The following is a 56,524-nucleotide window of genomic DNA, read 5'->3' as shown; positions in this document are numbered from 1 at the left end:
ATTGCCGTGGGCATGGTGGCGGTATGGTGTCTGCCCCGTCTGCACGCCCTGATGCATCGCTTAAAACATCCGGTTCTGGTGCTCAGCGCCGGTGGTTTTTTGCTGGGCCTGCTGGGAATTATCGGCGGACCCATTACGCTGTTTAAAGGGCTCGATGAAATGCAGCAGCTCGCCTTTAGCCAGACGCTGACCAGCAGTGATTTTATGCTGATTGCCGCAGTGAAGCTGGCGGCGCTGGTGATTGCCTCGGCCAGCGGTTTTCGTGGTGGCCGTATCTTCCCAGCGGTATTTGTCGCCGTGGCGCTCGGTCTGATGTTGCACGCTCACGTCGATGCCGTTCCAGCAGCAATTACCGTCTCCTGTGCGATTCTGGGGCTGGTGCTGGTCGTCACCCGTGATGGCTGGCTGAGCCTGTTTATGGCCGCCGTGGTCGTGCCGGATACCACGCTTTTACCGCTATTGTGTATTGTGATGCTGCCCGCCTGGCTCCTGCTGGCGGGCAAGCCGATGATGATGGTTCCGCGTAAAGACAAGCCCTAGCCTTTACTGTTGCGCGTCTCGAGCGCCTGAGTGACAGCACGAAGCAGGTCAGGAATGTCCTGCTTCGGCAGCACCACTTCCACCAACGTTAAGCGTTCAATTTGCGCGGTTTTCGCCAGCACCTCGTCCAGTTGAACGCTTTCCGTCACCCGCCAGCACTGGGCCTGGCTGTCGAGGTTCAGCGCCTGCGGCAGCTGCGTCCAGTTCCACAAACTGATGTCGTTATAGCGCGCCTCGGGGCCATGGATCGCCCGTTCCACCGTGTAGCCATCATTGTTGAGCAACAGAATGAGCGGGCGCAGGCCATCGCGTAGCATGGAACCCAGTTCCTGAATCGTCAGTTGCGCCGCGCCATCGCCGACAATCAGTACTACGCGTCTTTCCGGGCGAGCGGTTTGCGCACCAAACGCAGCGGGTAGCGTGAAACCGATTGAGCCCCACAGCGGTTGTACAATCAGTGAAGCATCGCTGGGTAGTTTGAGGGCCGCTACGCCAAACGCCGCAGTCCCCTGATCGCCTAAAATAATGTCACCAGGCTGAAGGTGTTTTTGCAGCGTTTGCCAGAAGCGCGCCTGTGTTAACACACCCTCTTTTCCAGGGGAAAACGGCGCAATGCAGCGTGTTTCCGTGCGCCATTTCGCCGATAGCTCATGGCTCACGGCAATCAACGCCTGCGTCGCCTGCGCCATCGAAATACCGCTGAACCAGCGATCGCCGACGCGCGCGGCAAATGGTTGAATGGAGATCGATTTTTTGTCCGGGATTTTGTGAGTAAAGCCGGCGGTGGTGGTATCCGTAAAGCGGGTACCGATACACAGAATCGCCTCCGCATCCTCTATTGATTCGCGTGTTTGCGGCAAACTCGCTACACCGCTGTAAATCCCCACGAAGCCCGGTTGCTGCTCATCAAACAGACCTTTGCCCATGAGCAACGAGGCGTGCGGAATCGGCGTCTTTGCCATCCAGTCGCGCAGCGTTTCTTGCAGGCCAAAGCGCAGCGCGAGAAAATCCGCCAGCAAAGAGACTCGGCGACAGGGTTGCAGCATGTCGCGGACAGCCTGCGTAAAGCGTTCAATCTGACCGTCGTTGATAGCCGTATCGGTTAGCGCAAGTGCGTTTACCGGACGGCTGGTCGGCGCTTTCGCCACGTCGGCGGGCAGAGAGAGATAGCCCGGACGGCGATGTTTGATCATTTCAGTCAGTACGCGGTCGATTTCATCCGTCGCATTGCGGACGGTTAACACGCCCTGCGCCACGGAAATCGGGGCGCTCATCTGACGAAAATGGTCGAATTTTCCGTCGCCCAGCGTATGGTGCAGAAGCTCCTGACGCTGCTGCGACCCGGTACAGGGCGCACCCACAATGTGCAGCACCGGCACATATTCTGCGAAGCTTCCCGCTACGCCGTTTAGCGCGCTCAACTCCCCCACGCCATAAGTCGTCAACAATGCACCGCATCCCTGAACACGTGCATAGCCATCGGCGGCATAAGCGGCATTGAGTTCATTAGCACAGCCGACCCAGCGCAGCGCAGGATGCGCAATCACATGGTCGAGGAATTGCAGGTTGTAGTCTCCCGGCACGCCAAACAGATGGTCCACGCCGCAGTCCGCGAGGCGATCCAGTAGATAATCCGCAACAGTGTAAGACGTTTGCATGATAAGTACCCTTTAGCCACTTGCTCATCTCTGAGTATTGAAGAAGCGGTTCGCCTGTCCAGACAGATACGAAAATGCTATTGGAAAGTAAAATTTACAGCAGAAGGGAGTATACGGAGGGGGAAACAATGCGTAGTGTAAACGTATACACTACCGATGCTTTGCGGAGGAACTTATGGTTTATCAGGCAGATCCGTCACGCTATAACGCGATGGAATATCGCCGCTGCGGCGCAAGCGGGCTGAAACTTCCCGCCATCTCATTAGGTTTATGGCATAACTTTGGCGACGCCACGTTAATCGAAACCAGCAGGCAGCTGCTGCGCCATGCCTTTGACCTCGGCATTACCCATTTTGATTTAGCCAACAACTATGGGCCACCGCCGGGTTCAGCGGAGAGTAATTTTGGTCGCATTCTGCGGGAAGATTTTTTGCCCTGGCGCGACGAGCTGATTATTTCCAGTAAAGCGGGCTACACCATGTGGGACGGGCCGTACGGCGACTGGGGATCGCGTAAATATCTGGTCGCCAGCCTCGATCAAAGCCTGAAACGCATGGGGCTGGAGTATGTGGATATCTTTTATCATCATCGTCCGGATCCGGATACGCCGCTGTCGGAAACCATGCGTGCGCTGGATCACATTGTACGTCAGGGCAAAGCACTGTACATCGGGCTTTCCAATTACCCGGCTGACCGTGCGAAAGAGGCCCTTGCGATTCTTAATGATCTGGGCACGCCATGCCTGATCCACCAGCCAAAGTATTCCATGTTTGAACGCTGGGTTGAGGATGGGCTGCTCGATCTGCTGAAGCAGGAAGGCGTTGGCAGCATCGCCTTTTCACCGTTAGCGGGCGGGCAGCTTACGGATCGCTATCTAAATGGTATTCCGACAGATTCCCGTGCCGCCAGTGGCAGCCGTTTTCTTAATCCGGAACAACTGACGGAAGAGAAACTCGCTAAAGTTCGTCAGCTCAATAAGATTGCCGCGCAGCGTGGACAGAAATTGTCGCAAATGGCGCTGGCCTGGGTACTGCGTGACGAAAAAGTGACATCAGTTCTGATTGGCGCCAGTAAAACGGCGCAACTGGATGACGCTGTCGGCATGTTGAATAACAGGCACTTTAGCGCGCAAGAACGGGCTGACATAGACGCGATTTTACGATAGCGCAAATTAGCAGCACTTTTAGCAAAAAGTGCTGCTCCTTTCGATTTAAGAGTTACCCCGATGATACGGATATTTACTTGTTCGTAATATAGGGTTAACAGGCCGGACAAGGCCCCGATCGTGAAGGAGATAAAGTATGTTCAGGTCACTGATTCTGGCTGCAGTATTGATGGCCTCAGCAGCACCAATGGTTGCTAATGCTGGCGAAATCACCCTGTTGCCATCGATAAAATTACAAATTGGCGATCGTGACAATTACGGTAACTACTGGGACGGCGGCCGCTGGCGCGACCGGGACTACTGGCATCGTCACTATCAATGGCGCGACCGCGGTTGGTACCGCCATGACAATGGCTGGCATCGTGGCTGGGATAATCGCAGAGCTTACGAGCGCGGTTATCACGATGGCCGCCATGACGGGCGCGGGCGTGGCCCGGGTCGTGGTCATGGACATGGGCACGGGAAGCATCATTAATCTTTTTTCAGAAAGCAGCCGGAAGGCTGCTTTTTTTATAACCCCAGCAGCGTTCCCACCAACAGCCAGCCGTTTAACGCCACCACCAGGCCCACAATCAGCCAACCGGTGCGTCTTACCCGTGCGGAGTTTACCAACTCGCCCATCAGTTTTTGATTACTGGTAAAGACCAGCAGCGGCACCAGTGCCAGCGCAATCCCGAAGCTCAGCAACACCTGGCTCATCACCAGAATCCGGGTCGGATCCATCCCCATCAGGATCACGATGAACGACGGCAGCATGGTGACGGAGCGGCGCACCCACAGCGGAATGTGGAAGCGGATGAAGCCCTGCATCACCACCTGCCCTGCCAGGGTACCCACCACGGTAGAGGAGAGCCCGGCGGCAATCAGGCTCAGGCCAAAGATAGTGGCCGCAGCATGACTGAGCAACGGTTCCAGCGTCAGATACGCCTGATCGAGATCCGCAACTCCGGTATGCCCGTGGAAGTGAAACGCGGCGGCAGCGGTGGCCATCATCGCGAGGTTAACGAATCCGGCAATGGTCATGGCTATCGCCACATCCCAGCGCGTCGCGTTATAGCGTTCACGCGCGCTACCGCCGTGCAGATTCTGGGTCAGCGACGAGTGCAGGTAAATCACGTGCGGCATGATGGTCGCACCCAGCACGCCTGCCGCGAGGAATACGGCTTCCGAGGAGGGCAGAGAAGGGATAATCATCCCTTTTGCCAGCGGCGCCAGCGCGGGTTGCGAGAAGATCAGTTCGACGATGTAGGCTGCGGCGACAAACAGCAGCAGCCCGCCGATCACTCTCTCCAGCGGTTTTTGCCCACGCCGTTGCAGCATCAGAATCAGGAAGGTCGCAATCCCGGTTAATACCGCGCCCTGAAGCAGCGAGATCCCCAGGATCAGCTTGAAGCCGATGGCCGCGCCGATAAATTCCGCGAGATCGGTCGCCATCGCGATGATCTCCGCCTGCACCCAATAAAACCACACGACCGGTCTCGGGTAATGGTCGCGAATCTGTTCCGCCAGGTTTTTACCCGTGGCGATACCGAGCTTGGCAGAAAGCACCTGAATCAGCATCGCCATCAGGTTGGCCCATACCACCACCCACAAAAGCTGATAGCCGAAGCTGGCCCCGGCCTGAATATTGGTCGCAAAGTTACCCGGATCGATATAACCGATGGCGGCAATGAATGCGGGCCCCATCAGCGCAAGCCTCATCCGGCGCGCTGTACGACTGCTGTTGTTACTTGCCACGCGACTGTCTGTCATTCTCTGCCTCAAAAACATAGCCTTTGCTATGTTTCATGCTATCAAAATGAGAATGATTATCAAGTTCATTTAAAAAGGTGATAATGATTGCTCTGATAGCCGAAACCGATAGTCGGGCTGGAGGTTGGGAAGGTTTGGTATACGCTTATTGTGAGGTTAGTACATTATACAATCTTTAAACACATTTACGTAACATAATAAAAATGTATGTTCGATCACTCTTTTTGAGATTGCTCACAGGTTGTGAATATAGTGAGACTTTGATCTCGTTTTATTTAGTTACGTTACATAGAATGTGCAAGAAAATTAAACCTGCCTCATATTTGGAGCAAATATGGACCGCGTTCTTCATTTCGTCCTGGCGCTTGGCGTTGTGGCGATTTTAGCGTTGCTGGTCAGCCATGACCGCAAAAAAATTCGAATTCGTTATGTAATTCAGTTACTTGTCATTGAAGTTTTACTGGCATGGTTCTTCCTGAACTCCAACGTCGGTCTGGGCTTCGTGAAAGGCTTTTCCGAAATGTTCGAAAAACTGCTCGGTTTCGCCAACGAAGGTACTAACTTCGTCTTCGGTAGTATGAACGATCAAGGCCTGGCATTCTTCTTCCTGAAAGTTCTGTGCCCTATCGTCTTCATCTCTGCGCTGATCGGTATTCTGCAACACATTCGCGTGCTGCCGATTGTTATCCGGGCGATTGGTTTCGTGCTCTCCAAAGTCAACGGCATGGGCAAGCTGGAATCGTTCAACGCCGTGAGCTCACTGATTCTGGGCCAGTCTGAGAACTTTATCGCCTATAAAGATATTCTCGGCAAAATGTCCCGCAACCGCATGTACACCATGGCGGCAACGGCAATGTCTACCGTGTCGATGTCTATCGTCGGGGCTTACATGACCATGCTGGACCCGAAATACGTGGTGGCGGCGCTGGTTCTGAACATGTTCAGCACCTTTATTGTCCTCTCTATCATCAACCCATACCGCGTTGATGCCAGCGAAGAAAACATTCAGATGTCCAACCTGCACGAAGGTCAAAGCTTCTTCGAAATGCTGGGTGAATACATTCTGGCAGGTTTCAAAGTAGCGATTATCGTTGCGGCGATGCTGATTGGCTTTATCGCGCTGATTGCAGGTCTGAACGCCCTGTTTGCTGCCGTTCTGGGTATCTCCTTCCAGGGCATCCTGGGCTACATCTTCTATCCGGTTGCCTGGGTGATGGGTGTACCGGCCAGCGAAGCGCTGCAGGTGGGTAGTATCATGGCGACCAAACTGGTCTCTAACGAATTCGTCGCGATGATGGACCTGCAGAAAGTCGCATCCACGCTCTCTCCACGCGCGGTTGGTATCATCTCTGTGTTCCTGGTTTCCTTCGCGAACTTCTCTTCTATCGGTATTATCGCCGGGGCGATTAAAGGCCTGAACGAAGAGCAAGGTAACGTGGTTTCTCGCTTCGGTCTGAAACTGGTTTACGGTTCTACGCTGGTGAGCGTGCTGTCTGCGTCAATTGCGGCGCTGGTACTGTAACGCTAAGCTGCGTCTACAAACGTAAAAAAACGGGACGATAATCGTCCCGTTTTTTATTTGTTCAGCTCGCTAAGTGGTGCGGGTTTACCAATCAAATAACCTTGCAGATAATCCACACCCAACTCGAATAATTTCTCTTTCTGTTCCTGCGTTTCGACGTACTCAGCCACCAGCGTCAGATTCTTCACCTTCGCCATGTCGCAAATCGACTTAACGATCAACTGATCCATCTTTTCGCTGACAATATCGCGGACAAAGCAACCGTCAATCTTGACGATGTCCGCTTCCAGACGCTTGAGGCGCTCATAGTTGGCGTATCCGGTACCAAAGTCATCAATGGCAATCAGACAGCCACAGGCACTGAGCTGGCGAATATTATGCAGACTGTTTTCCGAGTCTGAGAACGCCTGCTCTTCCGTAACCTCAATGGTAATAGCCCCGGGCGTTACCCGATAGCGTTTCAGCAGCCGAATAATTTCATCCGCCGCACCTTTCTGCATCAGGGTAAACGGCATCAGATTGATTGAGAAACGATGCCCCGAATAGTGCTTCATTTTGCTGAAGAGCGTTTCCACCACTTGCATATCAAAGCGGTAGCTCAGGTTAAACTGGGTAATAATCGGGATAAATTTATCCGGTGTAATCAGCTCACCATCGCACTGCAGGCGGCTCAGAATCTCATGGTAGCCCTTACCGTTTTTATCGACGATAGGTTGCGCATAGAGAAGAATACCGCCATGCGCCAACGCGCGCTTAACACGGTTTAGCATTATCACGCGCTCAGTCGTGAAGCCCGAGATAGCCTCCTCCCGGCTGTCCAGCGACAGCACCTGATGCGAGCTGCACGCCTGTTCAGAAAGCCAGCTTAGTTGCCCCAGCGTGTGGTGCAACTGGTTATCTTCTTTGCCGTCAATGACGCCCCAGGACGCGCCGAATTCCAGGTCGATCACATTATTATTCCAGCTAATTTTATGATTATTCAGGAACTCAACAATGTGCGTCAGGCGCGCTTCAGTCTCCGGGCCGGTCAGCACCAACAGCAGTTCATTGCCAGGGATCTGAAAGAGTTTTTCATCGCGCGTCAACAACGGTTGTAAATTTCGGGTGATCGCGCGCTTACAATGAATGCGCATCATCATGCCGTAGTGACGGCTTAAGAACTCAAGATTATCGATGCGCAGGCAGCACACGGTCGCCTGCTGGTTCTCTTTTAACCACGATTCAAACTCACGCAGATTCGGTAGCCCGGTCAGCGGATCGATCAGCGCCTGGTCGTGCCATTTACGCTTCAACGCGTCACCGCGAGCATAAATCTGCACCATATACAGAATACAAATGGTGAACGAGATTAACACGGACAGAACAAAAGCAACCGAGTATGCACTCAGCACCCCAAACAGGAAATGCTTGTTATTCAGCACCAGCAGGAAGGCTGACACAGACCAAATCAGAACAATCAGTACGCCGCTTAAGCGGCTGATTCCTGAGAAGAACAGGATAAAGATAATGGGAACCAGATACCCGGCAATGTACTTCGTCTCATACGGCGAACAAAGTACGGTTAACAAAATTACGAGCCCGAGAACCCAGTACAGCACAAAAGTTCGATTCTGCGACGACAGGCAAGCAGCCACATGACGATGCCAGAAGGCTCTGGCATAACGCGGATTAAGGATCATCCGCATTGGGTAATAGAAAAGCGGCGTAAACATCAGGGCCGCACATATCAGACTTTGCACATCCACGACGCCATAAACCAACGAGTGGGTGCCAAAGTAGCTGGAGACGTTTACCGGAAAATCAAGATAGTGACCAACCAGGTACATAACACTTTTGATGATCGCCGGTGTTACAAAGCCAATCCAGAAGACGACCGCGCCCATATGATGGCTGGGTAATCCGTAACGCCATCGTCGGCCAACGATCCAGCGCAACATCACCGATGAAATAAGCACGCCCAGTAACTGGCAGGTGAGTAAGATGACAGCCTGGAAAAGCGTAAGATTAACGACGAAATTATTGACCACTAAAAAGCTAATGATCAAAGGAATAACGGCGTGACGACCGAACAAGAGAACGATAGCAAACGCTGCGCTAAGCGGTAACCAGGCAAGATATGCTTCAGTACCATCAATAACGGCTTTAGGCGAGACAAAGCGAGCAAAAGGAATTGCGATTAAAGAAAGAGTTAATGCTACAAAAAACTTGCGCGACAAAATATCTGTATTAAATCTCATTAGTATTCAGAACTGCATCCTTGTCGGTACACCTATAACCCAGAATGATACTATGGGCATTATTCGAGCGAATCAAGGTGCTGAGGAAGTAAAAAATGATGAAATATCTGAGATAATGAAAATAAAACAGAATGATTTAGGAACAGTATAGACAAACAAAAAACCCCCGCCACAGGCGAGGGTTTAAATTTGGTGGAGCTAAGCGGGATCGAACCGCTGACCTCTTGCATGCCATGCAAGCGCTCTCCCAGCTGAGCTATAGCCCCAACGGTGCTTTTACGTTCCAAACCTGATGGGAGCAGGATTTGGTGGAGCTAAGCGGGATCGAACCGCTGACCTCTTGCATGCCATGCAAGCGCTCTCCCAGCTGAGCTATAGCCCCAACGTAAAGCATGTCGTGTTGACGGGCGGCATAATATGAATTCCATTGCGAGGTGTCAACGGCAAAATGCTGTGTGGCACACTAATCGCTGAAAAAGCAGACAGATGAATAACATTCCGAGCACGCTCGCAGAGAGAAGTTAAACCTGTCACGCTTTCAGGTAAAAGGATGCTATAAAATGAACTCGTAATTCCCACACTGCGATTCAGGAAATAGCATGCTCAAGGAACGAATGACACCGGAAGAAATCGCCCATCTGACTGGCTACAGCCGACAAACCGTTAATAAATGGGTGCGCAAGGAAGGATGGCAAACATCGCCTCGTCCTGGTGTCCAGGGAGGAAAAGCCCGCCTGGTCCACATTAACGATCAGGTCAGGGAATTTATCTATAGCGCGCAACGCGCATCCGACACTATCACGACTTCAAACACGCAGAGTGTGAATGACAATGCGTTTCACGGCCTGTTGCTGAATCTGGCGGAGGAAATGACGCTTGAAGAACAGCGACAGTTAACCTCCTTACTGTTGCGTGAAGGGATCAGCGGCCTGCTGCAACGTTTAGGTATCCGTGGCGCATAATCGTGATGAAAAGACTCAAAGATAAAATGTCTACTGAAGAGCTGGCGAACTGTCTGGGAATGACGCGTCAGACAATTAACCGCTGGATCCGCGAACAACACTGGCAAACCGAGCCAATGCCGGGCGTTAAAGGTGGCCGGGCAAGGTTGATACACATCACGCAGCAGGTGAGAGACTTTCTGGCGAATACGCCTGCCCTGCTCCACGTCGACAAACACGACGCGCAAATGAATGAACCCGCGAAAAGCTATTCGACTAACGAAGCGGACGTTATCTGGCAGCAGATCAGCGACACCTTACAGGTGATGACACCAGACGAGATGGAAAAGCTGAATGTTTTACTGCGGCGTGAAGGTATTTGTGGGTTTATGTCGCGGCTCGGGTTGAGCGATACACAGGCGTAAAAAACGGGCTTTCGCCCGTTTTAGGCTGATGATAAACGCTAAATTGCCTGATGCGCTACGCTTGTCAGGCCTACAAGGTTTCTGCAATATTTTGTAGGCTGGATAAGGCGCTTACGCCGCATCCGGCAAAACAATGCGCACTTTGTCATCAATCTCAAACGGGCTTACGCCCGTTTTTGATTACTGCTGGCTTTCGCGCTCAGCAATAAAGCCCAGCGCTTTGTTGATGCGCTCAATGCTACGGTTTTTGCCAATCGCATGTACGGTAACGTCCAATGCTGGCGACTGACCTGCACCCGTTACGGCTACGCGCAATGGCATCCCCACTTTACCCATGCCCACTTCCAGCTCATCGGCAGTTGCCTGAATTGCGTGGTGAACATTTTCTGACGTCCAGTCAGTGATAGCAGACAGTTTATCGCGCACCACTTCCAGCGGCTGACGTGCAACCGGACGCAGGTGTTTTTTCGCCGCATCGGCATCGAACTCAGCGAAATCTTCATAGAAGTAACGGCAGCTCTGCGCCATCTCTTTCAGCGTTTTACAACGCTCGCCCAGCAGTTTCACCAGCTCAGACAGCTGCGGCCCCATGCGGGTGTCGATATTTTCCTGCTCAATATGCCACTGCAGATGTGTTGCAACATACTCAGCGGGCAGATTGTTGATGTAGTGATGGTTCAGCCACTGCAGTTTTTCAGTGTTAAAAGCGCTGGCGGATTTACTAACGGCGTTCAGTGCGAAGAATTTGATCATCTCTTCACGGCTGAAGATTTCCTGATCGCCGTGAGACCAGCCTAAACGCACCAGATAGTTCAGCAGCGCTTCCGGCAGGTAGCCATCATCACGATACTGCATCACGCTTACTGCACCGTGACGTTTAGACAGTTTTTTACCGTCGTCGCCGTTGATCATCGACACGTGCGCGTAAACCGGCACCGGTGCATTCAGCGCCTTCAGGATGTTGATCTGACGCGGCGTGTTGTTGATATGGTCTTCACCACGGATCACGTGGGTGATTTCCATATCCCAGTCATCCACCACAACGCAGAAGTTATAGGTTGGGGAACCATCGGTACGGCGGATAATCAGATCGTCCAGCTCCTGGTTGCTGAACTCGATTGGGCCACGGATCTGGTCATCAAAGATAACGGAACCTTCCTGCGGATTCGCGAAACGCACTACGCATGGCTCATCGTCAGCGTGATGTGCATGGTCATGGCGGCAACGACCGTCATAACGCGGCTTTTCTCCGTTCGCCATCTGCTCTTCACGCAGCGCTTCCAGACGTTCTTTGGAGCAGTAGCATTTATACGCCGTGCCCGCTTCCAGCATTTCGTCGATAACCGTGTTGTAGCGATCGAAACGTTTAGTCTGATAGTACGGACCTTCGTCCCATTCCAGATTCAGCCAGTTCATACCATCCATAATGGCTTCAATAGCTTCCGGCGTGGAGCGCTCGAGATCGGTGTCTTCAATACGCAGCACAAACTCACCGTCGTGATTACGTGCAAAAAGCCAGGAGTAAAGAGCAGTACGAGCACCGCCGACGTGCAGATAGCCTGTCGGGCTGGGCGCGAAGCGAGTTTTGATTTTCATTAAATGGCCTTACGTTTATTAAAGATGCCGACAACCGGCAAAACCTGGAACTGAGAAGGGCAATATTCTATCACTCCTGGCTGATTCCTCAATCTTCATCCCTCATCACGGTCAAAGTTAGTCGTTTTTGTATAGAAATCATGCGTGAGCGCATAAAACCCCACCGCTTTGTTTAATTTTACGACGAACGAACAAATTCTTAAGAAAATGCGTTGACTCATTTTGAACTCTCCCTATAATGCGACTCCACACAGCGGGGGTGATTAGCTCAGCTGGGAGAGCACCTCCCTTACAAGGAGGGGGTCGGCGGTTCGATCCCGTCATCACCCACCAACTACTTTATGTAGTCTCCGCCGTGTAGCAAGAAATTGAGAAGTGGGTGATTAGCTCAGCTGGGAGAGCACCTCCCTTACAAGGAGGGGGTCGGCGGTTCGATCCCGTCATCACCCACCACTTCGGGTCGTTAGCTCAGTTGGTAGAGCAGTTGACTTTTAATCAATTGGTCGCAGGTTCGAATCCTGCACGACCCACCAATGTAAAAAAGCGCCCTAAAGGCGCTTTTTTGCTATCTGCGGTTTGAGAAACTGCCTGATGGCGCTTCACTTATCAGGCCTACAGTTCGCTCCGATCTCTCATCACCTACCGCGTCAACGCCGCCAGCAATTTAACCAGTGCAGGCGTCACCTGCTGTGTTTCATAAACAATATACAAATCTGCCGGTATTCTCTCCGCCAGTGGGCGGAAAACGACACCAGGCCAGTTCATTTGTGCGTAACTGTCTGCAATCAACGTAATTCCAATACCCATGCTAATCATCGCTAACACGGTTTGCGGCTCATTGACCTCGCGAATAATAACCGGCGAAAATCCTGCCTGCTGGCATACACGCTGCAAAAATGCCCAATCTGTGTGTACGGGCGGCATGGTGACAAAATATTCGTCGCGAAGTGCTTCCAGTGGAATGGCAGAATAGGATGCCAGGTGATGTTCTTCAGGCATTGCGATCAGAAAAGCAGACTCATGCAAACGTAAACTGGTAAATCCCTCCGGCAGTTCTGTCGCCATGCGCCATATCCCTGCATCAAGTTCTCGCCGCTCAAGGAGTGCCATTTGCATCGCAGGCATTTTTTCGCGAAACAGGACTTCCACGTTGGGGTTTTCCTTCAGGAAGCGCCGCATGACCGGGCGCATACGTCCCCACATTGCGGTTCCCACCACGCCAAGTTCAATCCGCCCCGCTTCACCGCGTCCAATCTGCTCAACCCGCGCCAAAACCTGATTCGCATTCGCCAGTAGCCTGCGCGATTCCTCCATCAGGATTTTACCGGCATGCGTCAGGGCAACGCTACGCGAATGGCGAATAAAAAGTTGCGTCCCGAGTTGATGCTCAAGCTCTTTAATATGAATACTGAGTGGCGGCTGTGACATGTTTAAACGTGCCGCTGCGCGACCAAAATGTAGCTCTTCCGCTACGGCAAGGAAATAGCGGAGCAACTTAAGATCTGTTCGGTAAACGCGTTCCATAATTAAGTGCCCCGCCTGATGGTTACAAAGCATTACGCTATCATGGCATAAAGAATTTCACCACCAGATAGCCTATATACATAAATACAATTGATAATATTCCTGGCAATACATTTGGAACAGGAATAGGTAAGCGTAATACTGTAAACAACGCGCCGATACCAAAACCGACGCCTGAAGAAAATAAAATATCTTTCACAGAACACCTTTTATCATAAAAGCAGCCCCGAAGACCGGCGCTGCCAATCCTTTTAATGCGTGATAGCACGATACGCTAATTTTTCGGGATCATGCTTATATTTAAACCCGAAGAAAAATATGACTGCGAGGAATAATGAATATCCTGCAAACATCATCCAGATGGTATGCCAGTCTTTCACGCCATCCACCGAGAAGTAATCCACGGCCATGCCGCTCAGAATCGAGCCAACCCATGCGCCGACGCCATTTACCATGGTCATAAAGAGCCCCTGGGCGCTGGCACGAATGCTGGAATCAACTTCCTGTTCGACAAAGACCGAACCAGAAATATTGAAGAAATCGAATGCACAACCGTAAACAATCATCGACAGCAGCAGCAAAATAAACCCGGTTGGTGATGGGTCGCCATAGGCGAAGAAGCCAAAGCGCAGCGTCCACGCCACCATACTCATTAGCATGACGGTTTTAATGCCGAAACGTTTTAAAAAGAACGGAATCGTCAGAATGAAACCGACTTCAGCCATCTGTGAAACTGACAGTAAAATGGACGGATATTTCACCACAAAGCTTTCAGTAAACTCAGGATTACGGGCGAAATCATGCAGGAACGGGTTGCCAAAAACGTTGGTAATTTGCAGCACCGCGCCCAGCATCATGGCGAAGAGGAAAAAGATAGCCATGCGTGGATTTTTAAACAGCACGAAGGCATCCAAACCCAGCTTGCTGGCAAGCGATGTGGTCGCTTTTTTCGCCGCAACCGGAATCTTCGGCAAAGTCAGCGCATAAGCCGACAGCAGCAATGACGCACCGGACGCGATATACAACTGCAGACTACTCAATTCCAGATGCAGCAGGCTTACTGCCCACATCGCGACAATGAACCCCACCGTACCAAAAACGCGAATGGGCGGGAAAGCGGTCACCGGGTCAAGCCCTGCCTGAGCAAGACAGGAATAAGAGACGCTGTTCGATAACGCGATAGTCGGCATAAACGCCATCGCATTGACTAACATCACCCAAAACATCATATCTGGATCAGTTACGGATGCCGCATAAAAAAGTACGCCCGCACACACCAGGTGACACAGCATGTATGCGCGTTCTGCGCGCAGCCATTTGTCTGCGATGATCCCCATTATACCGGGCATAATAATCGCGGCGATCCCTTTGGAACTGTAAACCATGCCAACATTAGCGCCGGTGAAATGAAGGGTATTAATCATGTAAGAACCGAGGGTAACCAACCAGCTCCCCCAGATAAAATATTGCAAAAAGGACATTACCTTTAAGCGCAAAGCGATGCTCATAATCGTTTCCTTGTCGCATCATATGGCCTCACCCAGTGAGGCCGTTTATTGTTGTTTTACTCAGGCAATTTTGCGCAGAAAGCCGCAAATAAGATTAATAAAGTTCTGCTTTGAGAGTTCCGCTGCAGCCAGCGTCTGGGCATGAGAAAGCTTCACGTCACTCAGACCTTCCGCCATGTTGGTAATCGCAGAAACGGCAACCACCTTAAGGTCGCAGTGGCGAGCTGAAATCACCTCAGGCACGACGGACATCCCCACGACATCGCCGCCGATAATCTGCATCATGCGAATTTCAGCTGCTGTCTCAAAGTTCGGCCCCGGATACGAGACGAACACGCCTTCTGTCAGTGGGAATCCCTCTTCTTTCGCCACTGCTTGTAACAGTGCGCGATAATCCGCATCGTAGGCATTTGCCAGCGAGAAGAAGCGCTCACCAAAACGCTCATCGTTAAGACCCACCATCGGCGTTCCCGGCATGGTGTTGATGTGATCTTTCAATGCGACCAGACTGCCGGCCCCCACTTCAGGACGCAGTGAGCCAGCCGCATTGGTGCAAAACAGCAACTCGCAGCCCAGCAACTTAAAGGTACGGATTGCATCCGTCATGATGGTCATCCCACGACCTTCGTAGAAATGTCCGCGACCTTTCATGCACGCCACCGGCACCCCCTGGAGATAACCCAGCACCAGCTCACCCGCATGGCCGTGTACGGTACTTACCGGGAAACCCGGCAGCTTTTCGTAGGAAATTTCGACCGCGTTCTCAATCTGATCGGCTAATGCGCCCAGTCCTGAACCTAAAATAAAGGCCACTCGTGGAGTGAAATCAGGTTTGTAAGCCCGGATAATATCGACGCAGTACAGTGGGTTATGAGAAAATTGAGCCTGAGACATATCGATCCTTTTTTGGTAGGGTTGAATCTAAAGCCTTTTTATAACGAGATATCCCCACCCCTTACCAATACACTTTTACCCTGTATTCGATAGCGATTCGATATCGATATATTTATATTTTTTCACTATTAATAAGTAGTAAAAACTGTATTGGTACTCTCTCTTCCCTTGCATTAACAATATGCCGTTTTTAACAATCCTTTTTATTAAGCAATCTACTAATAACGATCGGCATAGGGAATTATGCTATGAAAAGACATCTTTTAACTCTGACACTCTCCTCGCTATTAGCGATACCTGCTTTATCCCATGCAGAATTTAAAGGCGGTTTCGCTGATATAGGTGTTCATTACCTCGACTGGACCAGTAGAACCACTGAAAAATCGTCGACCAAATCACACAAAGATGATTTTGGATATCTGGAACTGGAAGGTGGCGCTAATTTTAGTTGGGGGGAAATGTACGGGTTCTTCGACTGGGAAAACTTTTATAACGGCCGCCACGATAAACCGGGCAGCGAGCAGCGCTACACATTTAAAAATACCAATCGTATTTACCTGGGTGATACCGGATTCAATCTTTATCTCCACGCGTATGGCACCTATGGTTCTGCGAATCGTGTGAATTTCCACGACGATATGTTTCTTTACGGTATCGGCTACAATTTCACCGGCAACGGTTGGTGGTTCAAACCGTTCTTTGCTAAGCGTTATACAGATCAAACCTATTACACTGGCGATAACGGCTATGTAGCCGGTTGGGTTGCAGGTTACAGCTTTATGCTGGGCAGTGAGAAATTCACTCTCACCAACTGGAACGAGTACGAGTTTGATCGTGATGCCACCTACGCGGCAGGTAACGGGGGCAAAGAAGGTCTGAATGGCGCCGTGGCGTTGTGGTGGAATGCAACTTCACACATCACCACAGGGATTCAGTATCGTTATGCGGATGACAAACTGGGCGAAGATTTTTACCAGGATGCGATAATCTACTCCATCAAATTTAATTTCTGATCGATATCTGCCGGTGCTCCGGCAGATAAAAGTTCGCTAAATCCGATACAAGGGATCCCCTTCCCTCCCTGCCATCAATGTGCGCCCCTGGGCGCGTACCACTTCCCATAATGCTTCAGCGGCAGTTGAAAGCGAACGGTTCTTCCTGCGCGCCAGCATTAACTGACGTTCCACCACCGGTGTAATACGCTTCACCACCAGCGGGCTGCCCTCGGGTAACGGCAAGGCCAGCGCCGGGAGAATGCTGATGCCGATACCGGCAGCCACCATCGGGAACAGCGTCGCCGGGTGGCCAATCTCCTGCACGATATCCGCCTGAATAGCGTTGCGCGCCAGCGCGGCGTCAATCAGCGGTCGGCTGCCTGAGGCGTAATCCTGCAACACCAGTTTCGCCCCCTGCAAAGCCTGCCAGGGGACATAATCTTCTGCGGCCAAAGCGCTATCGCGATGGCAAAGCAGGAAGAAAGGCTCGGAAAGAATCGCTTCACATTGCAGATCGCCCACTGCGCCTGGATCGATGACGATGCCAAAATCGACATCTCCCTGACGAATACTTTCCATCACCCACTGCTGCGGACGATCGTGCAGGACAAACTGAATATCTGGATAGCGACGATGACTTTCGGCAATGCATTGCGGAATAAGATGCGCGGAAATGGTCTGGCTGGCAGCGACCCGGACTTTTCCGCTCAGTTGTTGCCCCATACGCCCGGCGTCGCGCAGGGTGCTGTTCAGTTCATCCAGCAGTCGCTCCAGACGCAAAGCCAGCTGTTGCCCTGCCTCAGTGAGCACCACTTCGCGCGTGGTTCTGTCCAGCAGGCGAACACCAGTGTGATTTTCCAGCTCCTTCACGCTGTGACTCACCGCCGACTGGCTCAGGCCGATACGCTCTCCCGCGCGGCTGAAACTTTTCTCCTGCGCCACCGTGACGAAAACCTTTAATTGCTTTAGCGAGTAATTCATCTATTTTCTTCATGAATGGATGCAATAAATCAATTTTATTTCTCAAACTGAAAGAAGCACAATAGCGCCATCGATTTTCAGGAGTCTTTATGAAACTTTTTCGTATTCTTGACCCGTTTACGCTGACGCTCATTACCGTGGTGCTGCTGGCCTCTTTCTTCCCGGCTCGCGGTGAGTTTGTGCCTTTTTTTGAACATCTGACCACCGCCGCAATTGCCCTGCTGTTCTTCATGCACGGTGCAAAATTGTCTCGCGAAGCGATTATTGCAGGGGGCAGCCACTGGCGATTGCACCTGTGGGTAATGTGCAGCACCTTCATTCTCTTCCCGGTGCTGGGCGTATTGCTGGTGTGGTGGTCGCCGGTGGCGGTGGACCCGGCGTTGTATACTGGTTTCCTCTATCTGTGTATTCTGCCGGCAACCGTACAGTCAGCCATCGCATTTACATCGCTTGCGGGCGGGAACGTTGCGGCAGCGGTCTGTTCTGCGTCAGCGTCCAGCCTGCTGGGTATCTTCCTGTCACCGTTGCTGGTTGGGTTGCTGATGAACATGCACGGCGCGGAAGGCAGCCTTGAGCAGGTCGGCAAAATCATGCTGCAACTGCTGTTACCGTTCGTGCTTGGGCACCTTTCTCGCCCGTGGACCGGCACATTTGTCGCGAAACATAAGAAGTGGATTGGCAAAACCGACCAGACCTCCATTCTGTTAGTGGTTTACTCCGCATTCAGCGAAGCGGTGGTGAACGGTATCTGGCACAAAGTGGGGCTGGGTTCGCTGCTGTTTATCGTGGTAGTGAGCATCATCCTGCTGGCGATTGTGATTGCCGTGAACGTGCTGGTCGCACGTAAAGCAGGCTTTAATAAAGCGGATGAGATTACGATTGTTTTCTGCGGCTCGAAGAAAAGCCTGGCGAACGGGATACCGATGGCGAACATCCTGTTCCCGACATCGGTTATCGGCATGATGGTACTGCCGCTGATGATATTCCATCAAATCCAGTTGATGGTGTGCGCGGTACTGGCGCGTCGCTACAAACAGCAGGCAGAAAAACTGCAGGCCGAAGAGCAGGCCCGCGCGGCGAGGACTTCCGACGCTTAACGCTTCAGGGGTTGCACCAGTTGGGTCAATCCCTCAGTTTTAATCAGTAGCGTCAAAGCCATCAGCTCGCCCAGATGCCCGGCAGGAAACTGATCCTTACGGGCAAACCAGAGCAGATACTCCTCCGGGACGTCAATCAATCGACGCCCCTTGTATTTACCAAACGGCATTTCCGTATTGGCGATTTCAATGAGCTGCGCCTTATCCATATCAGACGCCTAACAGCCGTAGCATTTCAGCTTCATCAATCACCTCAATGCCCAGCTCCTGCGCTTTCGCAAGCTTAGAGCCCGCCGCTTCCCCGGCAATCACCAGGTCAGTTTTCTTCGACACGCTGCCCGCCACTTTTGCGCCAAGTTCCACTAAACGCGCCTTCGCGTCATCGCGCGACATCTGGCTCAGGCTACCGGTCAGGACCACCGTTTTCCCGGCGAACGGGCTGTCAATGTCTTCAGCATTAATCATAACCGCTGCAGGCCAGTTCACACCCTCTTTCAGCAACTGCTGAATGACGTCGCGATTGCTCTCTTCCGCAAAGAAGTTAAAGACATGCGTAGCAACCACAATGCCGACATCCGGCACTTTTTGCAGCTCTTCAATCGATGCAGCTTCCAGCGCTTCCAGCGTACCAAAATAAGCCGCCAGGCCAGCCGCCGTGGCTTCACCTACTTCACGGATACCGAGTGCGTAGAGGAAGCGTGCAAAGGTGGTGTTTTTCGCTTTTTCCAGCGCGTTGACCACATTTTGTGCCGATTTCGGCCCCATGCGATCCAGCCCGGTCAGCTTGCCTGCGGTTAACGTGAACAGATCGGCAGGCGTGTGGACGTACTCTTTTTCAACTAGCTGATCGATAATTTTATCGCCCATGCCGTCAACATCCAGCGCGCGGCGCGAGACAAAGTGCTTCAGCGACTCTTTACGCTGCGCCCCACAAATCAGGCCGCCGGTACAGCGAGCAACGGCTTCACCTTCCACACGCTCAACGTCAGACTGACAAACCGGGCAGTGGGTCGGGAACACAATTTCCTGCGTCTCTTCCGGGCGCTCCGAGAGCACCACGTTCACCACCTGCGGGATAACATCCCCGGCGCGGCGAATCACCACTTTATCGCCAATACGCAGACCAAGACGCTCGATTTCATCGGCATTATGCAGCGTAGCATTGCTCACCAGCACCCCCGCGACCTGCACCGGTTCAAGGCGCGCAACCGGGGTAATCGCCCCGGTACGGCCCACCTGGAATTCTACGTCGCGCACGAAGGTCATCTGTTCCTGCGCCGGGAATTTAAAAGCCACGGCCCAGCGTGGGGCACGCGCGACAAAGCCCAGTTGTTCCTGCAATGCCAGCGAATCGACTTTAATCACCACGCCATCGATATCAAAACCGAGCGTTGAGCGGTCTTCTTCAACCTTGTGATAGTAAGCGAGCACTTCCTCCGGGGAATTGCAGCGTTTTACGCGATCACTCACCGGCAGGCCCCAGGCTTTAAACTGTTGCAGACGCCCCATATGGCTGGCGGGCAGTTCACCGCCCTCCAGAATACCGACGCCGTAGCAGAAGAAAGTAAGTGGTCGCTTCGCCGTGATACGCGGGTCAAGCTGGCGCAGTGAACCTGCGGCAGCGTTACGCGGGTTGGCAAACAATTTGCCCCCGGTACGACGCGCATCATCATTAATTTTTTCAAACCCAGCCTGTGGCAGGAAGACCTCACCACGCACTTCAAGGCGCGCCGGAATATTGTCACCGCGCAGTTTTAGCGGGATCGCGCGAATGGTGCGCACGTTCGCGGTAATGTCTTCCCCGGTGGTGCCATCACCGCGTGTCGCCGCCTGCACCATCACGCCGTTTTCATACAGGATGCTCACCGCCAGGCCATCCAGTTTCAGCTCACAGCAATAGACCAGCGCGTCGCTGCTTTTCAGCCTATCCTGCACGCGCTTGTTAAAGGCGAGGAAGCTCTCTTCATCAAACACGTTATCCAACGACAGCATAGGCACTTCGTGACGCACCTGGCTGAATGCGGCCAGCGGCGATGCGCCCACGCGTTGCGTCGGTGAATCTGGCGTAATCAGTTCGGGATGTTGCGCCTCAAGTTCGCGTAGTTCACGCATCAGGCGATCGTACTCGGCGTCCGGCACTTCCGGCGCATCCATAACGTGGTAGAGATATTCATAATGGCGAAGCGTGGTTCGCAGTTCATTCAGTTGTTGTTCGATCGGTTCCATATCACACCATCAATGATAAAAAACCCCCGACAGGCGGGGGTTCAGGGAGAGTTGATAAAACGCCAGCCGTTATCAGGCGTTCGATTCCAGTACGTCGCGGATGCGGTCCTGGTATTCGCGCAGTTTCTGCGGCGTCATCATCCGACGCTGATCGTCAAGCACTACACCACCCACTTCATCGGCAATGTACTGTGCAGACTGCAACATCAGCTTGAAGTTTTGCAGTGCATCGCCGTATGCCGGTACCTGCATAAAGATAGTGATACCCGGCGTCGCCATATCCGCCATATTTTCAGGGTCGAAGGTGCCGGGTTTCAGCATGTTCGCCAGGCTGAAAAGCGCAGGGCCGCTGCCGTCAGGGCTTAAATGGCGATGGAAAATATTCATATCGCCAAACTTGAATCCGGCCTGCTGGATACTGTTCAGCAACAGTTCACCGTTGATCTGCGTGCCCTGATGTGCAGAGACGTTCATCACAATGACGGTTTCTTTACGCTCTGGCTTCGCAGGCGCTTCTTCAACCGGCTTAGGCTCTGGCTGCTGCACAGCGGCTGGCGCAGGTTGCGGTTGTGCGACCTGAGGTTCTGGCGCGGCAGGCTGTGGCGGAGCAACCGGTTGAGGCTGCGGCGCGGCGGGCTGCACCGGCTGAGGTGCGGCAACAGGCTGCGGCTGCGAATGAGGTTGTGGCTGATGAACCGGCTGTGGCTGCGCATGCGGCGGCTGGACAGGCGGTTGCTGCACGCGCGGCTGTTGAGGCTGCGGTGCGGATGGCCGGGCTGGCTCCTCGTGGCGCACAGGCTGTTGTACCTGACGCTCATAAGGGGGCTGGTACTGGTGCGAAGGCGCCTGATGAGGTGCGTCATGCTCCCCTGCTACGCCCGGGGCGTGATTGACCTTGTGGACACGAACTTCGCCCACGCCTTCATCACTTTCATCGAAGCCATCATCAGACTCGTCGTCTTCACGAGACTTCATGCGTTTTAGTGGGCGATCGCGGAACATTGACGAGCGCTCTTTACGGCTGGTCCAGAAACCATGAACCAGAAGAGCGAGTATGGCGATCGCGCCAACAATGATTAATATCAGACGCAAATCCTGCATCATTATATTCTCTGTTGTTCTAACACCTTGCCACCACGGCAAACATTTACTCCCTAAGAGTATTTGCCCAACACGTCAAGTGCAAGTGCGCACATGACATTCCCCGCAGAAAGATAACCTAAATCGTGCTTTTTGCTGTTTTTTCGAACATTTCCTAACTGGTCATTCCCTGACAACCCGATAATATACGCAGGTCAATTCGTAGCTGTCAGACACAGGAGCATTTGCTGACCATGGTTTCATCATCCACCCCTTCCCCGCGCAGCGGTCTCTACTATTTCTCGCAGGGCTGGAAACTGATCGGGTTACCCGGCATTCGCCGGTTCGTTATTCTACCGTTGCTGGTCAACATTGTACTGATGGGAGGCGCGTTCTGGTGGCTGTTCAGTAAGCTCGGCGAGTGGATCCCTTCGCTGATGGGGCGAATCCCTGACTGGCTGCAATGGCTGAGCTACCTGCTGTGGCCGGTGGCGGTGATTTCGATTTTGCTGGTGTTCGGCTACTTCTTCTCGACCATCGCCAACTGGATTGCCGCGCCATTTAACGGCCTGTTGGCGGAACAGCTGGAAGCGCGTCTGACCGGTGCGACGCCGCCGGATACCGGTGTGCTGGGCGTAGTAAAGGATGTGCCGCGCATAATGAAGCGTGAGTGGCAAAAGCTGGCGTGGTATCTGCCGCGCGCGCTGGTGCTGTTGGTGCTCTATTTCATCCCCGGCATCGGGCAGACCGTCGCGCCAGTATTATGGTTCCTGTTCAGCGCATGGATGCTGGCGATTCAGTACTGCGATTATCCGTTCGACAACCATAAAGTGCCGTTTAAAACCATGCGCACGGCTCTGCGTGAGCGCAAAGTGTTGAACATGCAGTTTGGTGCGCTGGCGAGTCTGTTTACCCTTATCCCGGTGTTAAATCTGGTCATCATCCCGGTTGCCATCTGCGGCGCAACGGCGATGTGGGTCGACTGTTATCGCGATAAACACGCAATGTGGAAGTAACTGCTTGAGGCGCTCACGCCCGTGAGCGCCGTTATGCTTTCCTTATTCCATCCTGGCAGCCATTATTTCCCTTCTGAATATAGATATGCTAATTACTTACTTCCGCAGATTCTTTAAGCAGGTATGCTGGGGCAGTACCCCAAATTTCATACAGTTAAGGACAGGCCATGAGTAAGATTTTTGAAGATAACTCGCTGACTATCGGTCACACGCCACTGGTTCGACTGAACCGCATCGGTAACGGACGCATTCTGGCGAAGGTAGAATCACGCAACCCAAGCTTCAGCGTTAAGTGCCGTATCGGTGCCAACATGATTTGGGATGCAGAAAAACGTGGCGTGCTGAAACCGGGCGTAGAGCTGGTTGAACCCACCAGCGGTAACACCGGTATCGCGCTGGCCTATGTCGCCGCCGCTCGTGGCTACAAACTGACGCTGACCATGCCGGAAACCATGAGTATTGAACGCCGTAAACTGTTGAAAGCGCTGGGTGCAAACCTCGTACTGACAGAAGGCGCGAAAGGCATGAAAGGCGCGATTCAAAAAGCAGAAGAAATTGTTGCCAGCGATCCGGAAAAATTCCTGCTGCTGCAGCAGTTCAGTAACCCGGCGAACCCGGAAATTCACGAAAAAACCACCGGCCCGGAAATCTGGGAAGACACCGATGGTCAGGTTGACGTGTTTATTGCTGGTGTCGGTACTGGCGGTACGCTGACTGGCGTGTCGCGTTACATTAAAGGCACTAAAGGCAAAACCGACTTGATTTCCGTCGCGGTTGAACCCACCGACTCCCCGGTCATCGCCCAGGCGCTGGCAGGTGAAGAAATCAAACCGGGCCCGCATAAAATTCAGGGTATCGGCGCCGGTTTCATTCCTGGCAACCTCGACCTGAAACTGGTTGATAAAGTTGTCGCTATCACGAATGAAGAAGCCATTTCCACCGCGCGTCGCCTGATGGAAGAAGAAGGCATTCTGGCAGGCATCTCTTCCGGCGCAGCCGTTGCGGCAGCATTGAAACTTCAGGAAGATGAAACCTTTACCAATAAGAATATTGTGGTTATCCTACCGTCTTCGGGTGAGCGTTATCTGAGCACTGCGTTGTTTGCCGATCTCTTCACAGAGAAGGAACTGCAACAGTAGTGCCAGCGTGTTAAAAGCGCGTAAAAAAGCACCCTTTTGGGTGCTTTTTTGTGGCACGCATCAAACTTTTACCCCCCCTGCCATTGCTTCACTGCATCAGGTCTGGTATTTAACATTCAGATTTATTTTGATGCGCGAAATTATTCATTTCCGGATTTGCACAAGCTGAATCGATTTTATGATTTGGTTCAAATCTCGCTTTCGCGGCATAATGTTTAATGTTAAGCGAAGCGCCGAAGGCCAGTAGCGCACGAATCGGAAACACGTGTACCGATTCCGGCGCTCAGAATCGTGACATCGCTGATTACTACAGGCTAAAGTCAGGCCGCCAGGCTAAACTTTAGTTCCACAACACTAAACCTATAAGTTGGGGAAATATAATGTTCCAGCAAGAAGTTACCATTACCGCTCCGAACGGTCTGCATACCCGCCCTGCTGCTCAGTTTGTTAAAGAAGCGAAAGGCTTCACTTCTGAGATCACTGTGACCTCCAACGGCAAAAGCGCTAGCGCAAAAAGCCTGTTCAAACTGCAAACTCTGGGTCTGACTCAGGGTACCGTTGTAACCCTTTCTGCTGAAGGTGAAGACGAACAAAAAGCAGTTGAGCATCTCGTTAAGCTGATGGCTGAACTCGAGTAAGTTCCAGAGTTCTTTTTCATATCAGTCACAAGTAAGGTAGGGTTATGATTTCAGGCATTTTAGCATCCCCGGGTATCGCTTTCGGTAAAGCACTGCTGCTGAAAGAAGATGAGATTGTCATCGACCGGAAAAAAATTTCTGCCGATAAGGTTGATCAGGAAGTTGAGCGTTTTCTGGCTGGTCGCGCCAAGGCGTCGGCACAGTTAGAAGCCATCAAGACTAAAGCTGGCGAAACTTTCGGTGAAGAAAAAGAAGCTATCTTCGAAGGGCACATCATGCTGCTCGAAGATGAAGAGCTGGAGCAGGAAATCATAGCCCTGGTTAAAGATAAGCACATGACTGCTGACGCAGCGGCTCATGAGGTTATCGAAGGTCAGGCGACTGCCCTGGAAGAACTGGATGATGAATACCTGAAAGAGCGTGCGGCTGACGTACGTGACATCGGTAAGCGCCTGCTGCGCAACATCCTGGGTCTGGCTATCATCGACCTGAGCGCAATTCAGGACGAAGTTATCCTGGTTGCTGCTGACCTGACCCCGTCCGAAACCGCACAGCTGAACCTGAACAAGGTGCTGGGCTTTATCACTGACGTCGGTGGCCGTACTTCTCACACCTCTATCATGGCGCGTTCTCTTGAACTGCCTGCGATTGTGGGTACCGGCAATGTCACCTCTCAGGTGAAAAACGACGACTATCTGATTCTGGATGCCGTAAACAACCAGGTTTACGTCAACCCAACCAACGAAGAGATCGAAAAACTGCGCGCCGTTCAGGAGCAGGTTGCTTCTGAAAAAGCTGAACTGGCAAAACTGAAAGATCTGCCGGCTATCACCCTTGATGGTCACCAGGTTGAAGTTTGCGCTAACATCGGTACCGTGCGTGACGTAGAAGGCGCTGAGCGCAATGGCGCAGAAGGCGTGGGTCTCTATCGTACTGAATTCCTGTTCATGGACCGTGACGCGCTGCCAACTGAAGAAGAACAGTTTGCTGCGTACAAAGCCGTTGCTGAAGCCTGTGGCTCTCAGGCGGTTATCGTCCGTACTATGGACATCGGTGGCGACAAAGAGCTGCCGTACATGAACTTCCCGAAAGAAGAAAACCCGTTCCTGGGCTGGCGTGCCGTGCGTATCGCAATGGATCGTAAAGAGATCCTGCGTGATCAGGTTCGCGCCATCCTGCGTGCGTCCGCTTTCGGTAAACTGCGCATCATGTTCCCGATGATCATCTCTGTTGAAGAAGTACGCGCCCTGCGCAAAGAGATCGAAATCTACAAACAGGAACTGCGCGACGAAGGTAAAGCATTTGATGAGTCCATCGAGATTGGCGTCATGGTGGAAACACCGGCTGCGGCCACGATTGCTCGTCATTTAGCCAAAGAAGTTGATTTCTTTAGTATCGGTACCAATGATTTAACGCAGTACACTCTGGCAGTTGACCGTGGTAATGATATGATTTCACATCTTTACCAACCCATGTCACCGTCCGTCCTGACGCTTATCAAGCAGGTTATTGATGCTTCTCATGCTGAAGGTAAATGGACTGGCATGTGTGGTGAGCTTGCAGGCGACGAACGTGCTACACTTCTGTTGCTGGGTATGGGTCTGGACGAATTCTCAATGAGCGCCATTTCTATCCCACGCATTAAGAAGATCATTCGTAACACGAACTTCGAAGATGCGAAGGTATTAGCAGAGCAAGCTCTTGCTCAACCGACAACGGACGAGTTAATGGCGCTGGTTAACAAGTTCATTGAAGAAAAAACAATCTGCTAATCCACGAGTTCGGCCCAATTACTGCTTAGGAGAAGATCATGGGTTTGTTCGACAAATTGAAATCTCTGGTTTCTGACGACAAAAAAGACACCGGTACTATTGAGATTATTGCACCGCTCTCTGGCGAAATCGTTAACATTGAAGACGTGCCGGATGTGGTTTTTGCAGAAAAAATCGTTGGCGACGGTATTGCTATCAAACCAACTGGCAACAAAATGGTTGCGCCGGTTGATGGGACTATCGGCAAGATTTTTGAAACCAACCATGCCTTCTCTATCGAATCCGATAGCGGCATCGAGCTGTTCGTTCACTTCGGTATCGACACCGTTGAACTGAAAGGCGAAGGTTTCAAACGTATCGCTGAAGAAGGCCAACGCGTGAAAGTCGGCGACCCGGTTATCGAATTCGATCTGCCGCTGCTGGAAGAGAAAGCCAAGTCTACCCTGACTCCGGTTGTTATCTCCAACATGGACGAGATCAAAGAGCTGATCAAACTGTCCGGTAGCGTAACTGTGGGTGAAACCCCGGTTATCCGCATCAAGAAGTAATTCTTGCTGAACTAAAAAAGGCGCCGAAAGGCGCCTTTTTTGTCTCTGTTATCTCTTTACCGATACGCTGGCGTATACTTCCTGTACATCAGACAAAAATGGATGGCAGATGAAAGCGGTCGGCACAAAATTTAGAATTATCACCACCCTTTTCTGCGTGCTGACAATTCTCGTGGGCGGCGCAGTATTAACCTGGTTTCAGGTGATTGGCGGGGAGCTTGAGCAGACTTCAGCGCTGGCGAAAAAGACCGTACAAAAAATCGATTCGCTGCTCAATGCCTCCCGACAAGCTGCCACAAAAGCGCATCCTCTGCTTTCACAACCCTGCACCACCCAAACGCGTACCGAACTTGAGCGGTTGGTGGTTTCTGTTCCGCATATCCGCATCATCAATCTTTATAAAGAGAAGACCCTGTTCTGCTCTTCCTACAATGATGCCAACGCTATCAATATGAATTATGCGGCACATACCGCGCAGGAACTGACCATCATCGATGATAAGACCATCTCGCCAGGTGATAAGGTGATTGTGCTGCAAACGGCGTATCCACAAGGGATGATTACCTCAAGCTTTAGCGGTCAGTGGCTGAGCGAGGTGCTGGAACTGTTGAGCAATCAGCGGCCGCTGACGTTACATATTGGCGATACGGTAATGCGGCAAAACGCAAAAACGGTTCCGAACGATAACGCCAGGCACGTCATTGTGCAGTCAGATAAATTCCCCTACTCGGTCGACTATCCGGCCTGGAAGACAGTTCCTGTTTCGTTGTATCTGCAACAGGGTTGGCTGTCGTTGCTGCTGACGCTGTGCCTGGCGCTGATCGTCGGGGTGGTGCTGTGGCAACATATTCTTCATCGCCCTACGCTGTATGAAAATCTTGAGCGTGCCATCGCTGAAGGGGAAATCGTCCCATGGTATCAACCGGTCATCCACAGTGGCTCAGGGAAATTCTACGGCGTGGAAGTGCTTGCGCGCTGGGTGACGCCTTCTGGCGAAATTATCTCACCCGACAGTTTTATTCCGCTTGCTGAAGAGAGCGGGCTTATTGTGCCGTTGACACGCAAATTAATGGCGCTGGCAGGAGATGAACTGCCTTCCCTGCTTGAGGCGCGGCCCCTGCCTTTCCACGTGAGTTTTAATTTCACTGCATCACATATTCAGACGCCCAACTTTATCGACGAGTGTCGTGCATTTCTGACACGCTTCCCGGAAAACAGTATTCGCCTCACCGCTGAAATCACCGAGCGTGAACCGTTTGAGAAGGTGAATGAGCTAAAAGAAACGCTCATATTTCTCGAAAGCCGCAGCGTGACCATCGCGCTGGATGATTTTGGTACCGGTTATTCCAATCTGAATTTACTCACCGGGTTGCCGGTCGGTCTGATTAAAATCGATAAGCTGTTTGTGAACGGGATTTCCAGCGCTACGGATTCCACCAAACTGATTGATTGTGTTATCGATATGGCAAAATCGCTGGGGATGAAAATTATCGTTGAAGGCGTGGAAACGGAATATCAGGTGGCATATCTGACGCATAAACAGGTCGATTACTTTCAGGGTTACTACTTCTCAAAACCGCTGCCCGTTAGCGAACTGGCTACCGTGGTAAAACAAACGTATCGCATTCCGCAGCTTGAAAAGATTTCCCACGCCTGACGACGTGGGAACCGATTTACAGCGGGGGGAGCATCAGCTCATGACACTCGTGCTCGTGGGTCCAGGTCATGACCTGCAATACGCGATTGGCCGCGCGTTCCGCCGCATCGCCAAGCGATGCGCCTTCCAACAGACGGCTCACTAACTCTGCACAGAACAGATCGCCCGTCCCTTTCAGATCAGTAACAATTCTTGGATGCTCAATGACGCGAATATCCTCTGCTGTCACCGCCACCACCGAGATAGCCTCAGGGTTTTTCGACGGCGCACTGGTGATAATCACCCATTTTAAGGTGTCTGACAGCAGACTGCGCGCAGCCAGAATCGCCTCTTCCAGGGTATGACACGGCATATCGCTCAACATCTGCAACTCGAACAGATTCGGCGTAATGCCCTGCGCCTGCGGCAATAAATGCTGGCGATACGCAAGAGGTATCTCAGCCTTTACATACATACCGCTGTCAATGTCGCCGATAACCGGATCGACCAACACAAAAATATCAGAGTGTGTTTGACGAATTGTCGCCAGCCAATCGGCCAGCAGGGCAATCTGCTCCGCGCTCCCCATATAACCGGTCGTTACCGCTTTTAGCGTTTGCAACGCGTTACGCTCTTCCAGCGCCAGCAAATACCCCCGGAACCATTCAGCCGGGATCACCCCGCCATAGAACGTATCGTAATGCGGCGTGTTGCTGAACAATACCGTCGGCACTGCCATGACCTGCCAACCATGCTGCTTGATGGCTGGAACCGCAATACTGTTGCCCACGCTGCCATAAATAACCTGAGACTGCACGGCAACGATATCTGCCTGCAATGCCTGGCGCGTGTCGCTAAACAGCACCGATTGTATGTCGTCTTGCTGGTCCATGATTTCTCCTCCCGCTGGACGGCGGGTCATGCGCTATCCACTTATTGCTCTATGTTATGCCAGCCAGCGGCAAAGGTCGATTCCCCCACGGGGTAATCATGCAGAAAGGTGAAAATCCAAAAATGAAGAAACCATCACAAATTCAATGAGAAACCCGACAATTTAACAGCGCTTTCTCGCAGCCAACTTATACTGAATAGCACTACGATTAATACGGTGAACCACGACAACCCACGAGGCCCATCGCGATGACCCAGGTACAGACCCAAATCAAGGCCGTTATCGAAGCCTGTGACCAGGCCATTTCGCAGGAAGATTACGACACGCTAATGAACTACTACGCCGAGGACGCTACGCTTGTGGTGAAGCCGGAGATGATCGTGAAAGGCAAAGTGAATATTCATAAAGCGTTTATCGCCATCGCCGACTTCTTCCAGCATCGCCTGGTGGTCACGCAGGGAAAGATGGAGATTATCGAAGGCGGCGACACGGCGCTGGTGATTATGGAAACCCGGTTAGATATTCCAACACAAGACGGCGGCAGTACGCAGGTCACCAGGCGGGCAACCTATGTGTTTACCCACCGCAATGAGCGCTGGCTTTGTACGATTGATAACTCTTACGGTACGGATTTACTGAGCCCACCCGTAGCTTAAATCCCCAGCCCCTGGCTAAAATGCTCTTCCCCAAACACGCCGGTAGAAAGGTAGCGATCGCCGCGATCGCAGATGATCGCCACCACTACCGCGCCGGGGTTAGCTTTAGCCACGCGCAGAGCACCGGCAACCGCGCCGCCAGAACTGACACCGCAGAAAATTCCTTCCCGCACAGCCAGTTCGCGCATAGTATTTTCCGCATCGCGCTGGTGAATATCCACCACCTGATCCACTAATGAGGCGTTGAAAATGCCCGGCATATACTCTGCCGGCCAGCGGCGAATGCCGGGAATGCTGCTGCCCTCTTCCGGCTGCAGACCAACAATGGTCACCGGTTTGGATTGTTCGCGCATAAAGCGCGACACGCCGGTAATCGTACCGGTCGTCCCCATGCTGGAGACAAAATGGGTAATGCGACCGCCGGTTTGCTGCCAGATTTCCGGCCCGGTGGAGGTGTAATGCGCATAAGGATTATCGGGATTATTAAACTGATCGAGCAGCTTGCCTTCTCCACGATTCGCCATCTCCAGCGCCAGATCGCGCGCACCTTCCATGCCCTGCTCTTTGGTGACCAGAATCAGCTCCGCACCGTAGGCACGCATCGCCGCGCGACGCTCCTGGCTCATGTTATCGGGCATCAGCAATTTCATGCGATAGCCTTTTAGCGCAGCGATCATTGCCAGCGCAATGCCAGTGTTACCACTGGTGGCTTCAATTAACACATCACCCGGTTTGATTTCTCCGCGCTTTTCCGCCTCGACGATCATCGAAAGCGCCGCACGATCTTTCACCGAACCTGCCGGGTTATTGCCTTCCAGCTTTACCCACACTTCGCTGCCGTTATCCGGCCCCAGACGTTGTAATTTGACCAGCGGTGTATTGCCGATGGTTTGTTCTAATGTGTTCACGTTTTCTGCCCAAGAAAAAGCCGGGTGACGCTTCGCTTACCCGGCCTACAAAATCATGATATATGCTGTAGGCCCGGTAAGCGAAGCGCCACCGGGCGATAAACCTGCAAATTAACCTATCAGGCGGATTCCGCCAGAGCAAGCGTCTCATGAGACTCAATACGCTCGTCGCCGTTATACAGTCGAGCATGTTGTAGCCCGACGAACAAACGATCGCCGCGCACCGGCGCATCATCACCACGCATTACCACGGTGAGCGGATCTTCATACCACCCCAGCGGCTGCACGACTAATTGGGTGTAGTGACCTTTCGGGCTGGCTTCCAGCACCTGCACCGGCAGCGGCGAATCGAGGCTGGTGCGGCGGCTGATATCCACTTCCCACGGGCGCAGGAAGAGATCCACCGGCCCCTGATACGCAGGGGTGTATCCCAGCGGCCAGCGGTGCGCACCAACGTGGAACTGCCCACCGCGAATCGTTCCCTGCAAGCGGTTTACTTCGCCCATAAACTCCAGCACAAAACGGGTCGCCGGCTCGCGCCAGACCTGATCGGGTTCATCAGCCTGTTCGATATTGCCCTGGCTCATCACCACCACGCGGTTGGCGACTTCCATCGCTTCTTCCTGGTCATGGGTCACGAACACGCTGGTGAATTTCAGCTCTTCATGGAGTTGACGCAGCCAGCGACGCAGCTCTTTACGCACCTGCGCATCCAGCGCACCAAACGGTTCATCGAGCAGCAGAATTTGCGGTTCCACAGCCAGCGCGCGCGCCAGCGCCACACGCTGTTTCTGACCGCCGGAAAGCTGGGCCGGATAACGATCCGCCAGATGGGCAAGCTGCACCATTTCCAGTAATTTTGTCACTTTCGCTTTGATCGCCGCGGCATTCGGGCGCTCGCGACGCGGCAGCACCGTCAGGCCAAAGGCGATATTGTCGAACACCGTCATATGGCGGAACAGCGCGTAATGCTGAAACACGAAACCGACTTTACGATCGCGTGCATGCAGGCGGCTGACGTCGGTGCCGTGGAAACGAATATGCCCGCTGGTTTGATGCTCCAGCCCGGCGATAATCCGCAGCAGCGTGGTTTTCCCGGAACCGGACGGCCCCAGCAATGCGACCATCTGACCAGAAGGAATATCCAGTGAGATATCGTTCAGCACCTGGGTGCGACCAAACGACTTCTTAATATTGGCAATCTCAATGCTCATGATGTTCCTCCTGTTGCGCGCGTTTTTCCTGATTCTCCAGGCGCCACTGCAACATACTCTTTAAAAACAGGGTGATAATCGCCATCAGCGTCAACAGCGCCGCGGCGGTAAAGGAGCCGACGGTGTTGTAGTCCTGCTCCAGCAATTCAATCTGTAACGGCAGCGAAAGTGTTTCGCCGCGAATCGAGCCGGATACCACCGACACCGCACCAAACTCACCAATCGCGCGGGCGTTGGTCAACACCACGCCATAAAGCAGCGCCCAGCGGATGTTCGGCAGCGTGACGCGGCGGAACATCTGCCAGCCAGACGCGCCAAGCAAAATCGCCGCTTCGTCTTCCTGGCTGCCCTGGCTTAACATCACTGGCACCAGCTCGCGCACCACAAACGGACAGGTCACGAAGATGGTGACCAGCACCATTCCCGGCCACGAGAACATAATTTGCAGATTATGTTCATCCAGCCAGCCCCCGAGCGGGCCGTTAGAGCCGTAGAACAGCAGATAGACCAGACCGGCAACCACCGGCGACACGGCAAACGGAATGTCCAGCAGCGTCAGCAGCAACTGGCGTCCGGGGAAGTTAAAGCGCGTCACCAGCCAGGCCAGCAGAATCCCGAACACCAGGTTTACCGGTACGGCAATCAGCGCGATCATCACCGTCAGCCAGATGGCGTGCAGCATGTCCGGATCGGCCAGATTCTGTAACACCGGCATCAGCCCTTTGCTGAATGCCTGCACGAAAATGTAAATCATCGGCACCAGCAGGATGAACGCCGAAACCAGCATTCCGGTGCCAATCAAAAACCATTTGCCCCAGTTAATCGGGCGCGCGTCATAACGCTTCAACTGTGTCACTTCCGCCATTAATGACCTACCACACGCCGACCAAAGCGACTTTGCAGAGTGTTAATTGAGAACAGCAGCAGCAGGGATGCCGCGAGGATCACCGAAGCAATTGCGCTCGCCGCCGGGTAATCAAACTCCTGTAAGCGAACAAAAATCATCAGCGACGTCACTTCCGTCTTCCAGGCGATGTTCCCGGCGATAAAAATCACCGCACCAAACTCACCGAGACTACGGGTAAACGACAGCGCCACGCCCGCCACCAGCGCCGGAGAAAGCTCCGGCAGCACCACTTTGCAGAAACTCTGCCAGCGCGTTGCGCCGAGCGTTTCTGCGGCTTCTTCATATTCCGGGCCTAACTCCTCCAGCACCGGCTGCACGGTACGCACCACAAACGGAATGCTGGTAAAGGCCATCGCCACCGCTATTCCAAGCCACGTATAGGTGACTTTGATATCAAACTTCGCCAGCCATTCACCGTAAAAACCGTTCACGGAAAAGAGCGAGGCCAGCGTTAAACCTGCTACCGCCGTTGGTAGCGCAAACGGTAAATCCATCAGCGCATCAAGCAGCGTGCGGCCCGGAAAGCGATAGCGGGTTAAAATCCACGCCATCAGCAGGCCGAAAACGCCGTTAAAAATCGATGCCACAAACGCCGACAGCAGCGTCACTTTATAGGCCGCGACCACCTGCGGGTTGGTGATCACCTCCCAGTACTGCGCCCAGCTCATCTGAGCCAGTTGCATCACCAGTGCGGAGAGCGGCAGCAGCAAAATCAGGCACACAAACAGCAGACTGGTGCCGAGGCTTAAGGTAAAGCCCGGCAGCACGCGTCTGGAAGAAACTGCAAACATTAGTTACGCCCCGCCGCTAACAGCTTGTCTAACTCGCCGCCGCTGTTGAAGTGGGTTTTCATCACTTCCGGCCAGGAGCCAAATTTATCTTCCACGCGAAACAGCTCGGTCTGCGGGAATTTGTCTTTCAGTTTGTCCATGACTTCCGGGTTATTCACGCGGTAGTAATAATCGGTAATGATCGTTTGCGCCTGTGGGCTGTAGAGCCAGTTCAGGTAAGCTTTTGCCGCTTTTTCCGTACCGTTGGCCTGCACGTTTTTATCGACCCACGCTACCGGGAATTCCGCCAGAATGTTGGTTTTAGGAATCACCACTTCAAAGCCCTGCGCTTCATACTGCTTGCGGATGTTGTTCACTTCCGATTCGAAGCTAATCAGCACATCGCCCAGCCCGCGCTCGGCAAAAGTAGTGGTCGCGCCACGACCGCCGGTATCGAACACTTCAACGTTTTTCAGGAACTGGGTCATAAACTGTTCGGTTTTGGCTTTATCGCCACCGTCAGCTTTATCCGCTGCGCCCCATGCCGCCAGATAGGTATAACGCGCGTTACCGGAGGTTTTTGGGTTCGGGAAGATCAGCTTCACGTCGGAGCGCACCAGGTCGTTCCAGTCATGGATATTCTTCGGGTTGCCCTTACGCACCAGGAAGCCCATGGTGGAGTAGAACGGCGAGCTGTTATTCGGCAGGCGCGACTGCCAGTCCGCCGGGATCAGCTTGCCTTTATCATGCAGGATCTGCACGTCGGTCACCTGGTTATAAGTTACAACGTCTGCTTTTAAGCCCTGCAAAATCGCCAGCGCCTGTTTTGATGACCCGGCATGAGATTGTTTTATCGTCAGTTTGTCGCCGCCGTTATCTTTCGCCCATTGTTGCTCAAACGGGGTATTCAGGGCGGCAAAGAGCTCGCGAGAGACGTCATAAGAACTGTTCAGCAACTCTGTTGCCTGCGCCTGCGCGACCAGCAACAGGGAAGTTGCCAGCGTGAGGTATCCTTTTTTCAGTAAGTTAACGGCCATTGCGCACCCTTGTCGTGTGATGATTCTCTAAGCATCAGTGTATTTATAACGGGTGTGAAAGGAGTAACGGTTTTATATACCGTTTGGTGATTTGGAAGTTTAAAAGGGAATAAGGCTTTAGCCTCTCCACAGGATGTGAAGAGGCGAGTAGTCAGACTCAGATACCGACGCTGACGCTTTCCGGCAACGTACTGCCGCCATCAATGACGTTCTGCGTGCCCGTCAGGTAACTCGACTCATCAGAAGCGAGGAATGCCGCCAGTTCGCCGACTTCCAATGGGTCCGCCAGACGACGCAGCGGAATGGCTTTCGCCATCTCCGTCAGCACCGATTCCGGGTCTTCCGGGTTCGACTGACGCGCGATGCTTTCCGCCATTGGCGTGCGCACATAACCCGGGCAGATAGCATTCACGCGAATACCCGACTGGGCGTATTCCACCGCCAGCGATTTGGTTAAGCCAATAATCGCCGCTTTCGACATCGCATATGCCGTTTCGCCTGGGTCCGCCACCATATCGCCCGTGACCGAAGACATCATCACGATGCGCCCATCGCCGCGCGCCACCATATCCGGCAATACGGCTCGCGTGACGTTCCAGACGCCTTTGATATTCACATCAATATGGAAATCACGATCATCTTCGCTCATCTCGAGGAAGCTGCCTAAGCGACAGACACCCGCGTTATTGACCAGAATATCGATTTTATTTTCCCGCTCTTTAGCCTGCGCAATGGCCGCCTGAACAGCAGCGAAGTCGCGCACGTCGGCCTTCACGACCGTACAACGATAGCCACGTCCGGCCAGATCATAGGCCAGTTTTTCAAGCTCATCGGAAATATCCAGCAGGATCAGGTTCGCGCCATGGCGGGCAAAGGTTCTGGCGATGCCTTCGCCGATACCCTGATACGCGCCCGTAATCAATGCGGTTTTGCCCGTGAGTTTACCCATTTCAATGTTCTCCCTTTTGAAGATAGAGCCTTACACTCCATTAACAATGAAAATACATTAAAAACAAATGAATACTGCCGAACAGCTCACTAATTAGGGTAAATCTCAGGTAAAAAAAATCCCCGTGTATGCGGGGATGAGCAGGTAGGCCTGATAAGCGTAGCGTCATCAGGCGTTGTACGGGCGCTTTGCCGGGTGGCGGCTGACGCCTTACCCGGCCTACAAGGTTCGTGCGGTCCGTAGGCCTGATAAGCGTAGCGCCATCAGGCAACTGTTACAGTGCCAGCAAACGATCCAGCGACGGTGCGAAGTAGTATCCGCCGGTAACCGGTTTAGTAAAGCGCAGCATTGCGTCACGTTTACCGTCGGTGTCGCCGAACATACTCAGCAGTTGCTGTTCGATGTTGTGCAGACGCGCACAGTAAGAGCAGAAATAGAGGCCGTGAGTGCCGCTGGCGGTGCCGTACGGCAGGCTCTGACGAACAATTTTCAGCCCTTTGCCGTCTTCTTTCAGGTCAACGCGGCTCAGGTGAGAGGTCACCGGGCGCTCGTCACCGTCGATCTCTTCGTTGGCTTCTTTGGTACGGCCAATCATCATTTCCTGATCAGGAATGCTCATGCGGTTCAACTGTTTAAGGTTATGTTCCCAACGCTGAACAAACACATAGCTGCCGCCCGCATCGACGCCGTCTTTAATGACCGCCACTTCGCGACGCGTTTCTTCACCCGCCGGGTTTTCGGTACCATCGACAAAGCCGCTCAGGTCACGTTCTTCCACCCAACGGAAACCGTGGATCTCTTCCTGCACATCAATGCTATCGCCAAAGGCTTCCACCGCCGCCTGCGCAACAGTGAAGTTAACATCCTGGCGTAAAGAAAGAATGTGGATCAGCACATCAAACTGGGTGGCTGGCGCAAGGCCCTTGCCGTAGCCCGGAAAATCTTTCAGCTCTTCAGCACCCACGCCGCCACTCAGTTCGCGCCACACTTTCGGGCCGAAGGCGACAACCGCGCCTAAATGCGCATCGGGGAATTTAGCCTGAAAACCAGCCAGTTTATCGGCAAAATTTTTGCTGCACTGACGAAGGGCGTTTACATCCCCTTTCACATTGGCTTCAATCCAAATCGCCGCGCGGCAATGTTCCGGCAAAATGCCGCTCTGAACCTGAGACATCGCTCTTCCTCCACAAAAATGCCACGACATCGTGGCATTCAATTTATGGGGCTATTGTACGCGTTTTTTTAGAACGAAGGATTAACCTTGCGCAAAATTAACGACGCCAGACGATCTTCTTCAGCGTCCAGTTTTTCAGCGCGTCATCGGACGGCATTAAATCCTGCGGGCCGCTCCATTCGCCGGTGAAGAGGTAACTAATATGCTGGCTGCCTTCGGCTTTACATTCAACGCCCGCGCTGTCATCACCGGTGGCTTTCTGACAGTGCCCGTAGGCTTTGCTGTAGATATCGCTGAAGGTCGAGCCAATCTCTACGCCGCTGTCGGTTTTGATGGCGCTATCCAGCACATCAATACGGCTTACGCTGCCGTTTTGGCCGTTCACCACCAATGCCAGCTTGTCGCCATTCAACGCTTCGAAGTAACGCACGATGGTTCCATTATCGGTTTTCATCCCGCTGCGCAGGCGATAGTCGCCGCCCAGCGCGTCGTTAATCGCCTGTTCATCCAGCGCGGTGGAGCTGGTGATGCCACCGACGCCCTGCTCAGTGACTTCGGTCGAGGAACCAAACCAGTTCCACGGATTTGCCGCAGACCAGTTAACCGATGAGAGCGTGGAACAGCCGGTTAAGGCCAGCGGCAAGGCACATACAAGTAAACGCAGCGATTTCATCTCTAAGTCCTTTCTTATTTGTTCAAGCCTGTTGGAGTGTGCTCTCAGCAAAAAGTGCACTTTATTCTGTAATTTCCCGGAAACAAGCGCGTAATCGGGGATTGGTCATCAACCACCAGAGCGCAAACAGGTCGATGACCACCAGGCTCAGACCAATACCGGAAAGCGGTTCACCCTGAAGCCAGAGCCAGGGTTGCCAGACCAGCAGCACGCCCTGGGCGATAATCAGCAACGGACGCAGCGCGCGCCAGCAACGAGGAAAATGCTGTCGCCTGCCGCTCAACAGGAAAGTCAGCACCGCAGGCACGCCGGGCAGCAGGCCGAGCCAGAAGTTATCGTGGTCGGGGTAAAACAGCCCAAGCAACGCGCCGCCCTGCTCGCGCGATGCGCCAGCAATCACAAACAATACCCATGTTCGGGCCTGTAGCAAAAGTACAAGCCAGAACAGGAAAGGTAAACGCAGGCGGCCATGATGGTCGTAATCGGAAGGGAAAAACTCAGTATGCTTCATCTTGCCGCCAACCTGAGATATCCCTCTCAGTAATGAATATTTTTGTAATGAAATGAAGAATAGCCATATTCATGGGTAAAACATGCCCATAAGCGCTGGCTGGTGTGTACCCAATACAGCGCAAGAAGATTTGCAATAAAAAAGACCACCGACCAGGCCGTTATTGGCTCACCGTTTAGCCAGTTAAACAATAACCATCCAGGCTGCAGCCATTGCCCGAAAATCAAGATCCAGCGTCCTGAACACCAAAAGCTCCAGCACCAGTAAAACCGTCCTCGCCCCACCATAGCAAAAACAATCAGTGCAGGAATACCCGGAAATAAGGCGCAAAAGGTGTCGAAACCTTCAAAATGCCGCCCCTCAAAAGCAACGGAATGCATCGCAAGCCATAGAGAGCGAACCTGTAGGAGCAATACGCCCCAGAAGAGCCAGGGCAATTTCAGCTTTCCCGTCTCGTCGTAATCAGAGGAGAAAAGTAGCGGCTTAGTACTCTTCATCTTCAATCAAACGCTTACCTAAATTCAGCACGTCGCTGTGCTCGTAGCCCAGGCGCTCATACATGCCCAGCACCACGTCGTTATCTTCGCGGATCATGATCTGAATTTTCGGGCAGCCGCGCGCAATCAGCTTTTTCTCGAGACGATTGAGCAGCGCATTGGCAATGCCGCGCCCGCGAAATTCCGGGTGCACGCCAAGGTAGTAGGCCGAGCCGCGATGGCCGTCATAGCCGCCCATCACCGTCCCCACCACTTCGCCGTTTACTTCTGCCACCAGGAACAGGCTGACGTCGTGATGCACTTTGCGTTCGATGTCCATTTCCGGATCGTTCCATGGGCGCAGCAGATCGCATCGCTCCCACAGGGTGATGACCTCTTCGAAATCGGCCTGGCGAAAAACGCGTATCTCCATGGTATCCCTGCCCCTTCTCGGGTTTAAAAACAGTGATTATGGCGTGATCGTCCGAATTAGCCAATATCTGGCGAAAATAGCGCAAAAAAATGCCATAATGCCGCTTCGTCACGTATTGAAATGAAAAGTAAAACAATTCTAATCTTCAGTAGTCGTAACGGGAAACGCGATACGATATAACATCTGGAACACTATTTTTTACAACTCAGGCCGAATGAGCACTTTTAAACCTTTAAAATCACTTGCTTCGCGCCGCCAGGTGCTGAAAGCCGGACTGGCAGCACTGACGTTGTCAGGAATATCACAGGCAACCGCCAAAGAGGCGCCGTTAAAAACCAGCAACGGGCACAGCAAACCTGCGGCGAAAAAATCGGGTAAACGCATCGTGGTGCTCGACCCCGGTCACGGCGGTATTGATACCGGCGCGATTGGCCGCAACGGTTCGAAAGAGAAACACGTGGTGCTGGCGATTGCCAAGAACGTGCGTTCCATTCTGCGCAGCCAGGGCATTGACGCGCGCTTAACCCGTTCTGGCGATACCTTTATTCCGCTGTACGACCGGGTAGAGATCGCCCACAAACACGGCGCGGACCTTTTTATGTCGATTCACGCAGACGGTTTTACCAACCCGTCTGCCGCCGGGGCGTCGGTGTTTGCGCTTTCCAACCGTGGCGCGAGTAGCGCAATGGCAAAATACCTCTCCGACCGTGAAAACCGGGCGGATGAAGTGGCGGGCAAAAAAACCACGGATAAAGATCACCTGCTCCAGCAGGTCCTGTTCGATTTGGTACAAACCGATACCATCAAGAACAGCCTGACGCTGGGCTCGCATATCCTGAAAAAGATTAAGCCGGTGCACAAGCTGCACAGTAAAGGCACTGAACAGGCCGCGTTCGTGGTGCTGAAGTCGCCATCCATTCCGTCGGTACTGGTTGAAACCTCGTTCATCACCAACCCGGAAGAGGAGCGTCTGCTGGGCACCACGGCGTTTCGTCAGAAAATCGCCAACGCGATAGCCTCAGGTATCGTCAGCTATTTCCACTGGTTCGATAACCAAAAAGCCCACGCCAGGAAACGCTAATGACCGTTGATGCAAACCAGGTAAAGGCCTTTTTACTGCAATTGCAGGACGATATCTGCCAGCAACTCTCTGCGCTGGACGGTGGCGCGTTTATCGAAGATAGCTGGCAGCGCGACGCGGGCGGCGGCGGTCGCAGCCGCGTGCTGCGCGACGGCGATATCTTCGAGCAGGCGGGCGTTAACTTCTCGCACGTTCACGGTGATGCCATGCCGGCGTCAGCCACCGCGCATCGCCCGGAACTTGCCGGGCGCAGCTTTGAAGCGATGGGCGTATCGCTGGTGGTGCATCCGCGCAACCCGTATGTTCCAACCAGCCATGCCAACGTGCGTTTCTTTATCGCTGAAAAACCGGGCGCTGACCCGGTGTGGTGGTTTGGCGGCGGCTTCGATTTAACCCCGTTTTATGGTTTCGAAGAAGATGCCATTCACTGGCACCGTACCGCACGTGACCTGTGCCAGCCCTTCGGTGAAGACGTATATCCGCGTTATAAAAAATGGTGTGACGATTACTTCTTCATTAAGCACCGCAACGAGCAGCGCGGCATTGGCGGGCTGTTCTTTGACGATCTCAACACACCGAACTTCGACAGCTGCTTTGCCTTTATGCAGGCAGTGGGCAACGGTTTTACCGACGCGTATTTGCCGATCGTTGAGCGGCGTAAAGCGGCTATCTGGGGCGAGCGCGAGCGTAATTTCCAGCTTTATCGCCGAGGCCGCTACGTCGAATTTAATCTGGTCTGGGATCGCGGCACGCTGTTTGGTTTACAGACTGGCGGGCGCACCGAATCCATTTTGATGTCGATGCCACCGCTGGTGCGCTGGGAATATGATTATCAGCCGCAAGCAGGCAGCCCGGAAGCGGGGTTGAGCGAATTTATTAAAGTCAGGGATTGGGTGTAGTTGCCTGCACTTACCCTGTAGGCCGGATAAGACGCAAAGCGTCGCCATCCGGCACACAGGCCGCACATTACGCCTACTGACACATCCGCTGATGCAGCGTCAGTAGCCCCAAAAATTCCTGACCAACTCTGATAATCAATAACCAATGTCAATTTCTTCAGGGATGAGATATTGATTGGTCTTCGAGTCAAATGGCACCGACCACTGCTTATTAATTTTCTCACCGGCTAATACTCCGGTAGAATGTAAAAGCATATTTGGATAGGTGCCAGTATATTTCTGCGCAAATGCAACCTGGGTATCAAAGTTATCTGGCGGACCATTTTCTTCGTTACTGGAATGGATTGGAAGACTAGCAATAAGCTGAATGCCCTTTCCTTTCGCAACGTAAAACTGCTGAAAGGTTTGTTCGACACCTTGCATCATATAGCTTGATTCCAGAATCACGCCCCACTTTTCGCCAATTTTTACCGCTTTTGCATCACCAGATTCCCCCTTACGACCATAGCCTTCCGTCGTTCTACGCGCGGCAATATTACTTCCGTCCAGATACCAGATATCAAACGGCGCAGAATCTGGTTCCGAAGCGTTAGTCATATAGCCACACATCACCACAATCTGCTTTTCAGTCGCTACCTGCTTATTCAGACAAATAGAGTATTCCAGCTCGGGTTGCCCTTTTCTCAACCATATATGTTCATGACTTTCATTATAAGAGGAGCGGTAATATCCCTTTAACGCGGTTGGAATTTCATCTTGCGCCAACGCAGGCAGACTTGATGTGAGAAGGCAGAGGAATAGCAATCCTTTTTGCATGTTGAATTGTCCATTTTCAAAAAGTAGATGTTATCGAATGGACATTAATCATGACATCCTGTGTATGAAAAATCAGAAAAAAGCCCGACAGCAATACGCCTGTAGGCCGGATAAGACGCAACGCGTCGCCATCCGGCACACAGGCCGCACATTACGCCTACTGACACATCCGCTGATGCAACGTCAGCGACGGCTTCTCAGCAAACAGTTGCTGGTAGTCCGTCGCAAATTGCCCCAAATGCCAGAACCCCCACTGCATTGCCGCATCTTTCACCGTCATGCTTGTTGACCATGGGCTAATTAACTCTCTACGCACGGCGTTCAGGCGAATGCGTTTCAGCCAGGCGTTTGGTCCAATGCCTAAAATAGCGTGAAACGCGTTTTGCAGGGTACGACGACTCACATGGAGTTGGTTACATAAATCAAGCACCGTCAGCGGCTCGGACATGTTCTCCAGCACGTATTCGCGTGCGCGCGCCAGCAGCCGTCGATAACTTTGATGGCTGATACTCTCCGCCGTCATAATGGGCTGCGCCTCTTCCAGCAGCATCCCCATCGCCAGCAGCAGGTTATCGCCTAACATTTTGCGCACCGCGGGGCGTTGCAGCGTTTCCGGGTCGGCGCTAAAGGTTGCCAGCGCCTGTTGCACAAAGCCCCACAGCGCCGCTTTATGCTGTTCTTTGACCTCCAGCGCCGACTGGTTGCGCAGCATATGCAACACCCTTTCCGGGTTGTGCAGAAAATTGGCCTGGCGGGCAATCACATCTTCAGAAAGCACAATACCGAGGATGGTATAGTCATCCGGCGTGCTCAGTTCAAACTCCGTGCCGCCCGGACGCGTGGCGATCTCAGCGCTACCGATACATTGCGAACCAATAAACCCCTGCTCACCGCGCGTGGCGGGAATGCCAAACCAGAAGGAATTTGGCCACACCAGGCACGACTGACGCAGCGCCAGGCCGGTGTATTCTCGAAATACCTGAATATCATCCAGCAGAATTTCCGTGAACTCACCGCGAAATTTTCCGGGATGCAGCTGATCGTAGATCTGCTGCCAGGCGGTTATCGTCAACGCATGCTCATAGACATCCGTCGTCAGCCGCTGATGAACGTTATCCACTTCAACCTTCGGCGTCAGCTTAACGTTATCAGGTACTGCTTCATGATAAAGATGGTGCAAATCTGCGGTACGAGTCTTTTTCATGATTCTGAATGCCGGAAGCGCGCTTGCACTTCCGGCACCTCCGGCGGGTTAATTTTTGACGCGATAGCGGCTGCTGCGTTTTCGCAACGCACCATCAGAAAAGCGCTGTTCAAGCACCGTTCTGGCCTGTTCAAGCGACCAGTCGAAGTGTGCCGCCACCTCACCTGCGGTCATTCCCTGACGTGCATTGGCCAGCAACGCCATCAGCGCGTCGGCAGATTCAGCCTCCAGCACGGGCGCTTCAGGCGCTTTTACCGGTTGCGTCGGCTGGCGGGTAAATCGGCCAATCAGCCACTGGGTATCCTCTTCCGGCCTGCCGATTTCCTTGCGACTGATAACGCAACCAGTGCGCATTGCTGCTGCATACCCCGCATCGAGCGCGGCGCGACACGCGGCAAGGTCACCTTCCACCACCAGCGTTAGCCTGCCTGGGTCCAGCACTTCGTGACTCAGCAGGCGGACGTTGGCGGCTTTCAGCATCGCATCCGCCGCATCAACCGCCGCGACCATCCCCTCAACTTCCAGTAATCCCAGGGCGTTGATCATCCGCTACCTCCGTTACGCACGCTGTATAGGGTTGCGCGCAATATCCAGTACCGCATCGGTAAAAGCATTACAGGCGGCTTTACACGCGGCCTGGCTGCCCGTTAAGAACGCGGCGGAATAGTTGGTTTCTGACGGCGGAGGTACGTAGGTTACCAGTTGCACATCCGCCGATTTCAACGCGGCATCAATGCCATAGGTGGCTTCCAGCGGCGGCGCGACCAGATACGCAATCGGGTCGCCCAGCGTGCATCCCGCCGTCGAGGAGAGATACGAACCGGTACGCGATACCACATGCGCCAGGAATGCGGTATTTTCCGCATCATTAGCCCACTGGAACGCCGCGCCGTTTTCAATATTGGCAACCATCGCGTCCAGACCCGCGCGAACTTCCGCTGGGTTCGGGCCGCCCAGCATAATCAGCACTTCACCCGCCGTCGGTGACGGGCCGTGCGCCGCCCCGGCGTACAGCGAGCGACCATAAACCACTTCAACCATCGCCTGTTTTGTCGCTTCGTCAGCGGCAATATACGTTACGTCATCAGAATCTGCCGTGATGAGTCCGAGACTACGTATATGTGGCGGTAATTTAAGTTCACGGGCAAACTCCGCGTTAACAGAGGCAATCACGCGCATCGCGGTAACGGACGGTCGAATCAAATCTAAAGCTGGCATGATGCCTCCTTAACGGGTCATATTGATGCCGGATGCTTTTTGCTCCAGCATACGTTTTGCCAAATCCACAATGACCGCCGCCGCTTCAACCGGTGGGGTACCGCCCTGATGAATATTGGAAATACAGGTTCTGTCGGCTTCCACGGTGGTCGCCACGCGCGGTGAGTAAACGGCATAGCAAGAGAGACTTTCTGACTGCCCCAGCCCCGGACGCTCTCCCACCAGCAGAATCACCGCTTTTGCGCCGAGCAGTTCGCCAATCTGATCTTCAATCTTCACGCGCCCGTAGCGTACAAAGAATGGCGTGCCCACTTTCAGCCCGGCCTGCTTCAGCCCGGCGAGCAGCGGCGGTAAGATCTCTTCGTAATTCGCGGTGATGGCATCGGTAGACAAACCATCAGACACAATCACCTGCACATCCGGGTTTGCGACACACTGCGTTTTCAGTGCATCAATGGCCTCTTCGCTCAGACGTCGCCCCAGATCCGGGCGCGTCAGATAGAGATTTTTGTCCGTGATTTCAGAACGTACTTCCAACAGCCCCTGCGCTTTCACCCACTCTTCCGGCACCTCTTTCAGCACCGTATCTTTAGAGCGCGAGTGGTCAGCCAGGAAACGCAGCAGCGCCTGAGTACGCGGGCGTGGGCCAGCACGACCGGTACACACGCGCGCCGCCGTGCTGCGACGCAGTTCCGTCAGGACGTCCGCGCGATGCGGGTTTTCAACGCCAATCCAGGCTTTCGCTTCCGGCGAGCCTAAATCGAGCGAGCAGCTTTCCGTGGACGCAGGCGTCGCGCAGGTTATGGTGCTGCACTTCACTTCCGCTGGTGCGGCATCCGCCTGCCCCATTGACGCCATCACGCTGCGTACAATTTCTTCAATCTGTTTTTGATCCATGGTGTTATCTCCGCGTCATCAGAAGAACAGTGACGGATCGCCCGCCCGTTTGGTCAGGCGACCGTTTGCCATAATGCCCATGATCTCCAGCCAGCGTTCAAACTCCGGTGACGGGCGCAGGTTGAGTAACTGACGCACAGTGGCGGTGTCGTGGAAGGCCGTAGTCTGGTAGTTGAGCATGATGTCATCACCCAGCGGCATGCCCATGATGTAGTTGCAGCCTGCGGTGGCGAGCAGGATCATCAGGTTTTCGTTAAGGTTCTGGTCAGCGTCAGCGTGGTTGGTGTAACAGCAGTCGCAGCCCATAGAGATGCCGCTCAGCTTGCCCATAAAGTGATCTTCTAAACCCGCACGAATAATCTGGCGGTCGTTGTAGAGATACTCCGGCCCGATAAAGCCGACCACGGTATTTACCAGGAACGGATCGTAGTGACGGGCGAGGCCGTAGTTACGCGCTTCCATCGTCACCTGATCGGCACCGAAGTTCGCGCCAGCCGACAGTGCGGAGCCCTGTCCGGTTTCAAAATAGAGACAGTTTTCCCCGGCAATCCGGTTGAACTCCGCGCCCACTGCGCGCGCTTCGTCGAGCATCGCCAGTTCCACGCCAAACTCTTTCAGCCCTTTTTCGCTACCGCAGATACTCTGGAAAATCAGCCCGCCCGGCGCGCCGCGACGAATCGCTTCAATCTGGGTGGTGACGTGCGCCAGTACACAGCCCTGGGTTGGAATATTGAACTTGTCGATAACGCCATAGACGGTATCCAGTACACGGCTTAAGTTCTCAACGTCATCCGTTACCGGGTTGACGCCGATCACCGCATCGCCCGCCCCGAAGGAAAGTCCTTCGTAGATTTGCGCGGCGATACTTTGCACATCGTCACGCGTGTCGTTTGGCTGCAAACGGCAACTAAATGTGCCTGGCAGGCCAATGGTGGTATTGGCCTTTTTGATAACCGGCATTTTCTTCCCGCCGTAGATCAGGTCAGCGTTGGAGCAAATCTTCGCCACCGCTGCGACCACTTCCGAGGTCAACCCTTTGCGGGTAAAGGCAATGTCGTCAACGCTGGTTTCATCGCTCAGCACATATTCACGTAGCTCGCTGATGCTCCAGTTTTTGATACGGGCATAGGCCGTTTCGTTGACGTCGTCCTGAATTAGACGCGTCACGCAGTCTTCTTCATAGGCAATCACCGGGTTATTGCGGATATCCGCCACCGTCATTTCCGACAACACCTGTTTTGCCGCTACGCGCTCCTGCGAACTTGCCGCCGCAACCCCCGCCAGCACATCCCCCGAACGCAGTTCGTTGGCCTTCGCCAGCACCTCTTTAACATCCTTGAATTGATAAACATTGCCGAACAATGTGGTCTTTAGTTTCATAAGTCGTTCCCTCAGGAAGGAAATGCGAGTGATTTCACCGTCACCGGCACAACCGATCCGCCAAAAAGAGGCGTACCAATGTCGATATAGTCCCCCGCGCGGACGGAAACTTCGTCAATCACCGCCAGCGGGAGTTGCTGTAATTGCGGGCGTAACAACATGCCCAGCGCCTTACCAAAATCCTGCTCGGCCACCACCAGCAGGGGATGTGGATTTGGAAAACGCGCGACAAACTGGGTCAACGCGTCGATGACCGTTAGTAATGCGGCATAACGCACGGGAAGCCCGGCGGGCAGCGCCAGCACGTATGCGTCCGTTTGAGGACAAAGATCGAGCTGCACCAATGCCTGCTGCCAGGCATCAACCAGGTTCGATTCCGTCTGTGGGATGACAACCGGCAGATTGCGTATCGGTAAATCAACGCTATCCAGCCAAATTGTGCTGCCAGAAAGCGATAGCGTATGCGCGCCCGCGCCTATCACCGTAGCGCGCACGGTTTGCGCCGGAAACTGCACGTTCATCTCACGCAGACGCGGATGCTCATGCAGCGCCGTTGCCAGCAGTGGGCCGATATCGGAAAAGCAAAACGGGTCGGCAGGCTGATGGCGATAACATTCGCCCACACCGCCAGAAAGCGTAATGATTTCGGGCGTAACACCTGCGGGTAGCAAACCGGTTTGCATCAATGCCTGCGCGAGCGGCGAGAGCGTTCCGTCAATCACGTCGACAATCAGCTCCGCCATCCGCCGGGTAACCTGCACCAGCTGCGCGCCGGTCAGTGAACGGACGTCGGTGCCTGGGCCGAAACACTCATCCACAATCATCTGCCCGGGTTTATGCGCGTAAATCACGCGCCCCTGGCTGTCGGTTTCCAGCAGGCGACCGCCGACATTGAGGCAGGCAGTGCCGCTGATTTTTCCGGCGTCGAACAGAGCGTAGTTCGCGGTGCCACCGCCGATATCAATATTCAATACCCGGCACATCCGCTGTTCCGACAGGGTTTGCGCTCCGGCACCGTGTCCGGCAATCACCGATTCCAGATGCGGCCCGGCGCTGGCCACCACAAAATCACCCAACGACTGCGAAAGCGTCATGACCGCCGGACGCGCATTGCGGGTTTTCGCGCTCTCGCCGGTGATGATAATGGCCCCGGAATCAACGCTTTCCGGCGCGATGCCTGCGGCCTGATACTGTTGCAGAATCAGGTTTTTCAGTTCAGCCTCTTTCAGCCCCCCCTGTTTATCGACAGGCGTGAAGAACACCGGGCTTTGCCAGCTAATTTCGCGTTTGATGAATTCGTAACGCGGCACCTGCGACACAGCCGCACGGTTAACCAGTTCCAGACGAGAGAAGATCACCTGGGTGGTGGTGGTGCCAATATCGATACCGACGCTCAGTAGCTGGCGAGTATTCACGATTGAACCTCCGCTTCGGTTTTCACCTGTGCCGCATCATCTTTCGGCACCAGCATCATTGCCACGCCAATCGCCGTGACGCCGCCAATCAGCTTGCCGACAATCATCGGGAAGATCATCGCGTTCATGTTGGCCGCCGCAAAACCTAAGTGATCGCCCAGGGCGAACGCCGCAGAGACCGCGAAGGCGCAGTTGATCACTTTGCCGCGGGTATCCATCTGCTTCATCATGCCAAACATCGGAATATTGTTGGCAAGGGTTGCGACCATGCCAGCTGCCGCGATGTTGTTCACATTCAGAAGCTTACCGACGCTCATCAACGGTTTTTCAAACCAGCGGGTGAGCAGCAGCACCATCGGGTACGCCCCCAGCAGAACGCAGGAGATAGAACCGATAACTTCAATGGCGCGCATCACTTCGCCGGGTTTATCGCCAGGCGCCATAAAGATAGGATCAAGGCCTGGAATCAGTTCCCAGCCAAGCAGGAATTTCACTACCGCGGCGGCAAGGCCAATCGTTATCAGCGCAACGAGGAATTTGGCGAAGATCTGGAAGCCGTTGATCATTTTTTCCGGGATGAACTTCAGCCCCAACGCCACCAGCACCGCGACAATTAATACCGGGATCATGTTCATCAGGATCAACGCGAAGGTGAATTCCACCGGCTGACCGTTGATCTGCACGCCGGAATACATGGCGATTAAGCCACCCGCGATACAGCCGATGGGGATGGTGACGATCCCGGCCAGCACGCCAAGCGCGAGGTAACGACGATCGGAAGGTTCGATAATGCCGAGCGCCACGGGAATGGAGAACACAATCGTCGGCCCCATCATCGAGCCCAGGATCAAACCTGAGTATAGCCACGCCGCCACATCGCCGCCCGCCAGCTCTTTAGCGAGGAAGAAGCCACCCATATCGCACGCCAGCAGCGTTCCGGCGAACATTGACGGGTTAGCGCCAAGCATTTCATACAGCGGGATAATGACCGGGCCCAGCACGTGCGCCAGCACTGGCGCGAGCGCAGTCATACCGACCATCGCCAGACCCAGCGCGCCCATCGCCATAAAGCCCTCTTCGAACTGGCCGCCGGAACCTTCAATACTCTTGCCAAATTTACCGAGGAAGCGTGCAGAACCGCCAAATTGCGACAGGATCCTGTCCACGGCGGCAATCAGCATAAAGAACATCATGATGTACATGATGATTTCGTTAATTCCCATAAAGTCATCTCCATTTTCAGGTGGTTTCGTAGGCCTGATAAGCGCAGCGCCATCAGGCAATGCTGCGGCTAATACGCCGGATGGCGGTGCAAGCACCTTATCCGGCCTACGTCCTGGTATGCTTTATTGCGCTGCCGCGTACAGGCCGACAATCTGTTCCTGGCTCACGGTGCGCGGGTTGCTGCGCAGACAAATATCGTCCAGCGCGCCTTGCGCCCAGGCGGTGTAATGTGCAGGTGTCGCGCCCACATCGCCCAGCTGTTTGGCGATCCCCACTTCCGCAATCAGCTCGCTTACCGCGCTAATGGCGTCGCGATCGTCCGATTTTTTATTTCTCAGCGCCCGGCCAATCTGGCTGAACCGTTCGCGGCACACCATTCGGTTAAATTCCATCACCGTGGGCAGCAGCATGGCATTCGCCAGACCATGCGGAATGTGCAGCGTCGCCCCTGGCTGATGCGCCATTGCATGGCATAACCCCAGCCCGGCGCTGGAAAACGCCATTCCCGCCATACATGAAGCCAGCAGCATGCTCTCGCGCGCCGCCAGGTCATGCCCGTAGCCCACCGCTTTAGGCAGCGATTGCGCGATCATCGCCATTGCGCCAATTGCCAGGCTGTCGGTAAACGGCGAGGCGTTTAGCGCGCTATAGGCCTCAATCGCATGGGTCAAGGCGTCGATACCGGTCATTGCAGTGATGTGCGACGGAATGCCTTCCGTCAGCGCGGCATCCAGAATCGCTACATCTGGCATCAGGGAAGCATGCGCCAGCACCTGCTTGCGTCCGGTTACGGCGTCGATAATCACCGTTACGTTAGTGGTTTCAGAGCCGGTGCCTGCCGTGGTTGGAATGGCCATCAATGGCAGGCGCGGTTTTAAAATGCGCGTTTCCGATATCTCTGCCAGCGTGCTATCCGGGTTAGTCACCAGCAGCGCAACGGCTTTCGCCGCATCCAGCACTGAACCGCCACCGAAGGCGATAACACCGTCGCCGCCAGATTCACGTAACTGCGCGACGGCCGCGCAAACATCCGTAATGCAGGGCTCGCCCACCGGGCACGGCCAAATTGTGGTGGCTATCCCTTTAACGGCCAGGCTACGCATCAGCCCGGCGGTCATTCCCGCCTGATGCAAAAAGCTATCGACCATCACAAACAGATGCTTCAGCCCGCGTAACTGCGCTTCTTGACCGCAACTGCTCACTGCCCCAAGGCCGCAGAGCGTCACTGGCGGGACGCTGAACGTTTTCATGCGTTGCAGATTCAGGGTATCGAATGCCTGAAAGAGCGCCGTCTGCAATTCACTTTGCATAGATCCCCTCCGCTTTCTCGCGCCCGCTGCTGGCAATCGCCAGTGGGGTCATAAACAGACTGTGCTGCGGGAGATGCACCCGTAACGCCGGGAAGCGTTTGCGAAACAACGCATCCACGCCCGATTGCATACATGAACCGCCTGCCAGCCATAAATCGGTTATCCCCTGCCCTTCGATATGTCGGGCGACAATCTCCGCCATCTTTTCGTACACCGGCTTAACCACCGGCCAAATCTCCTGCGCATTGCTGCGCTTGTACTGCTCCGCCTCTTCCAGCGAAACGCGGCGGTTACCCGCGAGCGTCAGGGAGATGTGGTGTCCGCCGGTGGCTTCATCGGCGGAATAGATAACCTTGCCCTGTTTGACGATGGCGATTCCGGTGGTGCCGCCGCCAATATCCACCACGCCGGCGTTATCCAGCCGAAGCAGGTCTGCCACCGCGGTCGGTTCGTCCAGTACATGACTCACCTCCAGGCCCGCAGACTCCAGCACGTTGATAGAAATACGCGCGTCGGTGCCCGGCGGAAAAGAGGTCGCCGCGTGGGTGAAGCGACAGCCAAGCTGCTGCTCAAGCGACTCGAGATGGCGACGAACAATCGTCACCGCGCCGAAGAAATCCCAGACGATGCCGTCACGCACAACGTCAGCCCAATCGAGACACACGGCAACCGGCTGCCCCTCGTGGTCGACCACCATCGACACCACATCGCAGGTGCCCAGATCCACGCCCAGCCACAGCGGCGAGTCGCTCGCCACGGACGTTTGCTGGCATAAACGGGCAGCCTGGTGCAGACGCGGGGTGAGCCACTGTTCGTCGAATGCCATCTCGTTTTCCTTATACGATGCGGAATGCATCTACCAGCACGCAGCGGCGCAGGCGCACGAATGTCCTCGCGCTGGTCACCCCTTCACCGGTAGGTGTGGTGATGGTCATGGTGGTCCAGCCTTCCCCGCCTAATCCGAGCCCGGCAATACACGGCCCGTTTTTGACAAAAATGCTGGTATCAATGGCATTCGCCATCTGGTTCATGTTGTCGATATTGCGCGAGTGCATCGCTGCTGTGTGATGGCAGCCGCCTTCAAGGACCACCGCCAGCGCAATGGCTTCTGCCACGTTGGCGACGCGCACGACAGGCAGCACCGGCATCATCAGTTCAGTCACGGCAAACGGATGCGCAGCCGACGTTTCCACAAACAGCAAACGCGTCTGTTCCGGTACCTTCAGGCCAATCGCCGCGGCGATTTTTGCCGCATCGCGACCAACCCAATCACGGCTGACGGTGCCTTTGCCGCGTTCATCGATTTTGTTTAGCAATACCGGCTGGAGCTGCTCCGCCTGCGCCGTCGTCAGCCTGACCGCATGCTCACCTTCCATCAGGCGCATCAGTTCATCCGCCACGCTATCGACCACAATCAGCACTTTTTCATCCGCGCAGATGATGTTGTTATCGAAAGAAGCGCCTTTGACGATGGACTGGGCGGCACGCGCAAGATCAGCCGTCTCATCCACCACCACCGGCGGATTCCCGGCCCCGGCGGCAATCAGGCGTTTATTGGTATGTTTGCGCGCCGCCTCAACAACCGCTTCACCGCCCGTCACCACCAGCAGGCCGATGCCGGGATATTTGAACAATCGCTGTGCGGTTTCGATATCCGGATTGGCGACGGTCACCAGCAGGTTTTCCGGGCCGCCTGCGGCAACAACCGCCTGGTTAAGCAGCGCAATAGCGCGTTGCGAAACACCTTTCGCCGCCGGATGCGGGGCAAACACGACGCTGTTGCCCGCGGCAATCAGGCTTATCGCGTTATTAATCACCGTGGCCGCCGGGTTGGTGGACGGCGTCACCGATGCCACCACGCCCCACGGCGCGTTTTCTATCAGCGTCAGGCCGTTATCGCCGGTCAGCACCTGTGGCGATAAACACTCCACGCCCGGCGTGCCGCGCGCCTGCGCCACATTTTTGGCAAATTTATCGTCGATGCGCCCCATGCCCGTCTCGTTGACGGCAAGCTCCGCTAATTCTCTGGCGTGTTTTTCACCCGCCTCGCGGATGGCGTGAATCGCCAGCTGGCGCATTGCCACGCTCTTCAGCCCCTGTTGAGCGATTTTTGCCGCCGCAACGGCGTCATCCAGGGAGGCAAAGACGCCCATTTCATGAACGTCGGCAACAGGCTGACTGCTGTCTTTCATTTTCAGCAGCACGGCTTTTACCACCTGTTCAATATCCTGTTGATTCATGATTTCTGCCCTATTTATGAAAAGTCACCTTACCGCCAGCCACCACTTCATCGACAATGCCGATAACGCACAGATCCACCGGCGACAATTCGCTGTGGTGCGCCTGACGGGCTGAACTGCCGCTGACCAGCAGCACCCACTCACCGGTTCCCGCACCGATATTGTCGATGGCCACGGCGCACTGTCCGTCAGGGTTTCCCCGGGCATCGATCATTTCCACCATCAGCAATTTGTCATACGCCAGTCCCTGATGGCGTACGGTACAAACGATTTGTCCTGTGACGACTGCCAGTTTCATACCCGCCTCCGTGGGTGAGATTTGCCGGATGGCGCTTCGCTTATCCGGCCTGTGATGAATGCGCCATCCCGCATCGAGCCATTACATGTTGTTGCTGTCGCCCTTGAAGCTTATCGGGAACACTTCTTCCAGATCGCCGTGCGGACGCGGGATCACGTGTACAGACACCAGCTCTCCAATACGCTGCGCTGCCGCCGCGCCAGCATCCGTTGCGGCTTTGCAGGCTGCGACATCACCACGAACCATGGCAGTACACAGGCCACCACCAATCTGTTTCACGCCGACCAGCTTCACGCGTGCCGCTTTAACCATGGCGTCAGAAGCCTCAATCAGTGCAACCAGGCCCCGGGTTTCAATCATTCCTAATGCTTCCATTGTGTTTTCCTCTCATTTAAGGGGTCCAGAACGGGACCGTTCATTCAACCAGTGTTTGTGAGCGACTTTCGCAGCTCACGTCAGGCTGGCGCGGCACGGCTGCCACCAACGCCAGTTCAATAATTTCTTGTACGTTACAGCCGCGGGAAAGGTCATGGAGCGGCGCGGCGAGCCCCTGAATCAGCGGCCCTACGGCGCGATAGCCCCCCAAACGCTGGGCGATTTTGTAGCCAATATTGCCCGCCTCCAGCGATGGAAAAACCATCACGTTGGCCCTTCCCTTCAGCGGGCTGGCAGGCGCTTTTTGCGCCGCGACATCCGGGACGAAGGCGGCGTCAAACTGTAATTCACCATCCACCGCCAACTGCGGCGCGCGTTCGCGAACAATCGCCGTCGCCTGCTGTACGTTAGCCACACAGGGATGACGCGCGCTGCCGTTGGTTGAAAAAGAGAGCATCGCCACGCGAGGTTCTTCGCCGGATATCGCCCGCCATGTCCCGGCGCTGGCAAGCGCGATATCCGCCAGCTGCGCCGCCGTCGGCTGCGGCACCACGCTGCAATCGGCGAATCCTAAGGCAGGGCCGCTGTACTGCGGCAGCATCAGGAAAAGCGAAGAGAGCGTTTTGCAGCCAGGCTGTAAGCCGATAATACGAAGCCCGGCCCGAAGGACATTCGCGGTCGAAGAGAGATTGCCGGCAATGCACACATCCGCACTGCCCGCACTCACCATCGCGGCCGCGAACATCAGCGGATCGCGTAATTTTTCCACGGCATCCGGCGGGGTTTTCTCACCTGCGCGCGCCAGCCAACGCCCGGCAAATGCTTCTCGCATCGGCAGATTGCCATTCGGGTCGATAACCTGAATACCGTCCATCGGGACACGGTGGCTGAGGGCAAATTGCCGCAGTTCGAACGGGCTGGCGACCAGAATGGGGAATGCCAGCTTCTGCTGATGCAGAGAGTTCGCGGCTTTGAGCACGCGGATATCCAGCGCATCCGGGAACACCACGCGGGCCGGCGTGCGCAGGGCCGACTGGCGAGCGCGTTCAATAATCATTGCGCGCCTCCCAGCCGTTGCTGAATTTGATTTACGGTTAGCGGGTGCTTTGCCACGCTCAGGATCATCATCACGTAAACCGCGCTGGACAGACGGTTCAGCGCCTGCAAAATATCCGGGCGCAATACATCAAAACCGCGGGTGATAAACACCTGCGCGGCAAGCGTTTCGGTTTCACGCACTTTGGTGCGCAGTAAATTAAGCAGCGCGGCGTCACGGCCATGGCTGGCCTCTGGCACCAGATGATCGTGGTCGAGATAACGTAGCGGTTGGTGCGAAAGACGGTGCAGTTCCTCTTCGTTAAGCCCGACGATACTCTGCATCGCCAGCGGCTCATCTACCGCATCCGCACGCATGATGTTGCCCAGACGCGAACGAATATCGGCAAGCCACGGCTGCCAGGCTTCCGTCAGTTCAACTTGTAGCCATACCGCCAGGGCGATGGTGCTGTCGAGCGCCGCACGAAACGCGAGGCGCGGGTCGCTCTTGGCAACCATTTTATCGGCGGTCAGGTGCGTGAGCGTATCCGGTTTTTTCTCTACCGGCTGACGGCACAGCTCGCAGCACGCCTGTGGGTGGCTGTCGCTGCTGGTTAAACCATGGACCCGCTGAGGTTGCTGCTGTTCGTCATCAACAAACAGGGTTCCCTGTTCATCGAGAAATTTGATGCGCAGATGACGGCTTTCCAGCAGCTCGCGAGCCGATGGCGTCAGGCGACTGTCCGCAGGGAGATGAATCTCTGCGCCTTCGCTGAGCGTATGATTCGCTCTGAGCCACGCTTCCGTGATGAAGTCTTTCATAACGATTGCCAGTTCGCAGGCCAGGCAACGTAAAGGAATCGCACGGTCGAGGGCGTGCCGAACTCAATGCTGGCGCCTTTAGGGATAAACATCACATCCCCGGCTTTGGCAATCATGGTTTCGCCTGCGTGACGCACGTGCAGCTCGCCCTCCAGTACCATGTCAACTTCATCGTAATTCAGCGTCCACGGGAAGAAGGCGTTATCCCACTGCATAAACCCGGCCGCCATGCTGCTGCCGTCTTGCTCCGTTACCAGATCCGTTAACCCCACGCAGTGCGGTTCCGCGCCGTCGAAACGGCCAAACCTGACGCTACTCCCGTCAATCACCTTCACGCCGCCCTTACCGGTCACGGATTTAAAGCTCGGCTGCATGGCGCTCTGCTCCAGCGACTGCTTCTCCTTCATCACTTTATCCATCAGTTGTGTGACCAGGCTTTCGGTAAACTGCCCCGCGGGCAACTGCGCAATAATGGCTTCGCGAATGCGCTGGGTGTCGCTCTGAGGTTCAATCGCAGACGGCGCGGTTTGCTCATCGCATTCACGAATGGCAACACCTAACTGGTCAGCCACTTCCCGCGCTTCAGGCGTGATAATGCTGGCACGCAGCACAACGGCGAGTTCTTTTGCGCCATCCGCATGGGCTGCACGAATATCGTTAGCGATAATGAGTTTTTTCACCTGCCCCTTCCTCCTGTTCGGTAAGCTCAGCCAGATAATCGATCAGGCTCTGCACGCTGTGTGGGTCGTGGCTGTTGAGCTCGAAAATTGGCGACTGAAATCCTGCTGCCTGCAAAAGCTGGCGGGTATACGCCACGTCC

Annotated in this window: 59 protein-coding genes and 5 tRNA genes (2 of these 64 only partly in view); 20 read left to right on the top strand and 44 right to left on the bottom strand. The window is 54.1% G+C overall.

From position 1 onward, the window contains the following. Positions 1-540, top strand: the final stretch of a protein-coding gene (locus NMC31_RS11020; protein ID WP_253897938.1) for an ion channel protein. The gene continues 699 nt to the left of window position 1, outside the view; only the last 540 of its 1,239 coding nucleotides appear in the window; the start codon falls outside the window, past its left edge; the stop codon is at positions 538-540. On the opposite strand, the gene NMC31_RS11015 is transcribed toward NMC31_RS11020, so the two are convergent. Further along, entirely contained in the window at positions 537-2,198 is a 1,662-nt protein-coding gene (locus NMC31_RS11015; protein WP_253897937.1) for an alpha-keto acid decarboxylase family protein, read from the bottom strand. The genes NMC31_RS11020 and NMC31_RS11015 overlap by 4 nt on opposite strands. 175 nt (positions 2,199-2,373) lie before the next feature. Between NMC31_RS11015 and mgrA the strand changes: the two genes are divergently transcribed. Both mgrA and NMC31_RS11005 read left to right on the top strand, forming a co-directional pair. Then, complete coding sequence (gene mgrA / locus NMC31_RS11010) at positions 2,374-3,363, top strand: L-glyceraldehyde 3-phosphate reductase (protein ID WP_253897936.1); 990 nt, start codon at positions 2,374-2,376, stop codon at positions 3,361-3,363. Positions 3,364-3,499: 136 nt separating this feature from the next. Next, entirely contained in the window at positions 3,500-3,838 is a 339-nt protein-coding gene (locus NMC31_RS11005; protein WP_253897935.1) for a DUF2502 domain-containing protein, read from the top strand. Positions 3,839-3,873: 35 nt separating this feature from the next. Here the strand turns inward: NMC31_RS11005 and NMC31_RS11000 are convergent, their stop codons facing one another. Beyond that, the gene (locus tag NMC31_RS11000; RefSeq protein WP_253897934.1) at positions 3,874-5,115 is read right to left on the bottom strand and encodes an Nramp family divalent metal transporter; all 1,242 of its coding nucleotides are present in this window, start codon (positions 5,113-5,115) and stop codon (positions 3,874-3,876) included. Next, positions 5,090-5,152, bottom strand: a complete 63-nt coding sequence (locus NMC31_RS26280; RefSeq protein ID WP_436650122.1) for a hypothetical protein — start codon at positions 5,150-5,152, stop codon at positions 5,090-5,092. The genes NMC31_RS11000 and NMC31_RS26280 overlap by 26 nt, the downstream gene beginning before the upstream one ends. 297 nt (positions 5,153-5,449) lie before the next feature. On the opposite strand from NMC31_RS26280, the gene nupC reads away from it, so the two are divergent. After that, a complete protein-coding gene (nupC, locus tag NMC31_RS10995; RefSeq protein WP_149461924.1) occupies positions 5,450-6,637 on the top strand; it encodes a nucleoside permease NupC in 1,188 nt (395 codons plus the stop codon). A 53-nt stretch (positions 6,638-6,690) separates the two neighbouring features. Here nupC and NMC31_RS10990 read toward each other — a convergent pair whose 3' ends face one another. The 3 genes from NMC31_RS10990 to NMC31_RS10980 form a co-directional block, all read right to left on the bottom strand. Beyond that, a complete protein-coding gene (locus NMC31_RS10990; RefSeq protein WP_253897933.1) occupies positions 6,691-8,874 on the bottom strand; it encodes a sensor domain-containing phosphodiesterase in 2,184 nt (727 codons plus the stop codon). Positions 8,875-9,064: 190 nt separating this feature from the next. Then, a tRNA-Ala gene (locus tag NMC31_RS10985) sits at positions 9,065-9,140 on the bottom strand. Between the two features lie 40 nt (positions 9,141-9,180). After that, positions 9,181-9,256: transfer RNA gene (locus NMC31_RS10980), tRNA-Ala, on the bottom strand. 217 nt (positions 9,257-9,473) lie between these two features. Between NMC31_RS10980 and NMC31_RS10975 the strand changes: the two genes are divergently transcribed. Together NMC31_RS10975 and NMC31_RS10970 are read left to right on the top strand one after the other, a co-directional pair. Then, positions 9,474-9,836: a YfeC-like transcriptional regulator gene (locus tag NMC31_RS10975; RefSeq protein ID WP_253897932.1), complete on the top strand. Its 363-nt coding sequence runs from the start codon at positions 9,474-9,476 to the stop codon at positions 9,834-9,836. A gap of 5 nt (positions 9,837-9,841) precedes the next feature. After that, positions 9,842-10,240, top strand: a complete 399-nt coding sequence (locus tag NMC31_RS10970; RefSeq protein WP_253897986.1) for a YfeC-like transcriptional regulator — start codon at positions 9,842-9,844, stop codon at positions 10,238-10,240. Between the two features lie 180 nt (positions 10,241-10,420). Here the strand turns inward: NMC31_RS10970 and gltX are convergent, their stop codons facing one another. Beyond that, positions 10,421-11,836 carry a glutamate--tRNA ligase gene (gltX, locus tag NMC31_RS10965; RefSeq protein WP_253897931.1) on the bottom strand — a complete coding sequence of 472 codons (1,416 nt, stop codon included), beginning with the start codon at positions 11,834-11,836 and terminating at the stop codon, positions 10,421-10,423. A gap of 257 nt (positions 11,837-12,093) precedes the next feature. Between gltX and NMC31_RS10960 the strand changes: the two genes are divergently transcribed. The 3 genes from NMC31_RS10960 to NMC31_RS10950 all read left to right on the top strand — a co-directional run bounded on the left by NMC31_RS10960 (position 12,094) and on the right by NMC31_RS10950 (position 12,369). After that, a tRNA-Val gene (locus NMC31_RS10960) sits at positions 12,094-12,169 on the top strand. A gap of 44 nt (positions 12,170-12,213) precedes the next feature. Next, a tRNA-Val gene (locus NMC31_RS10955) sits at positions 12,214-12,289 on the top strand. Positions 12,290-12,293: 4 nt separating this feature from the next. Beyond that, positions 12,294-12,369: transfer RNA gene (locus tag NMC31_RS10950), tRNA-Lys, on the top strand. Between the two features lie 106 nt (positions 12,370-12,475). Here the strand turns inward: NMC31_RS10950 and NMC31_RS10945 are convergent. Genes NMC31_RS10945 through xapA form a run of 4 tightly spaced genes read right to left on the bottom strand, consistent with a single transcriptional unit; the run spans position 12,476 to position 15,762 of the window. Continuing rightward, positions 12,476-13,360, bottom strand: a complete 885-nt coding sequence (locus NMC31_RS10945; RefSeq protein ID WP_149461919.1) for a LysR family transcriptional regulator — start codon at positions 13,358-13,360, stop codon at positions 12,476-12,478. A 40-nt stretch (positions 13,361-13,400) separates the two neighbouring features. Further along, positions 13,401-13,559 carry a DUF1427 family protein gene (locus NMC31_RS10940; protein ID WP_149461918.1) on the bottom strand — a complete coding sequence of 53 codons (159 nt, stop codon included), beginning with the start codon at positions 13,557-13,559 and terminating at the stop codon, positions 13,401-13,403. A gap of 52 nt (positions 13,560-13,611) precedes the next feature. After that, complete coding sequence (gene xapB / locus NMC31_RS10935) at positions 13,612-14,868, bottom strand: xanthosine/proton symporter XapB (RefSeq protein ID WP_253897930.1); 1,257 nt, start codon at positions 14,866-14,868, stop codon at positions 13,612-13,614. Between the two features lie 60 nt (positions 14,869-14,928). Next, on the bottom strand, positions 14,929-15,762 hold the full coding sequence (gene xapA / locus NMC31_RS10930; protein WP_253897929.1) for a xanthosine phosphorylase: 834 nt from the start codon (positions 15,760-15,762) through the stop codon (positions 14,929-14,931). Positions 15,763-16,010: 248 nt separating this feature from the next. Between xapA and NMC31_RS10925 the strand changes: the two genes are divergently transcribed. Further along, entirely contained in the window at positions 16,011-16,775 is a 765-nt protein-coding gene (locus NMC31_RS10925; RefSeq protein WP_253897928.1) for a nucleoside-specific channel-forming Tsx family protein, read from the top strand. A 36-nt stretch (positions 16,776-16,811) separates the two neighbouring features. Here NMC31_RS10925 and NMC31_RS10920 read toward each other — a convergent pair whose 3' ends face one another. After that, positions 16,812-17,738 (bottom strand): LysR family transcriptional regulator, encoded by a 927-nt coding sequence (locus NMC31_RS10920; protein ID WP_253897927.1) that lies wholly within the window; start codon positions 17,736-17,738, stop codon positions 16,812-16,814. Positions 17,739-17,827: 89 nt separating this feature from the next. Here NMC31_RS10920 and NMC31_RS10915 point away from each other — a divergent pair, with 89 nt between their 5' ends. After that, positions 17,828-18,835 (top strand): bile acid:sodium symporter family protein, encoded by a 1,008-nt coding sequence (locus tag NMC31_RS10915; protein ID WP_149461913.1) that lies wholly within the window; start codon positions 17,828-17,830, stop codon positions 18,833-18,835. Here the strand turns inward: NMC31_RS10915 and NMC31_RS10910 are convergent. The 3 genes from NMC31_RS10910 to zipA all read right to left on the bottom strand — a co-directional run bounded on the left by NMC31_RS10910 (position 18,832) and on the right by zipA (position 22,165). Next, positions 18,832-19,044, bottom strand: coding sequence for a DUF3820 family protein (locus NMC31_RS10910; RefSeq protein WP_015963519.1), 213 nt, complete (start codon positions 19,042-19,044; stop codon positions 18,832-18,834). The two genes, NMC31_RS10915 and NMC31_RS10910, sit on opposite strands and share 4 nt — an antisense overlap. A gap of 1 nt (position 19,045) precedes the next feature. Further along, positions 19,046-21,061, bottom strand: a complete 2,016-nt coding sequence (ligA, locus tag NMC31_RS10905) for an NAD-dependent DNA ligase LigA (RefSeq protein ID WP_253897926.1) — start codon at positions 21,059-21,061, stop codon at positions 19,046-19,048. 72 nt (positions 21,062-21,133) lie between these two features. Beyond that, entirely contained in the window at positions 21,134-22,165 is a 1,032-nt protein-coding gene (gene zipA, locus NMC31_RS10900) for a cell division protein ZipA (RefSeq protein ID WP_253897925.1), read from the bottom strand. A 230-nt stretch (positions 22,166-22,395) separates the two neighbouring features. Here zipA and cysZ point away from each other — a divergent pair, with 230 nt between their 5' ends. The 6 genes from cysZ (at position 22,396) to NMC31_RS10870 (ending at position 28,911) form a co-directional block, all read left to right on the top strand. After that, positions 22,396-23,157, top strand: a complete 762-nt coding sequence (cysZ, locus tag NMC31_RS10895) for a sulfate transporter CysZ (protein ID WP_149461911.1) — start codon at positions 22,396-22,398, stop codon at positions 23,155-23,157. Between the two features lie 167 nt (positions 23,158-23,324). After that, positions 23,325-24,296, top strand: coding sequence for a cysteine synthase A (cysK, locus tag NMC31_RS10890; RefSeq protein WP_015963515.1), 972 nt, complete (start codon positions 23,325-23,327; stop codon positions 24,294-24,296). Positions 24,297-24,676: 380 nt separating this feature from the next. Next, positions 24,677-24,934 carry a phosphocarrier protein Hpr gene (gene ptsH / locus NMC31_RS10885; protein ID WP_002913505.1) on the top strand — a complete coding sequence of 86 codons (258 nt, stop codon included), beginning with the start codon at positions 24,677-24,679 and terminating at the stop codon, positions 24,932-24,934. 44 nt (positions 24,935-24,978) lie between these two features. Then, positions 24,979-26,706 carry a phosphoenolpyruvate-protein phosphotransferase PtsI gene (gene ptsI / locus NMC31_RS10880; protein WP_149461910.1) on the top strand — a complete coding sequence of 576 codons (1,728 nt, stop codon included), beginning with the start codon at positions 24,979-24,981 and terminating at the stop codon, positions 26,704-26,706. 38 nt (positions 26,707-26,744) lie between these two features. Beyond that, positions 26,745-27,254, top strand: coding sequence for a PTS glucose transporter subunit IIA (gene crr, locus NMC31_RS10875; protein WP_008803873.1), 510 nt, complete (start codon positions 26,745-26,747; stop codon positions 27,252-27,254). Positions 27,255-27,363: 109 nt separating this feature from the next. After that, entirely contained in the window at positions 27,364-28,911 is a 1,548-nt protein-coding gene (locus NMC31_RS10870; protein ID WP_253897924.1) for an EAL domain-containing protein, read from the top strand. 16 nt (positions 28,912-28,927) lie between these two features. Here NMC31_RS10870 and pdxK read toward each other — a convergent pair whose 3' ends face one another. Further along, positions 28,928-29,782 (bottom strand): pyridoxine/pyridoxal/pyridoxamine kinase, encoded by an 855-nt coding sequence (gene pdxK, locus NMC31_RS10865; RefSeq protein WP_253897923.1) that lies wholly within the window; start codon positions 29,780-29,782, stop codon positions 28,928-28,930. Between the two features lie 248 nt (positions 29,783-30,030). Between pdxK and NMC31_RS10860 the strand changes: the two genes are divergently transcribed. After that, positions 30,031-30,438, top strand: a complete 408-nt coding sequence (locus NMC31_RS10860; protein WP_253897922.1) for a YybH family protein — start codon at positions 30,031-30,033, stop codon at positions 30,436-30,438. On the opposite strand, the gene cysM is transcribed toward NMC31_RS10860, so the two are convergent. The 11 genes from cysM to NMC31_RS10805 all read right to left on the bottom strand — a co-directional run bounded on the left by cysM (position 30,435) and on the right by NMC31_RS10805 (position 39,490). Next, on the bottom strand, positions 30,435-31,346 hold the full coding sequence (cysM, locus tag NMC31_RS10855) for a cysteine synthase B (RefSeq protein ID WP_253897921.1): 912 nt from the start codon (positions 31,344-31,346) through the stop codon (positions 30,435-30,437). The genes NMC31_RS10860 and cysM overlap by 4 nt on opposite strands. A 119-nt stretch (positions 31,347-31,465) precedes the next feature. After that, entirely contained in the window at positions 31,466-32,560 is a 1,095-nt protein-coding gene (gene cysA / locus NMC31_RS10850; RefSeq protein WP_253897920.1) for a sulfate/thiosulfate ABC transporter ATP-binding protein CysA, read from the bottom strand. Beyond that, positions 32,550-33,425, bottom strand: coding sequence for a sulfate/thiosulfate ABC transporter permease CysW (cysW, locus tag NMC31_RS10845; protein ID WP_000852696.1), 876 nt, complete (start codon positions 33,423-33,425; stop codon positions 32,550-32,552). The genes cysA and cysW overlap by 11 nt, the downstream gene beginning before the upstream one ends. Next, a complete protein-coding gene (gene cysT / locus NMC31_RS10840; RefSeq protein WP_000458406.1) occupies positions 33,425-34,258 on the bottom strand; it encodes a sulfate/thiosulfate ABC transporter permease CysT in 834 nt (277 codons plus the stop codon). The genes cysW and cysT overlap by 1 nt, the downstream gene beginning before the upstream one ends. After that, the gene (gene cysP, locus NMC31_RS10835) at positions 34,258-35,274 is read right to left on the bottom strand and encodes a thiosulfate/sulfate ABC transporter substrate-binding protein CysP (protein WP_253897919.1); all 1,017 of its coding nucleotides are present in this window, start codon (positions 35,272-35,274) and stop codon (positions 34,258-34,260) included. The genes cysT and cysP overlap by 1 nt, the downstream gene beginning before the upstream one ends. Before the next feature lie 157 nt (positions 35,275-35,431). Continuing rightward, complete coding sequence (gene ucpA / locus NMC31_RS10830; protein ID WP_253897918.1) at positions 35,432-36,223, bottom strand: SDR family oxidoreductase UcpA; 792 nt, start codon at positions 36,221-36,223, stop codon at positions 35,432-35,434. 274 nt (positions 36,224-36,497) lie between these two features. Beyond that, complete coding sequence (locus tag NMC31_RS10825; RefSeq protein ID WP_253897917.1) at positions 36,498-37,397, bottom strand: Dyp-type peroxidase; 900 nt, start codon at positions 37,395-37,397, stop codon at positions 36,498-36,500. A gap of 97 nt (positions 37,398-37,494) precedes the next feature. Further along, a complete protein-coding gene (locus tag NMC31_RS10820) occupies positions 37,495-38,070 on the bottom strand; it encodes an RpoE-regulated lipoprotein (RefSeq protein ID WP_253897916.1) in 576 nt (191 codons plus the stop codon). A 61-nt stretch (positions 38,071-38,131) separates the two neighbouring features. Continuing rightward, positions 38,132-38,581, bottom strand: a complete 450-nt coding sequence (locus NMC31_RS10815; RefSeq protein WP_149461900.1) for a DUF2919 domain-containing protein — start codon at positions 38,579-38,581, stop codon at positions 38,132-38,134. A 26-nt stretch (positions 38,582-38,607) separates the two neighbouring features. Beyond that, positions 38,608-39,078 (bottom strand): DUF2919 family protein, encoded by a 471-nt coding sequence (locus NMC31_RS10810; protein ID WP_253897915.1) that lies wholly within the window; start codon positions 39,076-39,078, stop codon positions 38,608-38,610. Then, entirely contained in the window at positions 39,065-39,490 is a 426-nt protein-coding gene (locus tag NMC31_RS10805; RefSeq protein ID WP_015963500.1) for a GNAT family acetyltransferase, read from the bottom strand. Before NMC31_RS10805 ends, NMC31_RS10810 begins: the two co-directional genes overlap by 14 nt. Before the next feature lie 214 nt (positions 39,491-39,704). On the opposite strand from NMC31_RS10805, the gene amiA reads away from it, so the two are divergent. Together amiA and hemF are read left to right on the top strand one after the other, a co-directional pair. Continuing rightward, a complete protein-coding gene (gene amiA / locus NMC31_RS10800; protein ID WP_253897914.1) occupies positions 39,705-40,571 on the top strand; it encodes an N-acetylmuramoyl-L-alanine amidase AmiA in 867 nt (288 codons plus the stop codon). Continuing rightward, complete coding sequence (hemF, locus tag NMC31_RS10795; protein WP_253897913.1) at positions 40,571-41,470, top strand: oxygen-dependent coproporphyrinogen oxidase; 900 nt, start codon at positions 40,571-40,573, stop codon at positions 41,468-41,470. Before amiA ends, hemF begins: the two co-directional genes overlap by 1 nt. Before the next feature lie 135 nt (positions 41,471-41,605). On the opposite strand, the gene NMC31_RS10790 is transcribed toward hemF, so the two are convergent. The 17 genes from NMC31_RS10790 to eutP all read right to left on the bottom strand — a co-directional run. Next, positions 41,606-42,286, bottom strand: a complete 681-nt coding sequence (locus NMC31_RS10790) for a hypothetical protein (protein ID WP_253897912.1) — start codon at positions 42,284-42,286, stop codon at positions 41,606-41,608. 157 nt (positions 42,287-42,443) lie between these two features. Then, complete coding sequence (gene eutR / locus NMC31_RS10785) at positions 42,444-43,490, bottom strand: HTH-type transcriptional regulator EutR (protein ID WP_253897911.1); 1,047 nt, start codon at positions 43,488-43,490, stop codon at positions 42,444-42,446. Between the two features lie 48 nt (positions 43,491-43,538). Beyond that, complete coding sequence (gene eutK, locus NMC31_RS10780; RefSeq protein ID WP_149461896.1) at positions 43,539-44,036, bottom strand: ethanolamine utilization microcompartment protein EutK; 498 nt, start codon at positions 44,034-44,036, stop codon at positions 43,539-43,541. Positions 44,037-44,048: 12 nt separating this feature from the next. Continuing rightward, complete coding sequence (eutL, locus tag NMC31_RS10775) at positions 44,049-44,708, bottom strand: ethanolamine utilization microcompartment protein EutL (protein ID WP_253897910.1); 660 nt, start codon at positions 44,706-44,708, stop codon at positions 44,049-44,051. Positions 44,709-44,717: 9 nt separating this feature from the next. Then, positions 44,718-45,605 carry an ethanolamine ammonia-lyase subunit EutC gene (eutC, locus tag NMC31_RS10770; protein ID WP_253897909.1) on the bottom strand — a complete coding sequence of 296 codons (888 nt, stop codon included), beginning with the start codon at positions 45,603-45,605 and terminating at the stop codon, positions 44,718-44,720. Positions 45,606-45,623: 18 nt separating this feature from the next. After that, positions 45,624-46,985 (bottom strand): ethanolamine ammonia-lyase subunit alpha, encoded by a 1,362-nt coding sequence (gene eutB / locus NMC31_RS10765; protein WP_253897908.1) that lies wholly within the window; start codon positions 46,983-46,985, stop codon positions 45,624-45,626. Positions 46,986-46,996: 11 nt separating this feature from the next. Next, positions 46,997-48,400 carry an ethanolamine ammonia-lyase reactivating factor EutA gene (gene eutA, locus NMC31_RS10760; RefSeq protein ID WP_253897907.1) on the bottom strand — a complete coding sequence of 468 codons (1,404 nt, stop codon included), beginning with the start codon at positions 48,398-48,400 and terminating at the stop codon, positions 46,997-46,999. Then, positions 48,397-49,623 carry an ethanolamine utilization protein EutH gene (eutH, locus tag NMC31_RS10755; RefSeq protein WP_253897906.1) on the bottom strand — a complete coding sequence of 409 codons (1,227 nt, stop codon included), beginning with the start codon at positions 49,621-49,623 and terminating at the stop codon, positions 48,397-48,399. The genes eutA and eutH overlap by 4 nt, the downstream gene beginning before the upstream one ends. Before the next feature lie 123 nt (positions 49,624-49,746). Next, a complete protein-coding gene (eutG, locus tag NMC31_RS10750; protein WP_253897905.1) occupies positions 49,747-50,934 on the bottom strand; it encodes an ethanolamine utilization ethanol dehydrogenase EutG in 1,188 nt (395 codons plus the stop codon). Beyond that, positions 50,924-51,760 carry an ethanolamine utilization protein EutJ gene (gene eutJ, locus NMC31_RS10745; RefSeq protein ID WP_253897904.1) on the bottom strand — a complete coding sequence of 279 codons (837 nt, stop codon included), beginning with the start codon at positions 51,758-51,760 and terminating at the stop codon, positions 50,924-50,926. Before eutJ ends, eutG begins: the two co-directional genes overlap by 11 nt. Before the next feature lie 10 nt (positions 51,761-51,770). Continuing rightward, complete coding sequence (locus NMC31_RS10740) at positions 51,771-53,174, bottom strand: aldehyde dehydrogenase family protein (RefSeq protein ID WP_253897903.1); 1,404 nt, start codon at positions 53,172-53,174, stop codon at positions 51,771-51,773. A 10-nt stretch (positions 53,175-53,184) separates the two neighbouring features. Beyond that, positions 53,185-53,472, bottom strand: coding sequence for an ethanolamine utilization microcompartment protein EutN (gene eutN / locus NMC31_RS10735; RefSeq protein WP_253897902.1), 288 nt, complete (start codon positions 53,470-53,472; stop codon positions 53,185-53,187). An 81-nt stretch (positions 53,473-53,553) separates the two neighbouring features. Continuing rightward, positions 53,554-53,847 carry an ethanolamine utilization microcompartment protein EutM gene (gene eutM, locus NMC31_RS10730; RefSeq protein ID WP_149461886.1) on the bottom strand — a complete coding sequence of 98 codons (294 nt, stop codon included), beginning with the start codon at positions 53,845-53,847 and terminating at the stop codon, positions 53,554-53,556. A 40-nt stretch (positions 53,848-53,887) separates the two neighbouring features. After that, on the bottom strand, positions 53,888-54,904 hold the full coding sequence (gene pta, locus NMC31_RS10725; protein WP_253897901.1) for a phosphate acetyltransferase: 1,017 nt from the start codon (positions 54,902-54,904) through the stop codon (positions 53,888-53,890). Beyond that, a complete protein-coding gene (gene eutT, locus NMC31_RS10720) occupies positions 54,901-55,704 on the bottom strand; it encodes an ethanolamine utilization cob(I)yrinic acid a,c-diamide adenosyltransferase EutT (RefSeq protein ID WP_253897900.1) in 804 nt (267 codons plus the stop codon). Before eutT ends, pta begins: the two co-directional genes overlap by 4 nt. Further along, entirely contained in the window at positions 55,701-56,384 is a 684-nt protein-coding gene (eutQ, locus tag NMC31_RS10715) for an ethanolamine utilization acetate kinase EutQ (protein ID WP_253897899.1), read from the bottom strand. The genes eutT and eutQ overlap by 4 nt, the downstream gene beginning before the upstream one ends. Then, positions 56,362-56,524 carry the 3' end of an ethanolamine utilization acetate kinase EutP gene (gene eutP, locus NMC31_RS10710; protein ID WP_149461882.1) on the bottom strand. 317 nt of this gene lie beyond the right edge of the window, so the window shows 163 of its 480 coding nt (coding positions 318-480); its start codon lies off the right edge, out of view — the gene reads right to left on this strand; the stop codon is at positions 56,362-56,364. The genes eutQ and eutP overlap by 23 nt, the downstream gene beginning before the upstream one ends.

The sequence above is a fragment of the Pseudocitrobacter vendiensis genome, assembly GCF_943590815.1.
GTDB classification, from domain to species: domain Bacteria; phylum Pseudomonadota; class Gammaproteobacteria; order Enterobacterales; family Enterobacteriaceae; genus Pseudocitrobacter; species Pseudocitrobacter vendiensis.
The sequence above is the reverse complement of the archived record's forward strand: the minus strand, read 5'-3'. Positions and strand labels throughout refer to the sequence as shown.

Coding starts and splice junctions, on each gene's coding strand:
- pta (WP_253897901.1), bottom strand. CDS start 54,904: ATGATTATTGAACGCGCTCGCCAGTCGGCCCTGCGCACGCCGGCCCGC.
- NMC31_RS10945 (WP_149461919.1), bottom strand. CDS start 13,360: ATGGAACGCGTTTACCGAACAGATCTTAAGTTGCTCCGCTATTTCCTT.
- amiA (WP_253897914.1), top strand. CDS start 39,705: ATGAGCACTTTTAAACCTTTAAAATCACTTGCTTCGCGCCGCCAGGTG.
- NMC31_RS10810 (WP_253897915.1), bottom strand. CDS start 39,078: ATGAAGAGTACTAAGCCGCTACTTTTCTCCTCTGATTACGACGAGACG.
- crr (WP_008803873.1), top strand. CDS start 26,745: ATGGGTTTGTTCGACAAATTGAAATCTCTGGTTTCTGACGACAAAAAA.
- NMC31_RS11000 (WP_253897934.1), bottom strand. CDS start 5,115: ATGACAGACAGTCGCGTGGCAAGTAACAACAGCAGTCGTACAGCGCGC.
- pdxK (WP_253897923.1), bottom strand. CDS start 29,782: ATGGACCAGCAAGACGACATACAATCGGTGCTGTTTAGCGACACGCGC.
- cysK (WP_015963515.1), top strand. CDS start 23,325: ATGAGTAAGATTTTTGAAGATAACTCGCTGACTATCGGTCACACGCCA.
- xapB (WP_253897930.1), bottom strand. CDS start 14,868: ATGAGCATCGCTTTGCGCTTAAAGGTAATGTCCTTTTTGCAATATTTT.
- eutN (WP_253897902.1), bottom strand. CDS start 53,472: ATGAAACTGGCAGTCGTCACAGGACAAATCGTTTGTACCGTACGCCAT.
- cysT (WP_000458406.1), bottom strand. CDS start 34,258: ATGTTTGCAGTTTCTTCCAGACGCGTGCTGCCGGGCTTTACCTTAAGC.
- NMC31_RS10740 (WP_253897903.1), bottom strand. CDS start 53,174: ATGAATCAACAGGATATTGAACAGGTGGTAAAAGCCGTGCTGCTGAAA.
- zipA (WP_253897925.1), bottom strand. CDS start 22,165: ATGATGCAGGATTTGCGTCTGATATTAATCATTGTTGGCGCGATCGCC.
- NMC31_RS10910 (WP_015963519.1), bottom strand. CDS start 19,044: ATGGATAAGGCGCAGCTCATTGAAATCGCCAATACGGAAATGCCGTTT.
- eutG (WP_253897905.1), bottom strand. CDS start 50,934: ATGCAAAGTGAATTGCAGACGGCGCTCTTTCAGGCATTCGATACCCTG.
- eutJ (WP_253897904.1), bottom strand. CDS start 51,760: ATGGCATTCGACGAACAGTGGCTCACCCCGCGTCTGCACCAGGCTGCC.
- cysZ (WP_149461911.1), top strand. CDS start 22,396: ATGGTTTCATCATCCACCCCTTCCCCGCGCAGCGGTCTCTACTATTTC.
- eutH (WP_253897906.1), bottom strand. CDS start 49,623: ATGGGAATTAACGAAATCATCATGTACATCATGATGTTCTTTATGCTG.
- eutC (WP_253897909.1), bottom strand. CDS start 45,605: ATGGATCAAAAACAGATTGAAGAAATTGTACGCAGCGTGATGGCGTCA.
- NMC31_RS10915 (WP_149461913.1), top strand. CDS start 17,828: ATGAAACTTTTTCGTATTCTTGACCCGTTTACGCTGACGCTCATTACC.
- NMC31_RS10815 (WP_149461900.1), bottom strand. CDS start 38,581: ATGAAGCATACTGAGTTTTTCCCTTCCGATTACGACCATCATGGCCGC.
- ptsH (WP_002913505.1), top strand. CDS start 24,677: ATGTTCCAGCAAGAAGTTACCATTACCGCTCCGAACGGTCTGCATACC.
- cysA (WP_253897920.1), bottom strand. CDS start 32,560: ATGAGCATTGAGATTGCCAATATTAAGAAGTCGTTTGGTCGCACCCAG.
- nupC (WP_149461924.1), top strand. CDS start 5,450: ATGGACCGCGTTCTTCATTTCGTCCTGGCGCTTGGCGTTGTGGCGATT.
- NMC31_RS10975 (WP_253897932.1), top strand. CDS start 9,474: ATGCTCAAGGAACGAATGACACCGGAAGAAATCGCCCATCTGACTGGC.
- mgrA (WP_253897936.1), top strand. CDS start 2,374: ATGGTTTATCAGGCAGATCCGTCACGCTATAACGCGATGGAATATCGC.
- cysW (WP_000852696.1), bottom strand. CDS start 33,425: ATGGCGGAAGTGACACAGTTGAAGCGTTATGACGCGCGCCCGATTAAC.
- NMC31_RS10860 (WP_253897922.1), top strand. CDS start 30,031: ATGACCCAGGTACAGACCCAAATCAAGGCCGTTATCGAAGCCTGTGAC.
- cysP (WP_253897919.1), bottom strand. CDS start 35,274: ATGGCCGTTAACTTACTGAAAAAAGGATACCTCACGCTGGCAACTTCC.
- eutB (WP_253897908.1), bottom strand. CDS start 46,985: ATGAAACTAAAGACCACATTGTTCGGCAATGTTTATCAATTCAAGGAT.
- NMC31_RS10805 (WP_015963500.1), bottom strand. CDS start 39,490: ATGGAGATACGCGTTTTTCGCCAGGCCGATTTCGAAGAGGTCATCACC.
- NMC31_RS11015 (WP_253897937.1), bottom strand. CDS start 2,198: ATGCAAACGTCTTACACTGTTGCGGATTATCTACTGGATCGCCTCGCG.
- NMC31_RS10920 (WP_253897927.1), bottom strand. CDS start 17,738: ATGAATTACTCGCTAAAGCAATTAAAGGTTTTCGTCACGGTGGCGCAG.
- NMC31_RS10925 (WP_253897928.1), top strand. CDS start 16,011: ATGAAAAGACATCTTTTAACTCTGACACTCTCCTCGCTATTAGCGATA.
- NMC31_RS10790 (WP_253897912.1), bottom strand. CDS start 42,286: ATGCAAAAAGGATTGCTATTCCTCTGCCTTCTCACATCAAGTCTGCCT.
- gltX (WP_253897931.1), bottom strand. CDS start 11,836: ATGAAAATCAAAACTCGCTTCGCGCCCAGCCCGACAGGCTATCTGCAC.
- eutM (WP_149461886.1), bottom strand. CDS start 53,847: ATGGAAGCATTAGGAATGATTGAAACCCGGGGCCTGGTTGCACTGATT.
- NMC31_RS11005 (WP_253897935.1), top strand. CDS start 3,500: ATGTTCAGGTCACTGATTCTGGCTGCAGTATTGATGGCCTCAGCAGCA.
- eutR (WP_253897911.1), bottom strand. CDS start 43,490: ATGAAAAAGACTCGTACCGCAGATTTGCACCATCTTTATCATGAAGCA.
- ligA (WP_253897926.1), bottom strand. CDS start 21,061: ATGGAACCGATCGAACAACAACTGAATGAACTGCGAACCACGCTTCGC.
- NMC31_RS10990 (WP_253897933.1), bottom strand. CDS start 8,874: ATGAGATTTAATACAGATATTTTGTCGCGCAAGTTTTTTGTAGCATTA.
- ptsI (WP_149461910.1), top strand. CDS start 24,979: ATGATTTCAGGCATTTTAGCATCCCCGGGTATCGCTTTCGGTAAAGCA.
- NMC31_RS10825 (WP_253897917.1), bottom strand. CDS start 37,397: ATGTCTCAGGTTCAGAGCGGCATTTTGCCGGAACATTGCCGCGCGGCG.
- NMC31_RS10820 (WP_253897916.1), bottom strand. CDS start 38,070: ATGAAATCGCTGCGTTTACTTGTATGTGCCTTGCCGCTGGCCTTAACC.
- eutT (WP_253897900.1), bottom strand. CDS start 55,704: ATGAAAGACTTCATCACGGAAGCGTGGCTCAGAGCGAATCATACGCTC.
- NMC31_RS10870 (WP_253897924.1), top strand. CDS start 27,364: ATGAAAGCGGTCGGCACAAAATTTAGAATTATCACCACCCTTTTCTGC.
- eutK (WP_149461896.1), bottom strand. CDS start 44,036: ATGATCAACGCCCTGGGATTACTGGAAGTTGAGGGGATGGTCGCGGCG.
- eutL (WP_253897910.1), bottom strand. CDS start 44,708: ATGCCAGCTTTAGATTTGATTCGACCGTCCGTTACCGCGATGCGCGTG.
- ucpA (WP_253897918.1), bottom strand. CDS start 36,223: ATGGGTAAACTCACGGGCAAAACCGCATTGATTACGGGCGCGTATCAG.
- hemF (WP_253897913.1), top strand. CDS start 40,571: ATGACCGTTGATGCAAACCAGGTAAAGGCCTTTTTACTGCAATTGCAG.
- xapA (WP_253897929.1), bottom strand. CDS start 15,762: ATGTCTCAGGCTCAATTTTCTCATAACCCACTGTACTGCGTCGATATT.
- NMC31_RS10970 (WP_253897986.1), top strand. CDS start 9,842: ATGAAAAGACTCAAAGATAAAATGTCTACTGAAGAGCTGGCGAACTGT.